This window comes from Rhodococcus sp. NPDC003348, assembly GCF_053589375.1.
Map to the genome: position 1 here is coordinate 1 of NZ_JBSFRT010000006.1, position 56,790 is coordinate 56,790.

Below are 56,790 nucleotides of genomic sequence, written 5' to 3' on the forward strand. Positions count from 1 at the left end.
GGTCGGCGGGCCGAAGCCCGCCGACCGCACCCGGATCACGAAACCTGCAGGCTAGCTGCCGAACTGGCTGAGGATGCCGTTGAGGCCCTCGGCGCTACCGGTTCCGGGATCAACGGCCGAACCCTCGGTGACCGCCACCTTCACGGGCGTGCCGACGGACTGGTAAGAGGTGTCGCCGATCTCCTTGCACTTGGTGACCACCCAGTACTCGCCGGTGGCCAGGTCCGTCGAGGTACCCGAACCGGCGACGCCGGCGAGAACCTGGTTCTTCACCAGGTCCGTGCCCGTGATGAGGTACTCCTGGACCATGTTGGCCCGGTCGAAGGCGGTGGCGTCGCCGCGGTACACGTAGCCCTCGCAGTAGTTGAACGGCAGGGTGGTCTTCAGGCCCGTGACCGTGGTGGTGATCTGCGAGCCGGACACGGTCGCGGTCCAGGTGCCGGTGACCTGAGCCGACGACAGCGCGGGGCTGGAAACGAGAGCGAGAGCGGAGAGTCCGGCAACGACACCGGCGCCGGCCAGCTTACGTGAAACACCCATGTTGGGTCCCTTCGGATTTGGACACCGCGCTGCCTCGTGCGGCGTGGCGTGTGATCGACATCGTGCGCGGCGCCGGGTTGTCCCCTCGCGCCCTGCGCAATTGGTGAGCCAAGCTTGTTGACTGAGGTAAACCTTACTGAGGGAATGCTTAAGGGACGCTGAGTGCGCTGGTGAACCGATCTGGGAATCGACGCCTCAGCCGACACGGAAGGGCGCGAGGGCCGGCGGGTTTCAGGGTGTCGATCTCGATACGCTGTGGCGTGGTGACGTGGAACGTCGTCGGGTCCTGTCCGGATCCCTGGACTACCGGGCGGGGATGGATTCCGGGGTGGCGTCGGGGGTCGTGGCGGAAGGGCGCGCCATCTCGGAGACCGCTCGGCGTAGAGGCAGAGCGACGATGAGCAGCGCGCTGACCTGTGCGGTGAGGGAACCCCACGCGACACCGATCAGACCGACCTCCGGCACCAGGGTCGCCGTCACGCCGAGGGTGGTCGCGACGATGACGATCTGGACCGCGAGCATCAGGCGTAGGCGGCGAAGGACCTGGGCGACCAGGAAGTACACGATGACGACGGTCCCGACGAGAGACTCCACCGCCATCACCAGCACCAGTCCGGCCGCTGCGTGGAAGTAGTCGGGGCTCACGACGTACAGCACCAGCGGTCCACCGACTGCGAGGCCTGCCGCGGACACGAGGGCGACGGCCGCGAGCATGCGGATCAGGCGTTGGAACAGCGCGGCTCGGTCCGCGTCCGGCGCGGATGCCTCGACGATGAACGAGGACCCCACCCCGGATCTCAACAGCCCGACCGCCGAGCACATCGTCCACGCCAGATTGAAGTAGGCGTTCTGCTCGGTACCCAACTGGGACACCACGATCAGCGGCAGCGCCAGCGGCGTCACCGTCAGCACCAGCGTCATCGTGAAGAACACGCCCTGGAACGCCCACAGCTCCCGCACCGGCGGAAGCTGCGCGGGCACCTCGCGGCGGTCGCGGATCGCGCGCAGCAGGTAGCTCACCGAGAAGGCGGTCACCCCCAGTGCGAGTACCGCCCACGACCCGCTCAGTGCCAGTGCGGACCCGGTCCCGGCGAGCGCCACGATCGGGACGACCTTCAGGACGGACAGCGCGATGTTCTTGACCGCAACGGCTTTCGCGAGCCGCAGCCCGGTCAGGATCGGGTCGGCCAATGCGTATACGGCGAAGGCGAGCACGATCAGCGGGAACAGGGCGTACTCGGCCGGGGAGGAGAACAGTCGGTCGTTGGACGGGTTCACCACCAGGAACAGGCCACCGAGTGCCAGGGCCACCGTCGCGGTCAGTGCCAGGCCGCCGAGGATCAGCCGGTGCGACGCGCGGCCCGCGACCGGCAGGAACCGTTGGTACGCACCGCCGAGGGACAGGCAGGACACCGACGCGAGCATGGTCGCGGTGCTGATCACCGCCGAGGCCCGTCCCACCTCCGACGTGTCGAAGAACCGCTCCGCGACCGCCCAGTACACCAACCCGAGAGCCCCCGTCGCCACCGACGAGAGCATCAGTGCCGCGGCGTTGGACTCGAGGCCCGGCCCGCCGAGCCGCCGGCTCATCGGGTCACCGACCGGTCGGCCGCGAACGCCTCGATCAGCGCCCACGACGACTCGTCGACCTTCCGCGCGAACAGCGCCCGCGAGGTCCGCAGCAGCGTCTCGTCGGTGGGGCCGAGGACCCGGGGGCTGATCGCGGTCGGGTCGGACCAGTCGATGTGGTGCAGACCGTGCACCGGATCGGCGCGGAACGCCGCGACGTCGGCGGTGCCGTCGACGTGCTGGGCGATCCGGTGGGCCACCGGTGAGGCCGCCAGGATCGAGTGGACGACGATCTCGTCGGGGCACAGGGTGTTTCGGTGGAACCGCAACCACCGCGGGTGCGCGGTGAGGAAGTCGAGCACGTGCTCGACGGCCTCGTCTGTCAGCGACCACCACTGCGACCCCTGGACCAGGTCGACGGTGCCGTCCACACGGCGCGGGATGCGGCCGTCGAGACGGCGCCGCCACGGGACACGGTCGTCGGGGAAGTGCCTGCGGGCGATCTGCCGGGCCCGGGGAGTCCCGGGTTCGCGCACCCGACGGTCGATGCGCAGGTACTCGGTGCGGCCGGACCACACACGCAGCACCTCCTCGAGCGGGGCGATCAGCAGGTCCGATCCGGACAGCAGGGTGAAGCGGGTGTACCCGCGTCGGGAATCACGGGCCGCGGCAACCAGATCCAGGGTCGCGTCGACCACGCGCAGCCCGCCCCAGCGGACCTCACGTCGGTCCCGAAGATAGGTCAACCCGTCCCGTTCGGGTGCCGCGGCGAGGAAGGGTGCGAGATCGCTCTTGGCGTCGACGTGCACGTAGACGTCAACGGCCGGATGTCGCAGCGATTCGAGCAGGGCGGCGAGCACCCGCGGTTGCCGGTGGGCGAGCACCAGCACCGCGAACCGGTCCGTCATCCCTCGTGCCCCAGCACGGCCCGCACCAGGGCTGCGGTCCGGGCGACGTGCGGGGCGCGCAGCATCCCGACGTGGTCGCCCGGCACCCGGTCCACCGCCACCACGTTCGGGGCGATGATCGGCCACCACGCCGGGTCGTCGGGATTGTCCTCGGCCATCACCACCGCGACGCGGCCGTGCCACGGCCGCAGCCTGTGCAGCAGTGCCACCCGCCGGCCCACCTCGTGGAACAGGTCCCACTGCTCTTGCGCGGGACGCGGCACGATGCCTGCGGTCAGCAGTTGGAAGCGGGTGCGCCACAGGTCGGTTCGGGACGGTGGTGCGGCCGCGACGGCGGGCGGAGCGTCCGCGGTGCGGGGCAGCTCGGGTCCGCCGACCGACAGCGGGCCGCCGAGGAGGGTGTCCAGGCAGACCACCGCGCGGACGGACTCGCCGTCCGCCTCGAGCAGGCGCGCGATCTCCACGGCGATGACGCCGCCGAGCGAGTGCCCCACGAACGTGTACGGGCCGTGTGGTTGCACCCGGCGAATCTCCTTGAGATACCGGCGGGCTGCCGCGGCCACCGTCCAGTCGGGGAGACCGCGGCGTTCGAGCCCGTGTGCCTGCAACCCGTACACGGGCCGGTCGAGTTCCCGCGCCAGCGGCAGCAGTGCGAGCGCGGTGGAGCCGGCCCCGGCGAGGGCGAACACCGGGTACCCGGTGCCGTCGGGGCGCAATGGCACCAGCACGGAGCCTCCGGTTCCGGTGGCATGGTCGTCGAGATTGGCGGCGAACCCGCGCAGCGTCGGGAAGTTCGCCAGCGTCGCGGACGAGAGCGCCACGTCGAACCGTTCGCCGACCCGGGTGAGCATCTGCTGGGTCTGCAGTGAGTCGCCGCCGAGCGCGGTGAAGTCGTCGTCGCGGCCGACCTGTTCGATACCGAGGATCTGCCCCCACAATGCGGCCAGCTCGGTTTCGGTGCCTTCCGCCGGCGGCACCAGCGGCGGACGGGACGCCGGCGCGGGCAGCGCGGCCCGGTCCACCTTGCCCCTCTCGTTGCGCGGCAGCACCGGGAGCAGTACCAGGTGGGCCGGAATCATCCAGTCCGGCAGACTGTTCCGCAGGTCGCGGCGCAGGTCGGCGGCGGACGGGGCGCGGCCGTCCGGGCTGACGGCGACGTACCCGACCAGGACGGTGCCGGTGTCCGTGCGCCGGGCGAGCACCACGGCATCGTCCACCGTGGGCAGGCGGCGCAGCGCGGACTCGACGTCCGCGGGTTCGACCAGGTAGCCGCGGACCTTCACCGCATCGTCGCCGCGGCCGACGAGGTGCAGCAACCCGTCCTCGTCGAACCGTCCGAGGTCGCCCAGCCGGAAGTAGCGGGCGCCGGTGGCGGTGACACCGAACTTGTCGACGACCGCACCGGCTCCGCCGTCGCGATCGACGTGATAGCCCTCGGCGAGGTAGTCGGATTCGACGACGATCTCACCGACCTCCCCGGCAGGTACCGGCCTGCCGTCGGGACCGAGCAGGAGGACCCGCTTGTTGGCGGCCACGACGCCGACGGGCAGGATCCGATCGGGAACGACCCGCCCGGCGGGGAATTCGTTGAAGGCCAGGTTTCCGGTCTCCGAGGATCCGGACAGGTTGCAGTAGGTCGCGTGTGGCCCGAGCAGGGCGCGCAGCGAGGTCACATCGCTGCCGTGCACGGCCTCACCGCACGTGGTGACCAGCCGAAGACGGGTCAGGGCGGTGGTTCCGTGGCAGACCTTCGTCACCGCGCGCAGCAGCGAGGGGGTGGCGTGCAGCGTGGTCAGCGCCTCGCCCGAGATCCATTGCGGGACGGTGTCGATCCCGGCCTCGCGGGGGTCGAGGACGTGCAGTGCGGCGCCGTTGAGGAGTGCGCTCATCACCACGTCGAGTCCGCCGCCGAAGCTGATCGGCAGCGCCATGCCCACGCGGTCCCCGGCGCCGATGCCGAGGGTGGCGTGGAAGTCGGCCGCCTGGTTCAGCCACTGCCGCTGACCCTGGCGCACCGCCTTCGGCCGGCCGGTCGACCCGGAGGTGAACAGGAGCACGGCGGTGTCGGTGGGGGCGCCGAAGGGCAACGGTGTGTCGGGTGCGGTGGCCACGGCGGCGAGGTCGGCGTGCCGGTACCGCACGGCCCCACTGCGCGCGAGGATGTCGGCGCGACGTTCTTCGGGAAGCTGGGAGTCGAGCAGTACCAACGGATTTCCCGACAGTAGCACCGTCACGATCGCGACCACGCAGTCGAGGCTGCACTCGGTGTCGAGTGCGATCGGTCGCCGGACCCCCTTGAGGGTGGAGACGAGTGCGCGGGCCCCGGCGAGGCCACGCTCACGCAGCCGGCCGTACGTGATCTGCTCGCCGCGGCACACCACCGCCGTCTCGCCGGACAGTGCCGCGGCCACCACCTCGAACCGTTCCCGGATCGACATCCACGGCACGTCGAAGGGCGGATAGCCGCGCGGACCCGTGACGGAGGGGGCGGTCGAGAGCTCAGACACCGGTGGTGATCCCGAGCCGGGGGAACAGCAGGTCCGCGACGATCTTCGCCTCGTCGATCAACGGCCACCCGGACAGGATCCAGATGTCGATGCCGAGCGAGGAGGACATCTCGAGGATGCGGGCGGCCACGTTGTCGGCGCTGCCGACCAGGTAGTTGCCCGTGCCCTTGCCCGCCACGTCGAACGGAGGCTCGGCGCCGGTCCACGTGGTCAGGCCGGCGGCCAGGTTCGGTGCGTACTCCAGTTCGGCCCGGGTGGGCAGCTGACCGGCGCGCAGTGCGGCGATCCGGGCCCGCACCTGCTGGTCGTCGGAGGTCAGCTGGGCCAGCGGGGGGAACCCGAAGCTGGTGAGGTTGCGGTCCGCGGTGGCGAGCACCGACTCCGGTGACGTCTGCGCGAGTTGCCACTCGAAGCGTTCCCACGCCTCGTCCTCGGTCTCGCGTACGACCACACTCGCCAGCACACCGAACCGCATCTCCCGTCCGGCGTCGGCCGCGGCCTTGCGCACCTTCGTGAACACCGCGTCCATCGCGTCGGCCGGGCTCATGAACATCAGGTACGCGTCGAGCACCTGCGCGGCGTGCGCGATGCCCTCCGGAGAGGCGCCCGTGCCCCAGATCGGGACACCGCCCGGCTGCCGTGGTCCGGCGATCGCCGGCTTGTAGCGCGGACCGTACTCGAAGTACTTCCCCGAGTACGCGTCCGTCTCGTCGAGGTAGAGCCGCTTGAACAGCGTCCAGTACTCCTCGGACACCGCGTAGCGCTCGGCCTTCGAGTGGAAGCGGCCGTACCGGGCGAGCACCGGGTCGGCGCCGTTCACCTGGTTGTAGATCAACCGGCCACCGGAGTACTGGTCGAAGACCTGTGCTTCCTCGGCGAGCAGCACCGGAGGCTTGACGCCCGGGTACTCCGGTACCACGAACCGCAGCCGCTCGGTATCGGCGACCAGTGAGATCGCCTCCCGTGCCGTGGTCAGCGCGCCGTGGAAGCCGAGCCGGTCCAGGGTGCGGGCCTGTTCGCGCAGCGCGGCGAACGACGGCTCGAAGCGGTGCCGTGGATCCCATGGCACCTCACCGTCGTTCGCCCCGATGTACCAGAGGATGTCGGGCGTGCTGGGCATGGTCGGTCAGCGCTCGTCGCAGAACTCGGTGATCGGCAGTCCGACGTGGCGGGCCTCGGTCGGCACGTAGCCGAGCAGCGTGTCGCCGGGCTTCAGTTCGGTGACGTTGTTGACCGAGCCGCCGGGGCCGAGCAACCGCACGTGCCAGTCGTCCTGGGCGATGACGTTGACGTTCTTGCCGTTCGGGGCCACCGCGGTGATGGAGATCAGCGGACGCTTCTCGATCTTGACCCGGCCGATGCGCACCTCACGGACGCTGCCGTCGGTGCGAACGGCGAGGATCGGGAAGCCGGCCTGCAACTCGCTGACGTAGCGGGTGCGGTTGTCCGGCCCGAGGACGTACGAGTGGACGGCGCCGGCGTTCCACCGGAAGGGGCGGGTCGGCATGTAGGGGAGCGGGTGGGTCTCGCTGCAGGACAGGAACATTCCGGTCGAGAACGAGCCGATGAGGCAGCCCTCGTCGAGTTCGAGCAGCGAGCAGGTGTCGATGCACGCCCGGTCGCCCATGCCGATGTGCTCGACCTTGGTGACCACGAGCTCGGACAGCTCCATGCCCTCGAGCTTGTGATCGACGATCTGGGCCAGCTTCACCACGTCGTCGGCGTTGCGCGGGGCGAGCAGCAGTCCGTCGGAGCCGTGCTCGAGCACCAGCTTGACGATCTCGGCGTCCTCGACGTCGGAGACCGTGGTGATCGTGCGGCCACCGGAGTTCTCGGCCGCCGCGATCACGATCTCGAGCGGGATCTTGGTCGGATCGGTGAACGTGAGCAGTGTCCACGGCACCTCGCGCACGACCTCGCAGGCGACCTGGAGTGTCGGGGCGTCGGAGACCACCACGTGCACACCGACGTCCGGGGTGTGCCCGATGTGCGGGGAGCGCGCGTCCTCGCGGTCGGCGACGATCACCAGGTCGACGCTGTCGTACGGAAAGTCCTCGGCGACGGGGGCGTCGACGGCGAGGATGCGGCGCACCGTCGGCGGCAGGCCCTCGAACGTCGCGATCCGGTCGGACAGGATGCCGTCGATGCGGTGGTGGAGCGCCGCCTGTACGACTGCGGGCAGCAGTGCCGCGTCGAGTGCGCGCACGTCGAGCCACGCGAAGTGGCCCTCGCGGCTGACCGGGGTGCGACGGGCGTCCGATCCCGCGCCTGCGGCCGGGACGATCTGGTCGGTGACGATGGTGCTGTCCATGTGCGGACGGGTTTCCCTTCGGGTTGTGGAGCGGTGGATCGGGTGCCGTCAGGCGCTTTCGAGTTCGATGGCAGGGGCGGGCGAATGGATCAGCCGGGCGAGTGCGGAGGTCACCGCGTAGGGGTCCCTGGCCTCGAACACGTTGCGGCCGAAGCTCAGCCCGGCGACACCGGAGTCGAGGATCTCGGCACCGAGTGCGATCGCCTGGTCGTCACTGCCTCCCGAGCTCGGCCCGCCCGCGACACAGATCGGGATCGGGCAGGACTCGACGACGCGGCGCATCGCGTCCGGGTCGCCGCAGTAGTCGAGCTTGACCAGGTCGGCACCCAGGTCGGTCGCGATCGCGGCGAGGTGCGCGAGTTCGCGCGCGTCCGGTGGGACGTCGGCGCGCAGGGGGCCGCGGGCGTACATCATGGCCAGCAGTGGAATGCCGAGGAGTTCGCACTCGCGTGAGACGGCGCCGAAGTCGGCGAGTTGCTCGCGCTCGGTGGGGGATCCGATGTTCACGTGCACGCTGACGGCGTCCGCGCCGACCCGGAGCGCGTCCTCGACGCTGGAGACCAGCACCTTCGCGTGCAGGTCCATGCTTCGGGTGGTACCGGCCGACAGGTGCACGATCAGGCCCATTCGCGCGAAGCACGACGGATCGACCAGCTTGGCTCGGCCGCGGTGGAGGACCACCGCGTTGGCGCCGGCCTTGGCGAGGGTGCGGACCGTCGTGTCGGCGTGGTCGGCGTGACCGAGCGGGCCGATCGTGACGGAGTGGTCCATCGGCACGATCAGGGTCCGGCTGGTGGTGTGGTCGGTGATGCGGGACAGGCGAATGCCCTTCCCGCTCAGAGAATGAGCGCGGCTGGGGGCGGGAAAGCTCAACAACGACCGAACTCCAATCGGGCAGCACGCATGCGGTGGATCGACCCCGGGGGCCACGCATAATTAGGGTAGGCTACACAAACGCCTGGGGGTAAGGGTAGGGGGCCTCCCGGATTGGTGCCACCCCCAGCTCGCCGGCCGTCACGCAGCCGGATGGCGCCAGGGTGTGGGGAAGGGTAGGCCCAGGTACACCTCGCCGAGGGCGGCCTGCTCGGCCTCCGACTCCACCCAGCGGCGGAGCCGGGCGCGGCGTAGCGGCCAGTCCATGGGGTCGTCGGACAGGGCGTGCAGCGTGGTCGTCAGAGTCCAGGAGAAGTGCTGCGCCTTCCAGATTCGGGGCAGACAGGTCTCGGTGTAGGCGTCGAGCAGTGTGCGGTCGCCGGCCCGGTAGTACCCACCCAGTGCGTGGGAGAACGTGCACGCGTCCGAGACCGCGAGGTTGAGACCCTTTGCGCCGGTGGGCGGGACGATGTGTGCGGCGTCGCCGAGCAGGAACAACCTGCCGTCCTGCATCGTCTCGCACACGTACGAGCGCAGCGGGGCCAGTGAGCGGTCGAAGATCTCGCCGCGCTCGAGTTCGGGGGAGTCGTCGCTGGCGCTGCGGGTTGCCAGTTCGTCCCAGATCCGCTCGTCGGGCCAGTCGTCGAGGTTCGTGTCGGCGGGAACCTGTAGGTACTGCCGGGTGATCGCGGGCCCGCGCATGCTGTGCACCGAGATGCCGTTCTCGTGGGCGCAGTACATGCCCTCCGGGGTGGTCGGCGCGGTGCGGGCGAGGATGCCGAGCCAGGCCGCCGGGTAGGTGCGGCTGAACTCCCGCAGTCGTGCCGCGGGAACGTGGGTCCGGCTGACGCCGTGGAAGCCGTCGCAGCCGGCGACGAAGTCGGCGGTGATCTCCAGTTCGGCGCCGCCCTGGTCGACCAGCAGGCGTGCGCCGTCCGGGGTGGTGTCGATCGCGGTGACCGTCGCCTCGAACAGCAGTGGCTCGCCGGACTCGAGCCGGTTCGCGACCAGGTCCTTGACCAGTTCCTGCTGCGGATAGACGGTGGCGTGACCGCCCACGAGCCGATGGAAGTCGAGGTGATGGGTGGCGCGGTCGAAGCGCACGTAGAAGCCGTTGTGTGACATCCCCTCCCGGTCCAGCCGGTCGGCGACGCCCAGTTCGCGCAGGAGCGCAACGGTCGGCTGCTCGAGGATGCCTGCGCGGGTGCGGGTCTCGATGTACTCCCGGCTGCACCGTTCGACGACCACTGACGAGATGCCCTGCATGTCGAGCATCCGGGCGAGGGTCAACCCCGCCGGTCCTGCGCCGATGATTGCTACCTGGGTGTGCACGGGGCCTCGATTCTCGTCCGATTTGTGACAGTCGTCACATGGGGCACCTGGCGCTTTGCTTAGGCTTGCCTACCTTCTACTGTATGACACGCAGTTCGACGAACTGCGGGACCCCCGAATCGGCTCGTGGGCAAGGCGATTGCCCGGCCTGTCGATGCATGGCGGGGCCGTCCCCGCGTGATCACAACTGGAGCGATCGACTTGAGTACCCCCACACCGACCGACGGACCCGGCGGCGACGCCGGGACCACCGCCCTCACCCCGGTCGAGGACCGCGCCGGGCGCGGCGCCGGTCGGCCGACGGTCTCGGTCATCATCCCCGCGATGAACGAGGAGAAGAACCTGCCGTTCGTCGCCTCGCGGATGCCCGCAGGCATCGACCAGATCGTGTTCGTGGACGGCAATTCCACCGACGACACGGTCCCGGTAGCCCGCGAGCTGTGGCCCGACGCGACGTTCGTCACGCAGACCCGCAGCGGCAAGGGCAACGCACTCGCGTGCGGCTTCGCCGCGGCGACCGAGGACATCATCGTGATGATCGACGCGGACGGGTCCACCGATCCGGCCGAGATCCCGCTGTTCGTCGAGGCGCTCGTCGGCGGTGCCGACCTCGCCAAGGGCAGCCGCTTCGTCGGCCGCGGCGGCAGCTCCGACATCACCGCGCTGCGCAACGTCGGGAACAAGGGACTCAACGGCCTGGTCAACCTGATCTTCCGGACCAAGTTCTCCGATCTCTGCTACGGCTACAACGCCTTCTGGCGCAAGCACGTTCCGCTGATCGAGCTGCCGCCGGTTGAGTACCAGCGCGCACAGTGGGGCGACGGATTCGAGATCGAGACCGTCATCAACGTGCGTCTGGCCACGAGCGGCCTGAACATCGTCGAGGTCGGCAGCTTCGAGGGCCCGCGCATCCACGGCCGGAGCAACCTCAACGCCTACAGCGACGGCATGCGGGTGCTGCGCACCATCGGCCAGGAATGGCAGCACTGGCGCGCCGCCAAGCACATTCACAAGGAGTCGGTCCGCGCCGACGTGCGTGAACTGACGCAGTGACGGCCGGGGTCGACCCCGGTGCACCGGCCGAGGTCGCCCCGGGCGGGACGGAGCGGGGAGGTGTAGGGGCCAAGAGCCTCGAGCGCAACAGCCTCGCACTGACGGTCTCCGCTGCCCTCACCGGCGTGCTGGGCCTCGCCTACTGGGCGGTGCTGGGGCGGCTCTATCCGGCTCGGGAGGTCGGTGCGGCGTCGGCGATCATCACCACCGCCACGATGCTGTCGGCGTTCGGAAACCTCAGCCTCGGTGCGCTGTTCGAGCGATTCCTCCCCCTCGCCGGGAGCCGTGCCTCCGCACTGGTGCGCGCAGGCTTCGTGGTCGGCGGGTGCGGAGGATTGCTGCTCGGCGCGGTGTTCCTGCTGTGGGGTCCGACCGACGAGATGTTCGATCATCCCCTTCAGGCCGCGTCGTTTCCGTTGATCGTGGCGGTGTTCTCGGCGTTCGCACTGCTCGATCACACGTCGGTGGGGTTGCGGGAGGCCGGCTGGGCGGCAACCAAGAACGTCAGCCATGCCGTGGTCAAACTGGTTGCCGCGGTTGCCCTCGGATTCACCGCATCCCGGCTCGCCGTCGTCTGGACCTGGACCGTGCCCGCCCTGATCGGGGCGGTGGTGCTCGGGGTCGCCGTGGCGCGGCGGCTTCGAGGACCGGAGTTCGCCGGTGCCGTGCCGCAGTTGCCGCCGCGGCGCGAACTGGGTTCCTTCCTCGCCGCGTCGTACGGCATCTACGTGGTGGCGGCGTTGGCGCCACTGATGCTGCCGCTGATCGTCGTCGCCCGCATGGGCGCGGACGCCAACGCGTACTTCGCCATCGCCTGGTCGCTCGTTTCCGCGGTCCTGGTGCTCATGACCATGCTGATGGGACCGTACGTCGCCGGTGTGGCGGCAGATCCGATGCAGGTGCGAGCGCTGACCCGCCGGTTCCTCGTGGTGCTCGCGGTGGTGACCGCCGGTGGGGTGGTGCTGTTCGCGATCGTCGGTCCGGTGCTCCTCGGGTTCGTCGGCGAGGATTACGCGGACACCGGAATCCCGCTGCTGCGGCTCGCTGCGGTCGCGCTGCTGCCCGCGATCGTGGGGTTCGCCTACAACGCGATCGCCCGGGTGCGGCGCCGACTGCGGCTGGCCATCGTCGTGCAGGTCCTCAACGCGGCACTGGTCCTCGGGCTGAGCCTGGCGCTGATCGACGGCCATGGACTGGCGGCGATGGGCTGGGCGTACATCGTGGCCGAATCGGTGTCGGCGGTGGTTCTCGCGGTGCCGCTGCTGCGTGCGGTTCGTTCACTCGGCCGGGAGAACGAACCCGTTCGGTGACTTCCGGTCAGCTGGGCCCTTCGGTCAGCTGGACGGCGTTCGGGTCGGGATCGAACACGCCGCGCTTCTGCATCGCCTCCAGATCCGGCATCACCGGCTCGTAGACGGTCACCCAGTCCACCTGCACACGCACCGAGTCAGGCCGCAGCGCGTCCGATTCGGAACACGGTGCCAGACCCCAGTCGACGCGGCGCTCGCAGGCGCCGGCCTCGGCCTGAAGTCCGAGCCACATCGGTTCGTCGGGGACCATGGCGTCGGAATGGGCCTCCGCCCAGACCTTTCCGTCGAGCAGGTAGCGGATGATACCCGGACCCCACTCCACCCCGACCGTGTGCCACTGCGAGAAATCACCGTTCACCGCCGCGTGCGACTTCTGGTTCTCCGCATCGTCGCCGACCCAGTGCAGGAACGCGTCCATCTGCGTCCGGTCACCGCTGACGGATTCGGCGAAGTCGATCTCCGGGGGCCACTTCTCGCGTTGCGGCCACAGCAGCATGTGGTACGAGATGTCGTCGCTGCGGTCGGCACGCATCCGGATCTCCCACCGGCCGTACTGCTGCGTCACCGGGTAGTTCGACACGCCGCCGCTGACCCACCCGTCGGAGGTGCGCTGCGACAGCAGGTTCAGTGCCCCACCCTCGACCCGCACCATCTCCTCGTCCCACCAGCCGTGCGGGTTGCCGCCCGGCTGACCGCTGTACGTGCCCCACTGCCGACCCAGATCGCACCGGTCGAAGTCGTCGGTGAAGATCTGCTTCCAGCCGGCCAGGTCGCCGGTGGGAACGGGTGTGCCGCCCGGCGACTGTGCCTGGCCGCAGTCGTCCGAGGTCGTCGCGGCCTGCGTCGGATCGCGGTTCTCGGTCGGGTCCGTGGCGATGGTGCAGGAGGCGCAGGCAGCGACGGCCAGCGCCGCGACCGCGGCTCGCAGTGGGCGCGAGATCATCCAACGGCCATCGTGATCAGCCGGATGAAGGTCAGCGCTGCCGCCGTCACCACACAGACCGCGAGGGCCAGCGAGATCAGTTGCGCGCGTGGACGTCGCCCGATGGTGCCGGTGCCGGGAACCTCGCGCTCGCGGATCACCACACCCGCCAGCAGGAGGGCGGCGGCGAGGAGGTAGAAGAATACGGTCAGGCTCATGAGTTCTCGAATTCGATGACGGGGGAATCGACGCGGCGCAGGATGGTGATGCTGTCGCGCTCGAGCATCGGCACGTACCGGCCGGTGGCGAGGATGGCGTCCAGCTGCGCGTCCAGGTACTCCTGGGACATGCCGTACTGCAGGCGAAGCATTCCGGTGCCCTGGGTGGTGAGATACACGTACGACGGATCTCGGGTCTTCGCGCAGTTGGCGAGGTCGTCGAGGCACGGATAGCTGTCGATGAACATCATCCGGGGCCCGAGGGGGTCCAGTGTGCGCCGGACACCGTTGCTGTGCGGCGCGTGTGACCACGACATGACGGTCGTGCCCGGGGGCACCTCGGCGATGAATTCGTCGGTGACGGTGACCTGTTCGCGCGTCGACGCCTCGAAGGAGGTGTTCAGGCCGCGGTTCGTGGTCAGCAGGGTGCCGAGCGCCACCAATGCCAGCGTGCCGGCGGCCACCGTCGTCCATCCCCCGGTCGGTGCGGCGGCATGGCGGCCGAGCCGTCCGCGGAGCCAGGCCGCCGCCCGGGCCACGGCGATCGCCGCGAACGGGGCGAGCACCGGTGAGGCGAGCACGAAGCAGCGGATGATCATCTCGCCGCCGTAGCTCTGCAGGAGCACCAGGGTGAACGGGGCGGCGCACACCGCCCCCGCCACGAGCCAGGTCCGGCGCCCGCGCGAGAACAACCATCCGATGAATGCGACACCGGCGAACAGGCCGGACGCACCCATTCGCAGGTACTGCATCTGCTGGTACGTGGGGTCGCCGGAGAGCCGTTCGCCGACACCGCGGTTGACGGAGTTTCCGATCTGGCCGATTTCGCCGAAGATCGACTGCAGGTGACCGGTCCAGAAGTCGGTCGCCCCATAGCTGAACCAGGCCGCGAACACGAGGCCGGCGGCGAGCCACAGGGTCCGGTAGCGCGTCACCCCGAACAGCGAGAAGAACGCGAGGGCGATGATCACCAGGATCGGGGTGATCTGGTGGGTGACGGTGTTGGCGACGATCAGGAGCAGCAGCACCGCGCCGATGGCGAGGGTGCGAGCCGAGTCGAAGCCGGGGACCAGCCCTGGCGTGCGCCGCGGCGCGGTGACCAGGAATCGGCCGATGCCGGGCCCGATTTCCGGGAGGGGTGCCCGGCGCAACTGCCACAGCAGGGTCGCGACGATCGTCGTGTAGAACACCAGCGCCACCGCCTGGGGCGCGAAGTAGTCCTGCTGGTACCAGTTGAACAGCTGGTACAGCACGACCGCCAGCCACGCCAGCCGGGCCCGGCCGGTGACGGCGATGGCGATCGCGTACAGCGGGAACGCCAGGAGCGCACCCATGAAGAGCGGTGCCCATGTCATGAGAGCGGACACATCGGGCAGATCCGCCACTGCGACGAGATGCGCACCGGCGGTGAAGAACCCGGCCCAGCTGAACCGCGCGTCGATGGCGTCCGGAAGGCGTTCACCGGCACCCAGCGTCGCGATGAAGCCCCGGTGCACGAATGCGGTGGGAACGGAGGTCACCCCGCTGGCGGCCGGGACGAGCATCGTCGTGTAGGTGATCAACACCAACGTCGCCGCCGACATCAGGACGTGGTCGACGCGCGAGCGGGTGAGGGCGACGACGACGGTGCCGCAGAGGACGAGCAGCCCGATCGGGTACACCACCCCGATCTGCGTGATGATCCCGTAGTGCCCCGCACCCATGAAGTCCAGGTCGGACGCGGCGGCGGCGAACAGCGCCAGCGCGACGGCGAGCGCGCCGAGACCCAGTGCGCGCGTGCGGTTCCAGGTCCGCAGGTAGTGCAGGTCGCCGTGAGGGACCTCGTGATGTGCGGGCAGGGTGCGGCGCGCGGCGACACAGCCGATCAGTGATCCTGCCGCAAGCAGGGTCTGCACGGTCAGCGGGTTCCACCACTGCGGGACCATCGTGAACTGGGCGGCGAGGATGACGGTGGCCAGCGACACCGACACGACCAGTGCGGCGAACAGTGCGCGCCCGGGTATGCGCAGCGCCACCGCGACCGGCAGGCCCGGAACGAGGGTGGCGCCCGCCAGCGCGACGAGGATCCGGACGGGTGCGGGGACGATCTCCGGGCTTCCCGTGGCGACAAGCAGGTTCAGCAGCAGCATCGCCACCGACACGGCGGCGCCGACGCGCAACGCGGCGAGCGGATTCCAGCCGTACCGGACCACACGCGGAGTTCCGACGGTCCCGGGCTCGGGCGCCCGGTGAGCGACGACCTCGGTGGCGGTCACCGGTTCGCCCCCGTCCGCCGTGCGGCCAGGTGGCTGCGGACGAACAGCACCGGACCGGTCACGTAGCCCCACGCCTCGAGGACGCGCAGGTGCAGCGGCCAGTCGGAGGGGAGGTCGGCGTTCTTGGTGGAGGCGGGGGACAGCAGCATGTGCAGTCCGCGTGGGAATCGGGACAGGATCGGCCGGACATGCCCGGACAGTACGAACTTGGTCAGTGACGCGGCCATGCCGGTGCCGTATCCGTAACTCTGCGTGCGCAGGTCGGCCATGTTGTCACGGTGGTAGTGCCGGACCACGGCGTCCGGGTTGTAGGCGATCGACCAGCCGCGCAGCAGTGCGGCCCGGAAGGCGTCGAGGTCCTCGCCACCGCGGGTCGCGGTCCCGGTGCCGAGACGCTCGTCGAAGCCGCCGATGGACTCCAGTGCGTTCGACCGGAACGCCATGTTGTTGCCCGACCCGCACTCGCCGGCCGTGTAGGGGAAGAACGGGCCGTGGGTGCCGAACTCGCCGAGGACGGCGTCCTTCTCGTGCGGACGCAACGCCCACACGGTGGCTGCCGCACCCTTGTCGAAGACCTTGGCCTCCTCGAACCACTCCTGCTGACGGTTGGTCGCCTCGGTGCCGAGCACGCGCCCCGTCACCACACCGACTGCACCGGCGCGGTCCGCACGGAAACTGTTGACGACTCCGGTGATCCAGCCGGGGTCGGGCAGGGCGTCGTCGTCGGTGAACGCGACGATCCGCCCGGACGCGGTGCGATGGCCGATGTTGCGTGCCGCGGACACACCCGGCACCGGCTGGTCGATCACCCGCAGCCGCGGATCGTCGATGTCCGCGACGATCCGCGCCACGTCGGCGCGGTGCGGGCGGTTGTCGACGACCAGCAGTTCGATGTTGGGGTGCTCCTGCGCGAGCACCGCGCGTGCCGTCGCGAGCAGCGACTCGCGTCCCACGGTCGGGATCACGACGGTGACCAGTTCGTCCTCACGGATGGTGGGTTCGTGCGCGACGAGCGCGGCCGGAGTCTCGTCGGAGGCGCTCCGCTTCCCGCGCAACCGGATCGATCCGACGGCGGTCGCTCCCGCCGTCACGAACAGCCCGAGGACCAGCACCAGGATCCGGCTCAGCGACGCGAGTCCCTGACCGGTGACGGCCTGACGCAGGTAGCGCAGCACCCCGGTGCTCAGTGTGCGCACCACGAAACTCCGTTCCGCGGACAGCCCGGCCTCGGCGCCGACCATGCCGGACAAGATGGCCTTCGACCGACCCTCGTGCCGGCAGCGACTTGTGAAGTAGCGCAGAGTGGCGCGGGAATCGGGCACGGTGTGGTCCACCGCGAACGCAGCCACCCGCACGATCCGCGACCGAGGAAAGCGCTGTCGCAGTTCGATACCCATCAGGGTTTCCTCGCAGCCTGCGGGCACGGTGCCCACCCGGCCCAGTCGGTCGGAGAACCCGCCGATCTTCAGGAGCTCGGCGCGTCGCACCGCCATCGCGGCACCGATCGGATTGCGGATCTCGGCGCCGTCCCCGGCCAGTCCGCGGTAGTCGCAACCGATCACCCAGCCGAACTCCTCGGGGAACCACGCCGGCGGTCGACCGGACTCCCACCGCGCGATCACCGCGCCGCCGACGGCGACGACCGAAGGATCGGCGAAGGCCGAACGCGCGGCATCGAGCGCGCCCGGCCGCAGCACGGCGTCGTCGTCGAGGAAGGCCACGATCTCGGCGGCCGCGGTCGCGACCGCGGTGTTGCGGGCACCGGACAGCCCGCGTTCGTGTTCGTTGGCGACCACGGTGACCCCGCTCGGGAACCGCTCGCGGAGCTCCCGTTCGAGGTCGGGATTGTGGTCGACGACGACGATCAGTTCGTCACGGACACCCCCCGTCGCTCCGCTCGTCCAGGGTCGCAATTGCGCGCGTGCCGCGTCGATCCCGGCGACCAGCAGGTCCAGGCGGTCGAGCGTGTAGCAGCTGATGAGAATGGCGAGCCCGGGGTCGGGGCGGGTCGTCGAGGCCAAGGCGAAACTCCGGGATCGTCATTGGGGCACGTCCGTCCCTTAAGTAGGGAAGGCTTGCCTATCTTACGGTGTTGATCGGCGGCCGCGGAACGGGGTCACCGCAGCAGTTCCAACGGGTCGGAGGCGGCCCGCGCGAGCCCGGCCGAAACCTGTTCCCGGTCGAACACGGTGCCGTGGAAGGAGGCCGACGTGATCACGGCGCCCTCGATCAGTGCCCAGGTGATGGTGATGCCATCCGGTCCGGTGGGATCGTTGTGGGCGACGTAGAACGGTTCCGCGGAGTCGAGCCACGGGACGGCGCCCACTCGGGGGACGGCCCCGAGGCTCGAGAACAGCAGTCGAGCCCTCGGGCTGCCGGGACGTTCGAGGGGTGCGTTCCGCGGGGCGGCCGAGCGGAGGCCGATGCGGGTGCGGGTCGCGTTCAGTGCCAGGTTCGCCACCGGGCGTCCCGACGCCATCGCGCCGGCGCTGGCCCGGTGGATCCGTTCCGGCGTCGGTGCCGGACCCAGGTCGAACTCCAGTCCGGAGACGAAGTTCCCCAGCGGGACACGCCCTTTCGGCAGGTACCTGCGGGCGTCCAGGGTCACCGTCGCGACGTCGTCGATCGGCAGGCCGGCGCTCGCGAGACCGCGGTGCAGTGCGGAGGCGACCACGGCGAACATCGACGCATCCGACGCGTGGGCATCCCGCCAGGAACGCAACTGCGCCACTGTCGCCGAGGGCATCGTGGTGACGACGCCGGTGCGCGACGGTGTCCACGGTTCCATCGCCTCCGGGGCAACGGTGGCGGCAGGTTTCCGGCGGGCCGAGTCGCGCAGTGCCCAGACCCGCCGCGGGTCCGAGCCGTAGGTGCGGGCGGCGGCGGTCGCGATCCCACTTCCATGGCGCTTCGCCGAACGCCACACGTGCGGGTCGGCCGGATCGATGGTGCCCAGGATGACGCCGTGCATCGTCAGTCCGAGCGCCACCTCGCCGAGACCGTGATTGTGATCGGTGCGCATGTAGTCGCCGGCCAGGACGATGCTGGTCGGACGATCCTCGGCGGGAGTGCCTGCATCCGAGGGGAGGTCGAGCAGATCGAGTGGTGACGACGGCGGATCGATGCGGCTCACGGTGGGGCGGTTGGCGATCGGATCGAACGTCCAGCGATTGGTACGCGACGAGGGACGCAACCCCAAGCGGGCGTGCGGCCCGACCGCGGTCATCGTCGCCAGTCTCGCTGCCACGACGTCGTCCGGCGGCAGATGGACCGGCCCGATGATCGCGGTGACCCGGGTACGGCTGTGCATCACGTCCAGGTGGCCGACCCGGACGGTGGAGCGGTCGGTCACGGGCACCTCAGACTGACACCGGCCGGGTCGGGTCGGTGGCCCGGAAGTGTGCGACGGTGCGGGCGATTCCCTCCTCGAGATCGACCGACGGGCGCCAGCCGAGGACGCTGCGGGCCAGGCCGGCGTCGAGCGCGGATCGTCGGACGTCGCCGGGTCGCTCGGGTTTCCACACCGGCTCGGTGGTCGCGCCCGTCGCGCGGGCCACGAGGCGGTTCAGTTCCAGATCGCTGGTCTCCACCCCGGTGCCGATGTTGAACCGCAGGCCGGATCCGAGCGGCCCGGACGCGGCGACCATGGCCGAGACGACGTCGTCGACGTACACGTAGTCGCGGGTGTTGCCGCCGTCTCCGAACAGGGTCGTGGGGCGTCCGGCGAGCATCTCGCGAGCGAAGATCGCCACCACTCCGGCCTCGCCGTGCGGGTCCTGGCGAGGGCCGTACACGTTGGCCGGAGCGATGTGGGAGCACTCCAGTCCGTGCAACTGCCGGAAGCTGTCGAGGTAGATCTCGCCGCTGACCTTGCTCACCGCGTAGGGCGACACCGGTTGCACCGGAACTTGCTCTGTGACAGGGAGGTTCGCGGGCGTGCCGTAGATCGAGCCGCCCGAGGACGTGAAGACGACCTTGCGGACCCCGGCCGATGCGGCCGCCGAGCCGACCCGGATCGTGCCGAGGATGTTGGTTTCGGCGTCGAGGATCGGGTCGGTGACGCTGCGCCGGACGTCGATCTGCGCGGCGAGATGGAAGACCACCTCGGGCGCGAATGCCTCGAAGGTGGGTCCGAGGTCGTCGTGGCGGATGTCGAGCGTCTCGAGGTCGACGGCGTCGGTCGCCAGCGCTGCGGCGAGGTTGTGTTCCCTGCCGCGACTGAGGTTGTCGACGACCAGGATCCGGTGGCCGTCACCGCGTAGCCGGTCGACGAGCGTCGACCCTATGAAGCCGGCGCCACCGGTCACCACCACTCGCACAGGTATGCCTTCCCTTACTTCCCGGATGTCGTTCGGCAGTTTAAGCACACGCAGGCCGTCGTGGGGGAGTCAGGTTCGCCCGCCCTCGGTCCGCGCCGCCCGCAGGGAGGGTGAGAATTTGGTGCGTGTTTTGTGGCCGCGCTCGCCCGGATAACCGGAATGGGCCGTGCTAGCGTTCATTTCTGAACACCTTTTTCGGTACCGCATGCGAACCGTCCTCCGTGCCCATCGTCATGAATGGGGAAAAGAATGGTTCATCGTCGTGTGCGCAAAATTCCTGGCGTTCGAGAAGTCGTCGGTCCCGAAAGTTCTTCCTGCCGATTCGTGAATTCCCGTCGCGGCTCCGTGACGCGGCTGCTGCTGTCCCTGGTCGTCGCGGCGGGCGCCACCGCCGGTGGGATCGCGACGACATCCCAGGCCGCGGCCGCGACCGCGGGTACCGTCCGCACCCCGGGCGGACTGTGCCTGGACAACAAGTGGGGTGTCACCACCGACGGAAACCCGGTGCAGGTGTACGGGTGCAACGGGTCGACCGCGCAGAACTGGAGCGTCGAGTCGGACGGCACCGTGCGGGTGCAGGGCAAGTGCCTGACCCCGAAGACGAACCGACCCGGTGCGGCACTGACCATCTCCGGGTGCACCGGCGCGGCCGCGCAGCGGTGGAATCCGCGCGCCGACGGATCGGTGTCGTCGCAGGCCAGCGGCCTGTGTGTGGAGAACACCGGTGGCAGGGAGGTGGACGGGAACCCGGTGACCATGCGGTCGTGCAGCGGCGCCGCCGCGCAACGGTGGGCATACTCCGGATCCGTGCCGACCACCCCGACGACCACCGCGGTCGCTCCCACCACGACCGTCGCCCCCACGACCACCGTCGCCCCGACGACGACGGTCGCGGTCCCGACGACCACGGTCGCTGCGCCCGTCTCTCCGTCCGGAGTGACTGCCCCGAAGGGCAATCTGCCCGGCTGGCGGCAGATCTTCGTCGACGACTTCACCAAGGACGCGGCGGTGGGGACATGGGCGAACGCGTGCGACCCGGACCGCATCGTCTACACCGGCGCGCAGGGGCAGAAGTGGCGCACGTACCCCAGCTGCTATCTCGACACATATCAGAAACGTCCGTATCGACCCGACGAGGTGCTCAGTGTCGGCAACGGGGTGATGAATTTCCATCTGCACCCCGTGAACGGAATTCCCGCCGGAGCGAATCCGTCGCCACTGATCGACGGCGTCGGTCAATATCAGACCTACGGCCGGTATTCGGCGCGATTCAAGGTCGACAACGCCAACCTGAACGAGTACTACGTGGCGTGGCTGCTCTGGCCGCAGTCCGAGCGATGGCCGGTCGACGGTGAATTCGACTTCCCCGAGGGGGGCCTCGCCGGCACCGTCGGCGGCTTCCATCACTACTCCGGCGCGGGTTCGTGTGTCGGCGGGTGCCAGGACGTCGCCGCCGACATCGGTGCCCGGTTCACCGACTGGCACACCTACACGATCGAGTGGTCGCCCGGCCGGATCCGATACCTGCTCGACGACAGGGTGGTCCTCGACAGCACCGCGTGGGTGCCGTCGACGCCGATGCGCTGGCAGCTGCAGACCGAGACGAACGGAACCGGTACCAGCAACGGCAACCTGCTCGTCGACTGGGTCTCGGTGTGGGCGTACGACCCGGCGGCCTGAGCATCCGAACCTGACATCCCGGAAATTCCGACAGGACCTTTAAGGTGAGCAACGAACTTTCCCTCACCTCTTGGAGTTTCGGATGTCCCGCTCAACCCGCCACTTCCGCCGCCGCGTAGGCGTAGCGGTCGCCGCGCTCACCGCACTCGGGGTGGTCGCGGCGCCCGCCGCCTCGGCCCAGATCACGCTGCCCGAGGGACTCGAATGGGTCGGCAGTGCCGACGTCGGAAGCAACGTGACCGGCAGCCTGAGTACTCCGGTGTCCGGCACCCAGGCGGCACCGCGTGAACAGTTGGCGGGCTGGAAGCAGATCTTCGTCGACGACTTCACCACCGACGCGCCGGTGGGCAGCTTCGCCAACGCCGAGTGCAACAATCCCGGCAAGATCGTCTACACCGGCACCGAGAACACCCGCTGGCGCACCTACCCCGAGTGCTACACCGACACCTTCAACGGCTTCCCGTACCGGGCCGACCAGGTGCTCAGCGTCCACGACGGCGCCCTCGACTACAACCTGCACGAGGTCGACGGGAAGCGGGCAGGTGCGAACCTGTCCCCGGTGATCTCCGGTGACGAGCAGGGTCAGCTGTACGGCCGCTATTCCGCCCGCATCAAGACCAGCCACCCGTACATCACCGGCTACCGGCTCGCGATGCTGCTGTGGCCGACGTCCGAGGTCTGGCCGAGCGAGGGCGAGCTGAACTTCCCCGAGGGCGAGTTGACCGGCCCGATTCGCGGGTACCACCACTTCGCCGAACCCGACGCGACGGCGAACTCGCAGGTCATCTCGGAGTACGACTACTCCGACTTCAGTCAGTGGCGCACGGTGACAACCGAGTGGACCCCGGACACCGTCCGGTTCATCCTCGACGGCAGGGTCCTGCTCGAGTCCCACCGCGGGGTGCCCAACACCCCGATGCGTTGGCAGCTGCAACTCGAGTCCAGCCTGTACCCCGACCTCGGCAGCGGCAACTTCTACGTCGACTGGGTGCGTGTGGACGCCTGGGACGGCGCGCGGTAGCGCCCGATCGCCACGCACCACCGCGCAGGTCCCGTCCGCGTCACTTCCTCGCGGGCGGGACCTTTGCCATCGCGAGTACGTCGAGGCGGCGGTCCAGCTCCTCCTCGGACAGGCCGTCGCCGACCAGCCCGCGGTCGATGACCGTCTGCCGAATCGTCTTGCGCTCCTTGAGCGCCTCCTTCGCCACCGCGGCCGCCTCCTCGTAGCCGATCGCCGAGTTCAACGGCGTCACGATCGACGGCGACGACTCTGCGAGCGTGCGCAGGTGTTCGGTGTTCGCGACGAGCCCCTTGACGCAGCGGTCGGCGAACAGCCGGGACACGTTGGCCAGCAACCGAATCGATTCGAGGATGTTGCGGGCCATCACCGGGATGTAGACGTTCAGCTCGAACGCGCCCGCGGCGCCGCACCAGGCGACGGTCGCGTCATTGCCGACGACCTGCGCCGCGACCTGGGTGACCGCTTCCGGCAGCACCGGATTCACCTTTCCCGGCATGATCGAACTGCCCGGCTGCAGGTCCGGCAGGCGGATCTCGCCGAGGCCGGTCAGCGGACCCGACCCCATCCAGCGGATGTCGTTGGCGATCTTCGTCAGCGACACCGCGATCGTGCGCAGGGCCCCCGACGCCTCGACCAGTCCGTCCCGCGCCGCCTGCGCCTCGAAACTGTTGCGGGCGGGGGACAGTGCATCGATTCCGGTCGAGTCGACCAGCCTCGCCACCACCTTCGGGCCGAATCCGTCCGGGGCGTTGAGCCCGGTGCCGACCGCGGTGCCGCCGATCGGCAGTTCGCCGAGGCGGGGGAGTGCGGCCATGACCCGCTCGATTCCGGCCTCGACCTGGTGGGCGTAGCCGCCGAACTCCTGCCCGAGCGTCACCGGCACGGCGTCCATCAGGTGGGTGCGGCCCGACTTGACCACGGTGCGCCACTCGGTTGCCTTGTCCACCAAGGCAAGTCGCAGATGATCGAGGGCGGGGATCAGGTCCCTGACCGCGGCCTCGGTGGCGGCGAGATGCGTCGCGGTCGGGAAGGTGTCGTTCGACGACTGCGACATGTTGACGTGGTCGTTCGGATGTACCTCGACCCCGTGCGCGAGCGCGATCGAGGCGATCACCTCGTTGGCGTTCATGTTCGAGCTGGTCCCCGAGCCGGTCTGGAACACGTCGATCGGGAACTGGTCGTCGTGGCGGCCGTCGGCGATCTCGGTCGCGGCGGCGACGATCGCGTCGGCCTTCTCCGCGTCCAGCAGACCGAGATCCCGGTTGACCTGGGCGCACGCCGCCTTGAGCAGTCCGAGTGCCCGGATCTGGGCGCGTTCGAGACCCCGGCCAGAGATCGGGAAGTTCTCCACTGCGCGCTGAGTCTGTGCCCGCCACAGGGCGTCGACCGGAACCCGGACCTCGCCCATGGTGTCGTGCTCGATGCGGAACTGCGGTTCGCTGTTCTCAGTCATGCACCCAGCTTGCCACCGCCGCAACGACCGAAGGGCCCCTTGTTGCGCGCGTGGCGCACGAAGGGACCCTTCAGCTGGAGTGTTGCGGGGAGAACTCGTCAGGGCAGCGGCGGCTGTGCGCCGTCGACGCCGGTGAAATTGATCGAGGAGAACTCGTGCAGCTTCTCGAGGCGGTGGTAGGCCTCGATCATGCGGACCGTGCCCGACTTGGAACGCATGACGATCGACTGCGTCGTCGCGCCGCCGCCGTAGTAGCGCACACCCTTGAGCAGCTCACCGTCGGTGACACCGGTCGCGCAGAAGAAGATGTTCTCGCCGGTGACGAGTTCCTCGGTGCGCAGCACCCGATCGAGGTCGTGGCCGGCGGCGAGGGCCTTCTCCCGCTCCGCGTCGTCCTTCGGGGCCAGCCGGCCCTGCAGCGCGCCACCCATGCAGCGCATCGCCGCGGCCGCGATGATGCCCTCGGGGGTGCCGCCGATGCCGAGCAGCATGTCGACGCCGGAGTCGGGGCGGGCCGTGGCGATCGCGCCGGCCACGTCGCCGTCGGAGATCAGCCGGATGCGGGCGCCGGTCTCCCGGATCTCGCGGATGATGTCGGCATGCCGCGGGCGATCGAGGATCGTCACGGTCGTGTCGGAGACCGCGCGGTTCTTCGCCTTCGCCACGCGGCGGATGTTCTCGGCGACACCGGCGGCCAGGTCGATCACGTCGGCGGCCTCGGGGCCGACCGCGATCTTGTCCATGTAGAACACGGCAGACGGGTCGAACATGGCGCCGCGCTCGGACACGGCGAGCACCGCGATCGAGCCGGGCGCGCCCTTGCTCATCAGCGTGGTGCCGTCGATCGGGTCGACCGCAACGTCGCACAGCGGACCGTCGCCGTTGCCGACCTCCTCGCCGTTGTACAGCATCGGGGCTTCGTCCTTCTCGCCCTCACCGATGACGACGACGCCCTGCATGGACACCGAGCTGACCATGTGGCGCATGGCGTCGACGGCGGCACCGTCGCCGCCCTCCTTGTCGCCTCGCCCGACCCAGCGGCCGGCGGCCATCGCGGCAGCCTCGGTGACCCGCACCAACTCGAGTGCGAGGTTCCGGTCCGGTGCTTCGCGGTGACTCGTGCTGGCCGTCATGGGCGGTGCCTCCTCGCTGGCGACCGGAAAGCCGCCCTGGGTGTGTTCGTGGACGCGAAACGAATCGCGCGGCGTAATTGTCTCATCCGGCGCCCGCGTCCACCCGAGCCGGTCTACTGGCCCGCGACCACGGACCACCCGGTGGTCAGGTCGCGGATCAGGGCCGGTGCGCGCGCCACCACCCGCTGCTGATCGGCGAAGGTCGCGAAGGGCAGGCCGAGGAGCGCCCCGATCTCGCCGGGCCGTTGCTCGGCGAGCAGACGGTAGGCCGGCGCCGTGTCCCCTGCGATGTACCGCCAGCGTGGTCCCCGGTCGGCCCAGTTGAAGTCGGGCAGCGGCGCCTGCACCCGGACGCCGGCCCCGCCGGGCACCGTCGCCGCGTACACGGTGAGCGGTGCGAAGACGCCCGGCGCGCGGGTGCCGGGGATCGACGGCTGCGCGGCGACGGTGGTGACGTAAGCGAGCACGCGCCCGGCGCCGTCCCGGCCGCGAGCCGTCGCGTCCCACTGGTCGGCGACGATCGTGTTCTGCTCACGGTCCGCCATCCGTACGACCGCGTCCGCGCGCCCCTCGGGCGAGCCGGTGAAGATCGCCTCCCAGGCGGCCTCGGTGTTGGCGTCGAGCAGTCCGGCCGCGCGCATCTCCTCGATCGCGGGCCGCCCCTCGGTCAGGTAGGCCTCGTGCATCGGCACCATGTCGAAATAGATGTGCTTCTGCATCACGAGCAGTCGCTGCTGGTACCAGTCCAGATCGTCGGCGGTCAGGGTGGGCGCGACGGTGGCCAGGGCGCGCACGTCGTCCGGCAGTCGTTCCGCCGCGTCCGTGGGCAGCGTGCCGACCGCCGCCGCGACGGCTTCGCCGATCCGGTGCACCGCGTCCACGGACAGCACGCCCCGCCCGGTGTCGATGTCCAGGAAGCCGGCGGTGAACGATGCTCCAGCCATCCCGGCCATGCCCGCCCAGTTCAGTTCGGCCCGCTCCTTCTGATAGCGGCCGTAGTTCGCGTACACCCGGTTCACCAGTTCCGCGTTCGCGGCGAAACCGGCGCGGGGATCCCAGGTGCCGAGGTCGATGCCCGATGCCTCGGCGCCCCGCGCCAGCCAGTACTGGTGCAGCAGCGTCGCGTAGCGGACGGGCGCGAGTCGGTCGGCGCGGGCCGCGGCGACGGCCCGACCGAGAACCCGGGAGTCGGTGGGCAGTCGCGGGTCCAGCCCGCCCGGATCCTCGGCGTCGGCGTTGGCGGGCACGAGATCGAGCAGGTCGTGGTACCCCACGCCGCCCGGCACGTGTGGGGTCGCGGTCGCCGGCGCCGTCGTCGCCGCCACGGCCAGAGCCACACCGGTGATCGCCAGGGCCAGACGGTGTGGCCGGGGGAGTCGGCTGCGAAGGCTCATGGTCCGACAACTAACCACATGTGTGTAACTTCGCGTACGGGTTTCGGTGGTGGTCCCGACCGCCGTCACCGCGCGGCATGCTGGGATACTCGTTGTCGTGGCAGCTGGCGACAAACCCCGAATTCTTCAGAACAACCGCGACATCATCTGGTCGTTGATCCCGCTCGTGTTGTTCGCGGTGATCATCGCGGGGGTCGCCCGGTCGTGCTCGTTCAGCCCCGGCGGCCCGACCGCCGGACCGGTCCCGCAGTTCGACGTGAAGGCGGCGCTGGGTTTCGACGCGGCCGAACTGGACTTTCCGATCCGCAATCCCGCCGTGCCCGACGCCTGGCAGCCGAACTCCGGTAGCCGGGGCACCGTCAGCGGCGACAACGGCGGCGACGTCAGCACCGTCGGCTACATCACCGACGCCGGCCGCTACCTGCAGTTGAGCCAGTCGGCCGCCGCGGAAGAGCCCCTGGTGTCGTGGGTGGCCGGTGGACCGCGTACCGCGAGCGGCGCCGAGCAGTTCGCAGGCAACTCCTGGGTGCAGTTCAGCGAGGAGGGCAGCGAGCCGATCTGGGTCACCGATCTCGGGGACGTGCGGGTGCTGATCACCGGCAGCGGCTCGACCGAGGAGTTCGGCGAGCTCGCCGACGCGGTCGGACAGGCCCAGCCGCTGTCCTGACCGCCCCGATCGCGGCGGCTAGTCCTCGTCGGTGTGCGCGAGGGCCTTCTCGACCCGGGCCCGCGCACCCGCGAGGTGCTCCTCGCACCTCTTGGCCAGTGCCTCGCCCCGCTCCCACAGTGCCAGCGAGTGATCGAGGTCCAGGCCACCCTGCTCGAGCAGTTTGACCACCTCCGCCAGCTGGTCGCGGGCGGCCTCGTAGCCGAGCTCGGACACGGGTTCGTTCACTTCTGTTCTCCTGACTTGTCCCTGCCCATGACCGCGGCGATCACCGCGCCGTCGGCGACGCGCACCCGCAGCTGGGTGCCGGGCGGAGCGTCCTCCACCGACCGCAGCACCTCCGGATCCGAACCCGGCACGACCCGCTGCACCACCGCGTAGCCGCGGGCGAGCGTCGCGGCCGGGCCGAGCGTGGTCAGCCGCGCCGCCATGTGTTCGAGCACTGTCGACTGGCCGTCGACCAGCCTTCGGATGTCGCGTCGGCCCGCCTCCCGCAGGCGCGTCACGTCCTCGGCGCGACGTTCCACCGCCGCGAGCGGGTCCGCGAGCACCGGCCGGCTGCGCAGGTCGGCCAGCGACCGGGCCTCCCGCGCCACCCAGTTCCTCAGCGCCGCCGCGCCGCGCGCCCGGAAGTCCGCGACCAGCGCCTGCTCGGCAACCGCGTCGGGCACCACCTTCTTGGCCGCGTCGGTAGGTGTCGCCGCCCGGACGTCCGCCACCAGGTCGCACAGCGGGTTGTCGGGCTCGTGGCCGATGGCGCTGACGACCGGGGTGGTGCACGCGACGATCGCCCGGCACAGCGTCTCGTCCGAGAAGGGCAGCAGGTCCTCGACGCTGCCGCCGCCGCGAGCCAGGACGATCACCTCGACCGCCGGGTCCGCGTCGAGTTCGGCGAGCGCCTCGACGATCTGCGCGGTCGCGGTCGGACCCTGGACTGCGGTGTTGCGGATCGCGAAGTTCACGGCAGGCCACCGGGCGCCGGCGACGCTGAGCACGTCGCGTTCGGCCGCGCTCGCACGGCCGGTGATCAGCCCGATGGTGCGGGGCAGGAACGGCAGCGGCCGCTTCAACCGGGGGTCGAACAGGCCCTCCGCCGCGAGCAGTCCCCGAAGTCGCTCGATCCGAGCCAGCAGTTCCCCGATCCCGACCGGCCGGATCTCCGTCACCCGCAGGGAGACGGTGCCGCGGCCGGTGTAGAACGACAGCTTGCCGAACATGACGACCCTGGTGCCTTCGGTCAGCGGAACCGGGCTGTCCCGGATCAGGGTCGGGGAGCAGGTCACCGACAGCGACATGTCCGCGGACGGATCCCGCAGGACCAGGAACGCCGTCCGGGTGCCGGGCCGGACGTTGATCTGGGTGATCTGACCTTCGACCCAGATGCTGCCGAGCCGGTCGATCCAGGCCGCGACCTTCGTCGACACCGACCGGACCGGCCACGGGTTCTCGGCGGAGTTCGACGTCTGGGCCGAGGGCCGGGTGCTCGGCGGGGTGGGGCTGGCAGCGGTCACTTGGCGCTGGCGGAGGTGATGCGGTTGCCGAGCATGGTCTGGAACGGGGCCCGGTTCCGGGTGCCGTTCTCGTAGTCGAGCAGCGCGGTCAATTCCTCGATGGACAGGGTGCGCAGGCGCGCCCGCAACTGCGCGAGGGTGAGGTTGTCGTAGTCCAGGTACTCGGCGATCTCGGGGCGCTCACCGTCGGTGGCCGGTTCCTTCGTCGCCGCGGCCTTCGGGGCGGTGGCCGTCGCCTTGGGGGCTTTCGGCTCCGCCGTGGTGGCGCCCTCGGCCGGGGTCATGGAGTACAGCTCGAATCGGCCCTGGTTCGCCGGGGCGGCAGGTGCCGGCGCGGACCGTCCGGTGCCGTTGTGCTGCGGGGACGCGTCGGCGTCCTCGTCGAATGTGGCCCACGAGGGCTGTTCCTCGGACTGCGGGAACAATCCCGACAGTGCCTCGTCCCCCTTGATGGCCAGGGCGGTGACGGCCTGCTGCACGTGCATGCCCGTCTGCAGCACCGTGCTGACCGCGGTCATCGGCAGCGTGACCGCCGTGGCAGGCAGTTTCTGCACCTCTTCGACGATCGTTGCCGCGATACCGGCAGCCACGCGGGCGGCGAAAGGGGGACGGAACATGGTCCTAGAGTGCCCTACCGGGGCGTCATTTGGTAGCCGGGACACGGGGCGCCCCCGGCTGGCGGGGCCCCACCTCGCCGACCCCCGTACCCTGGAGGCATGTCTTCCGCTGTCCCCCTGAACCTGGGAATCACCGGCACCGGCGCGTCGAACTCGGCGACCGGCAAGCGGGTCCTGCTCGCCGAACCTCGCGGCTACTGCGCCGGCGTGGACCGTGCGGTCGAAACGGTCGAGCGGGCGCTCGAGAAGCACGGCGCGCCGATCTACGTGCGCAAGGAGATCGTGCACAACCGGCACGTCGTGGACACCCTCGCCGAGCGGGGCGTCGTCTTCGTCGACGAGACCGACGAGGTGCCCGAGGGGTCGGTGCTGGTGTTCTCCGCGCACGGCGTCTCGCCGGCCGTGCACGAGGCCGCGGACGCCCGCAGCCTGCACACCATCGATGCCACCTGCCCGTTGGTGACCAAGGTGCACCAGGAGGCGAAGCGATTCGCGCGCGACGACTTCGACATCCTGCTGATCGGCCACGAGGGGCACGAGGAGGTCGAGGGCACCGCCGGTGAGGCGCCCAACCACGTGCAGTTGGTGGACGGCCCCGAATCCGTCGACGCGGTGACCGTTCGTGACGAGAACAAGGTCATCTGGCTGTCGCAGACGACATTGAGTGTCGACGAGACGATGGCCACCGTTTCCCGACTGCGGGAGAAGTTCCCCAAGCTGCAGGATCCGCCGAGCGACGACATCTGCTACGCCACCCAGAACCGGCAGGTCGCGGTCAAGGCGATGGCGCCCGAGTGTGATCTGGTGATCGTCGTCGGTTCCCGGAACTCGTCGAACTCGGTGCGACTGGTGGAGGTCGCCCTCGGTGCAGGCGCGAAGGCGTCGCACCTGGTGGACTACGCCCGCGAGATCGACCCGGCATGGCTGGAGGGGGTGCGTACGGTCGGCGTCACCTCAGGGGCGTCGGTGCCGGAGATCCTGGTCGGCGGGGTCATCGAACTGCTCGCCGAGCACGGCTTCGGTGACGTGCAGACCGTCACGACCGCGAACGAGACGCTGGTGTTCTCGCTGCCGCGTGAGCTGCGCAAGCCCGCTCAGCGGTAGCGGTACGGGGGGTCCTGCGGGGTGTCACCGCGGTCCCGGTACCGCACCTGCGGGATCGGGTGCAGCGGGACCTCGGGCTCCGATCCGTACTCGTGGCCCTCGGCCCGGGCGGCCGGGCGGGAACCGGTGTACGCCGGACCGGGCTGTGCCGGCGCGGCCTCGTAACGGCGTCCCTGGGTGCGGTCCGGCCGGTCGTGCTGCGCCGGCCGATCGGGGCGGGGTGCCCGCTCGTGGGGGCGTGCGAACTGCTGCGGGCGGTCGAACGATTCGGTCCGCTCCTCGGACGATTCGCTGTGCGCCGCACGTGCCGGGTAGCGGCCCGTCGGGAAACTGCCCGGTGCATGTGCGGGCTGGGACGGGTCCGCCGACCGCCCGGCGGGGCGGCGGACCGGCCGCTCGGACCGTTGCTGCTCGCGTGGCCGGTCGGGTTCGGCGACAGTTTCGGTCCGATCCGCCACCGTCCGCGGTTCGGTCTCGGTGCGCCGCGCACTGCCGGATCGGCGCGCGGGCCGGGCGATGATGCCGGCCGCCTGGTGCCGGATGTACATGCGTCCGGCACCGATCGCGCAGACGACGAGCGTGGTCGCCAGCATCAGCGGGAACCGGTTGACCAGCGGGATCGCGACATTGAGCAGCAGATCCTTCAGGCCGCCGCCCCCGGGCGAGAACTGCTGGTACGCGAGCGGCACCGCGACCACCAGGATCAGCGGGGGCTGGACCATCGCGGTGAACAGTCCGCGGTTGCGGACCGCGAGGATCGCGGCGAGGCAACCGAGGAAGAAGAAGACGGAGAACGCCGCGGTCAGTTCGTTGCCACGGACCGCGTCGATGACGAACCCGACGAGCGTGGCCGCCACCGCGATCGCGACGGCGCCCCAGGCAGGCACGCCCGGGACTGTGGCCAGCGCCGATCGCTGCGCGAGCGGCACCCCGGATCGAGCACGTTGGGTTGCAGACACGTCTAGACATTAGCTGCTGCCGGCCCGATCCCACCGTTGGCGGGACCGTTTGTGGGAACGATCTCCGTCGACGCGTGCCGGGGGCCTGGCGTCGGCGGCGGTGTCGGTGCCCTCGTCTACGGTCGGCACATGCGAATCCTGCACACCTCCGACTGGCACATCGGGCGCACCTTCCACGGCGTCGATCTGCTGGCGGACCAGGCCGCCGCGCTGGACGCGATCGCGCGGCTGGTGACCGAGCACGGAGTCGACGTCGTCGTCGTGCCCGGTGACGTCTACGACCGGGCCGTCCCGAGCGCGGACGCCGTCACGGTGTGCAACAGAGGGTTCGAGGCGATCCGGGCCGCGGGTGCGGTGATCGTCGCGACATCCGGCAATCACGACTCGCCGGCCCGCCTCGGTGCCGGCGCGGCGTTCGCCGCGGCCGGTGGCCTGCACCTGATGACGAGGGTGGGTCAGGTCTCGACGCCGGTGGTGCTGTCCGACGAGCACGGCCCGGTCGCCTTCTACGGCATTCCCTATCTCGAACCGGAGACCACCCGCGCCGAACTCGGCGTTCCGACAGCACGCACCCACGCCGACATCCTGGACGCGGCGATGACCCGGGTCCGCGAGGACCTGGCCGACCGGTCACGTGCCGGCACGCCTGCCCGGTCGGTGGTGCTCGCCCACGCCTTCGTCGTCGGTGCGGAGGCGACCGGATCGGAACGGTCGATCTCGGTCGGCGGGGTCGAGACGGTCTCCGTCTCGGCGTTCGACGGTGCCGACTACGTCGCGCTCGGTCACCTCCATTCACCCCAGACTCTGACCGACTGCGTGCGGTACTCGGGTTCGCCCCTGCCGTACTCGTTCGGCGAACGGACCCACCGCAAGGCGGTGTGGATCGCCGACCTGGACGCGGACGGGCTGGCCCGGGTCGACCGCCACGACCTTCCGGTGGTGCGCGGGCTGAGCCAGCTGACCGGCACCGTCGAGGAACTGCTCGGCGACGACGCGTTCGCGTCCGCGATCGGCGATTACGTGTCGGCGGTCCTGACCGACCCGGTCCGCCCGGTGGACGCGATGCGGGTGCTCCGGGACCGATTCCCGCATCTGGTGCACGTGGAATGGGTACGCCCGCAGGATGATTCGGACCTCAAGTATCGGGACAAGGTCCGCGGGCGCACCGACCGCGAGATCGTGACCAGCTTCCTCACCGACGTCCGCGCCGAGCCGACCGCGAGCGAGCTGCGGTGGGTGGAACAGGCGCTGGGCGCGGCGGACCGGGAGGTCGACGGTCCGCCCTCCGGCGACGTGGAGGCCGTCGCGTGAGGCTGCACGAACTCGAGGTGACGGCGTTCGGCCCGTTCGGCTCCACCGTCACCGTCGACTTCGACGAGCTCGGTGCGGACGGGCTGTTCCTGCTGCACGGCCAGACCGGCGCGGGCAAGACCACCATCCTCGACGCGGTCGCATTCGCGTTGTACGGGCGGGTGCCCGGCGCCCGGCAGGAGGGCAAGCGGCTGCTGTCCGACCACGCCGCCCCCGGAACGCCACCGAAGGTGGTGCTGGAGGCCACGATCGGCGGCCGGCGACTGCGGATCACCCGCAGCCCCGAGTTCCAGCGGCCCAAGCTGCGCGGCACCGGCACCACCAAGGAGAACGCCAAGGCCACCCTCGAATGGCTGGACGGTCACGGCGAGAATCTGACCCGGCTCGACGAGATCGGTGAGGTGGTGGGGCGGCTGCTCGGAATGAGCGCCGATCAGTTCTTCCAGGTGGTCCTGCTGCCGCAGGGCGACTTCGCGCGGTTCCTGCGGGCGGACACCGAGGAGCGGGGCGTGCTGCTCGAGCGGCTGTTCGACACCGGGCGGTTCGCCACCGTCGAGGAGTGGTTCGCGAATCGGCGTCGTGAGACCGAGACCGCGGTGTCCGGCAAGAAGGCCGCGGTGGACCGGTTGGCGGCGCAGGTGTCGGCGGCGGCGGGCATCGAGGCCGGCGCGGACGCCGATCCGGTCGCGTGGGCGGCGCGGCTGGTCGACGAGGCGCGAGAGGTGGGCGAGTCCGCGGCCCTCGCCCTCACCGCGGCCCAGTCGGCCGCGGTCCGCACCGAGAACGCCCTGCGCCGCGCGCGCGAGGTGCGGCAGCTGCAGGACCGGGCCGCCCAGGCCCGGACCAAACTCGACCAGGTGGCCGCGGGACGCGAAGCGCTGGACGCGCTCGCCCTCGAACACGACCGCGCCGTGCGCGCGGTGCCGGTGACGGCGGCCGACGCGCTCGCCGAACGCGCCGACCGGGCGGCCGCGACCGAGCGGACCCGCGTGGACGAACTCGCCCGCGCCGTCGCCCGGGAGCCGGAGGGAGCGGCCCTGGTCGGGCGCGTCTCCTGGCCGGACCGACCGGGGGACGCGGAAATCCTGGCGGTGGCGGTCGGGGACTGGGGGGCGGAGGCCGCCCGCCTGCGTGATCTGATCGACCGGGACGCGCAGCGTCGCGCGGCGCGTGTCGAGCACGAGGGCGTACGCGCCCGCCGTGCCGAACTGGCTTCTGCCGCAACCGCGGTCGCGGATCGTCGGGCCGCGGTTCCGGCGGAGATCGAGCGGTGCGAGGCGGACCTGAGCCGGGTTCGCGACGTCGCCGCGACGGTGCCGTTGCGGGCCGAACAGCTCGACGCGGCGCGGGAACGGGTCGCCGCGGCCACCGAACTCGACCGGGTGCGTGCCGCGCGCGCCGTCGCCGGCGAGCGACACGAGCGGGCCCGCCTCGCCCATCTCGACGCGCGGGAGGCGCTTGCGGACCTGCGGGAGCGGCGGATCGCGGGGATGGCCGCGGAACTGGCCGCCGATCTCGCCGACGGCGACCGGTGCCCGGTGTGCGGGTCCGGGGACCATCCCGAGCTCGCCCGCCCCGCGGACGGGGCCGTCACCAAGGCCGACGAGGACGCCGCGCGGGCCGTCGAACAGCAGTGCGGCCGGGACGTGGACGACGCGGGTGCACTGCTCGCGGACCTGGACCGCAGGGCGCAGGTGCTCGCCGACCGCGCCGGAGACACCGACCGGGACACGCTGCTCGCCGCGGTCGCCGCGGCGGAGGACTCCCACACGGCTGCGAAGGCCGCGGCCGCCGCGGAGCCCGCGGCGGCGAAGACACTCACCGGACTGCGAGGGGAGAGCGACAACCTCGCCCGCCGCGCCGAGGTGCTCGCCACCGAACTGGCCGCACTGGACCAGCGGATCGCCGACGAGACCCGTCGCCTCGCCGAACTGGACGCGGAGATCGCGCAGGCCGTCGGGGCGGAGACGGACCTGCAGTCGCGTCGTGACCGGCTCGAAGCGCTCGCCGCCGCGACGACGGCCCTGCGCGACCAGCGGGCGTCGGCGTCCCGTGCCGCGGCCGCCGCGCTGGACGCCGGCGCGCACGCCGCGCGCGCGGCCGTCGACGCCGGCTTCGACACCCCGGAGCAGGCCCGCGCCGCGGTCCTCCCGCAGTCGCGGATCGACGAGATCGAGGCGGTGCTGACCGCCGCCCGCGAGGAGCGGGTGTGGTCCGAGGCGGTGCTCGCCGAACCGGCGGTCGTCCAGGCACTTTCCCTGGACCCCGCCGACGTGCCTGCGGCCGAGGCGGCACACGCGGCCGCGGCCGCCGCCCGCGACGACGCCATGAAGGCCGCGACCGCGGCGGACGACCGCGCCGCGAAGGTCGAGCACTACGCACAGGCACTGGCCGCCGAGGTCGAGGCTCTGGGACCCGCGCTGCGCCGGTACGAGGAGCTGGCCGCGCTGGCCGAGGTCATCGCCGGCCGCGGGCAGAACGCGCGCAAGATGTCGCTGCGCTCCTACGTCCTTGCGGCGCGGCTCGAGGAGGTCGCGTTGTCGGCGTCGGTGCGGCTGCGCCGAATGTCCTCCGGCCGTTACGAGTTCGTTCACGAGGACGGCGCCGGTCCGCGAGGCAAACGCGGCGGTCTCGGTCTCGACATACGTGACGACTACACCGGTGTGGTGCGGTCCGCGAAGACCCTCTCCGGAGGCGAGTCGTTCCTGGCGTCGCTGGCGTTGGCGCTCGGGCTGGCGGACGTCGTCGCCGCCGAGTCCGGTGGCGTGGTCCTGGACACCATGTTCATCGACGAGGGCTTCGGCACCCTCGACGCCGAGACCCTCGAGTCGGTGATGGGCGTCCTCGACGAGCTGCGTGAGGGCGGCCGCGTCGTCGGGATCGTCAGCCACGTCGACGAGATGCGGCAGCGGATCCCGAGCCGGCTGCACGTGGTGCGGGGCCGGGCCGGGTCGACGCTCGAGGTGGTGGTCTAAGCCGGGTCGGGGAGGCCGGGCAGGCTGCCGGTGCCGGTGCCGTTGCTTCCGGCGCTGTTGTCGGCGGCCGCGTCGCCGACATCCGGTGGTCCGGCTGAGGCGGCGTCGGCCGCGTCCTGTTCGTCGAGTCGCCGGTCGATCTGTTCACCGATGTACCGGATCACCACCGCGACGCAGGCGGCCACCGGGACCGCGAGGAAGGCGCCGACGATGCCGTACAGCGAGCTGCCTGCGGTCACCGCCAGCAGCACGATCGCCGCGTGCAGGTTCATGCTGCGGCTCTGCAGCACCGGCTGGAGCACGTTGCCTTCGAGCTGCTGCACCGCGAGCACGATGATCAGGATGATCAGGGCGGTGGTCCAGCCCTTCGCGACCAGGGCGACGAGCACCGCCAGTGCGCCGGCGACGAAGGCGCCGACGATCGGGATGAAACCGCCGATGAACGTGAGCACCGCGAGCACCGGCGCCAGCGGCACACCCAGGATCACCAGGCCGAGTCCGATGAAGAACGCGTCGACGAAGCTGACGAGCGCCTGGGTGCGGATGAAGCCGCCGAGGGTGTCCCACACCTGCACCGCCACGGCCTCGAAGTGGCGACCGGCCCTGCCGCCGCTGACCGAGTGCAGCCACGGCAGGAACCGCGGCCCGTCCTTGATGAAGAAGAACGTCAGCACCAGGACGAGGGCGATCGCGATCAGCATCGAGGCGGTCGCGCTGACGCCGCTGAACACGCCGGTCGCGATGGACTGCGCACTCGACTGCAACTTGGAGATGATCGCCTGGACGGCGGAGTCGATCTGATCGTCCCGCAGGTTCACCGGCGGGCCCTGCAACCAGTGCTGGACCGTCCGCAGGCCCTCGCTGGCCTTGTTGGCCAGTTCCGGGGCCTGGTCCACCACCGACGGCACGATCAGCGCGATGACTCCGGAGAGCACGGCGAAGAATCCGGCGATCGTGATGCCGGCGGCCGCGGCGGGCGGCACGCCCCGCTTCGTCATCGCGCGGGTCGGCGGCCACAGGACGGTGGACACGACGATGGCCATCAGCACCGGCAGCACCACGACCCACAGCTCGCCGAGGATCGCCCACACCACCCAGGCTCCGGCCGCGATCGCGACCAGGCACAGCGACCACTTGGCTAGCCACATGCCGCCGGCGCCGAGCACCTCGCCGCGGTCGATGAAGCGGCGCCGGGGCGGTTTCGGGTCGGCGGTGGTGGGCGTTTCGCTCACGGGCGGTCCTTCCTGGCGGGGCACGCGCCGAATCTACCCCTCGGACTGCTCGTGGGAGAGGAGCCAGCGTTTCGTCGGCAATCCCCAGCGGAATCCGCCGAGGGCGCCGCCGACCCGCACCACCCGGTGGCAGGGCACGAACAGGGCTGCTGCGTTCCGCGCGCACGCCGACGCCGCGCCGCGCACCGCAGCCGGACGTCCGGCGAGCGCGGCGAACTCGGTGTACGTCACCGGCTCGCCGGGCGGGACCTTCCGCAGCACTTCCCAGGCGGCCTCGAGGAACTCGCCCGAGTGTTGTTTCACGGGAATCGAATCGATGCTGTGCAGGTCTCCTGCGTGGTAGTCGGTGACGGCGCGGGTGACCTCGCCGAGGTCGGCGCGCGCCGTCGATTTGGTCGGCCGCAGGCTGGGGTGGATCAGGGGGAGTAGGACGTCGACGTGGGGCGTCCAGCCGGACGCGAGCACCGCACCGTCGCGGTCGGCGACGACGGTGAACGGTCCCGCGGCGGTGGGCACGGTGCAGTGGTGGGCGGTCATCGGGGTTCCTTCGGATCGGGGTCGGGTGTGGCCGCGAGCGCGCCGCGGGCGGCGAGTGCCGTGTGCCACAGGTGCATCGAGGCGTACGAGCGCCACGGCGTCCAGCGGTCCTGGGCGCGGAGGTCCACACCGAGGAGGTGTGCGCCTCGGGCGGCGACGAGGTCGGAGTCGAGCAGGATGTCGGGGTCGGCGAGGGTGCGCATCGCCACGTAGTCGGCGGTCCACCTACCGATCCCCTTGTGGGAGAGCAGCTCCGCGCGCAGGTCGGCCGAGGTCCGGCCCGCGTGCAGCGTCAGCGATCCGTCGGCGAGTGCAGCCGCGACCGCGATCACTGCGTCGACCCGGCGAGCGGGCCCGGTGAGCACTTCTCGGCCACGTGCGGCGATCGTCGCTGGGGAGGGGAACGCGTGCGTCAGGTGTGGGTCCTCGATCGGATCGCCCAGCTCCGCCACCAGCCGCGCAGTGTGGGTCGCCGCCGCGGAGACCGAGATCTGCTGCCCGATCATGGTGCGCAACAGCAACTCTCCAGGGTCGACGCATCCGGGAACCCGGATGCCCGGTGTCGTCACGATCGCCGGGGCGAGCGCGGGGTCGCGGCGCAGCGCGTCGTCGACGGCCTGGGGGTCGGCGTCCAGGTCGAACAGGTGCCGCAGCCGGGCGACGGCGGGGGCGAGGTCACGCATGTCGTGCAGAGTCAGGTCGGCGCGTACGTGGTCGTCGGCGAGCCGGGCCGCCGCAACCCCGGCGCCGTGCGGGAGCCGCAAGACCCGCCGGTACTGCCCGCCGACGACCTGTTCGAGGCCCCGGACCGCATGGGCGGACAGGAACCAGCCGAACCAGGCGCGGTCGAGGGGCGGACGGTACGGCAACCGCAGCGAGACGGTGCCTGCGGCCGAGGGCGGGCCGGAACCGCGGCGCGCGGCGTCGGCCCGCATCTGTGTCGGTGTCGCTGCGAACACCTCGCGGACGGTGTCGTTGAACTGGCGGATGCTGGAGAACCCGGCGGCGAAGGCGATGTCCGACATCGGCATTGCGGTGGTTTCGACCAGCAGGCGCGCGGTGTGTGCGCGGTGCGCCCGGGCAAGGGAGAGTGGACCTGCACCGAGCTCGACCGTGAGTGTGCGTGTGAGCTGCCGAGCCGAGTAACCCAGCGCGGCAGACAGCCCCTCCACCCCGCCGCGTTCCACCTCGCCGTCACGAATCAGCCGCATCGCCCGGGCGGCGAGATCGGAGCGGACGTTCCACTGTGGGGAGCCGGGTGCGGCGTCCGGGCGGCAGCGGCGGCAGGCTCGGTAGCCCGCCTGCTGCGCGGCGGCCGCGGTCGGCAGGAACGTGACATTGGCCCGCTTCGGGGTGATCGCTGGGCAGGACGGGCGGCAGTAGATGCCGGTGGTGCGGACGGCGGTGTAGAACTGCCCGTCGAAGCGCGTGTCCCGGGACGAGACGGCCCGGTAGCAGCGGTCGAAGTCGAGGTTCATGTCCTCCAGGGTGTCAGCGCCCCGCCTCCGACGCTAGCGGAAATCGGCCATCGCCGTCGCGCGACCGGTTCGCCTGTCAGCAGCAGCGGGCGCCGGGGTTGCGGTCGGCGGCCGCGTGCCGCTCGCGCCAGTACTCGCGTTCGGTCGGCACCGGGACGCCCGGGTGCGCGCGGTGGTGGTGCGCCACGAACCGCTGGTAGTCGTGGTCACCCATCACCGACGTGAGCCACCAGAGCACGCCGCGTACCACGCCGGGCATCAGTGGTGTCCCGTCGTGTGTGCGGCGCCGGGCGCGCGGACCTTGCCCTCCGCGATCAGCGTGTCCCACTCGTGCTGGATCTGCCGCTCTGCCTTGGTCGGGACGAACCCGGCCGGCCCGAAGATCTTCGACGGGACCGTCGGCGCCTCGGTGTCGGGGAGGCCGCCCGCGCGATACGCCTTGACGCACACGATCACTCCGACCACTGCCACGATCAGGACCAGAACCGCGAACACGATCGACAGCGTGCCCTGGATGAAGGTGTTGCGGATGACCGCGTCCATGGCCTCTGGGGTCTTCGCTGTCCCGAACGACGTGTCGCCCGCTGCCTTCGCGTCCCGGAAGGCGTTGTGCTGCGCCCAGTATCCGATCGCGGGCACGTCGGAGAAGATCTTCTCCCACGACGCGGTCATCGTGACGATCAGGTCCCACACCAGTGGTATCGCGGGTATCCAGGCCCACTTGAACAGGCCCTTCTTCATCACCACGACCAGGACCACGGTCAGCGCGATCGCGGCGAGCAGCTGGTTGGCGATGCCGAACAGGGGGAACAGGGTGTTGATGCCGCCGAGCGGATCAGTCACGCCCATCAGCAGCACCCCGCCCCACAGCCCGACCACGATCGCGGAGCACAGCCACGCGCCGGGGCGCCAGGACGGATCCTTGAAACGTCGTGCCGCGCCGCCGAAGTTGCCGAGCGAGTCGGAGAGCATGAACCGGGCGACGCGGGTACCGGCGTCGACGGTGGTGAGGATGAACAGAGCCTCGAACATGATCGCGAAGTGGTACCAGAACGACCGCAGCGACTCGCCGCCGATGACCTGGTGCATCACCTCGGACATGCCGAACGCCAGGGTGGGGGCGCCGCCGGTGCGCGAGATTATCGACTCCTCGCCGACGGCCGCGGCCGCCTCGTTCAGTTGCGCGGTGGTGATGTCGGCGCCGGGAAGGCCGAGGCCGTTGAGGTACGCGGGCGCGGCGTCGGCGGTGCCGCCGGTGAGGGCGGCCGGAGCGTTCAGTGCGAAGTACAGGTGCTGGTCGAGGATGCACGCGGTGACCAGTGCCATGATCGCCACGAACGACTCGGTGAGCATGCCGCCGTACCCGATCATCCTGGTCTGTCGTTCCTTCTCCAGCAGTTTCGGGGTGGTGCCGGAGGCGATCAGCGCGTGGAACCCGGACAGCGCGCCGCAGGCGATGGTGATGAACAGGAACGGGAACAGCGAGCCGGCGAAGGCAGGTCCCTCGCCGTTCTTCGCGAACTCGGTCATGGCCGGCATCTGGATCGCGGGCTGCGCCACCAGGATTCCGGCAGCGAGCAGCAGAATGGTGCCGATCTTCATGAAGGTGGACAGGTAGTCGCGCGGGGCGAGCAGCAGCCAGACGGGCAGCACCGAGGCGGCGAATCCGTAGGCGATCATCAGCCACGCGATGGTCACCTTCGACAGGGTGAACCAGCTTGTTCCCCAATCGGTCTCGGCGACCCACCCTCCGCCGACGATGGCCAGCAGGAGCAGGACGACGCCGATCAGCGACACTTCGGAGACCTTGCCGGGCCGCAGGAATCTCAGGTAGACGCCCATGAACAGTGCGATCGGGATGGTCATGGCGATCGAGAACACGCCCCACGGGCTCTCCGCGAGCGCATTGACCACCACCAGCGCGAGCACCGCGATGATGATGATCATGATGACGAAGACGCCGATCAGGGCCGCGGTGCCGCCGACCACGCCGAGTTCCTCGCGGGCCATCTGACCGAGGCTGCGGCCGCGGCGTCGCGACGAGATCCACAGCACAAGGAAGTCCTGTACCGCGCCGGCGAAGACGACGCCGATGATGATCCACATGGTGCCCGGCAGGTAGCCCATCTGGGCCGCCAGCACCGGACCGACGAGGGGACCGGCGCCGGCGATGGCGGCGAAGTGGTGGCCGAACAGCACCCGCCGATCGGTCGGCATGTAGTCCTTGCCGTTCTCGAGCACCTCGGCGGTCGTCGCGCGGTCGTCGCGTGGCTGGACGATCTTGTTCTCGATCAGCCGGGCGTAGAACCGGTAGGCGATCAGGTAGGTGCACACCGCCGCGATGACGAACCACACGGAGTTCACGTGCTCGCCCCGCACGATCGCGATCATCGTCCAGGCCACCGCGCCGAGGAGGCCGATCGCGGCGAAGATCAGCTTCTTCGCCGGGGTGATCGGACTCCGATCGACGACACCGACGGGAGGCAGGTCCGGATCGGTGTACAGGAACTCGATGTTCGGGTCGGCACTCGGCTTGCCGGGACTCGTTGCCGTCGTCATGGCGGACCTCCCTCCGGAGCGGATGTGGCTGTCCTCACACTAGGACTCCGGTGCCGAGGCCGCCCGGTGGAGAAGACCGACCGCGCGGCCTTCAGAAGCGCTTCGCGGAGGCGTCAACCCAGTCGCTGCGCCAGCTCTGAGGGGGATCGTCGAGCAGCTCCCCGTCCTGCAGCCACTCGTACAGTTCGGCGTAGGTCCTGGAGGTGTGCGCGTCGACCCGACGGTTCAGCATCGACGGCCGTAGTTTGTGGAAGCCGTCCAGCCCCATCGAGGCGACCATCTGCGCGGCACTGGCCACGGTGGACTTCTGGAAGTTGTGTACCCGCGCCGCCTTGTCCGGCACCACCAGCGCGCGGGCCCGAGCCGGATCCTGGGTGGCGATGCCGACCGGGCAGTGGTTGGTGTGGCAGGCCTGTGCCTGGATGCAGCCGACCGCGAACATCATCGCCCGGGCGGCGAGGGTGAAGTCGGCGCCCTGGATGACGCGTTTGACGATGTCGCTGCCGCTGGCGACCTTGCCGGACGCGCCGATCCGGATCCTCTCGCGCAGACCCGTGCCGACGAGCGAGTTGTGCACGAGCATCAGGCCCTCGGTCAGCGGCATGCCCATGTGGTCCTCGAATTCGACCGGGGCCGCGCCGGTTCCGCCCTCGGATCCGTCGACGATGATGAAATCCGGGGTGACGTCGCGGTCGATCATCGCCTTGCAGATGCCGAGGAACTCGCTGCGGGACCCGACACACAGCTTGAACCCGACGGGCTTGCCGCCGCTGAGGGTGCGCAGGGTGGCGACGAAGTCGATCAGCTCGATCGGTGTGCCGAACGCGCTGTGCGCGGGTGGCGAGATGACGGTCTGCCCGACCGGAACCCCTCGGGTCTCGGCGATCTCCGGGGACACCTTCGGGCCCGGAAGGACGCCGCCGAGACCGGGTTTCGCGCCCTGCGAGAGCTTGATCGAGATCGCCTTGACCTGCGGGTCGACGGCCTTCGCCGCGAAGGCGTCGGGGTCGAACCTGCCGTCGGGGGTGCGGCAGCCGAAGTAGCCGGACCCGATCTCCCAGATCAGGTCGCCGCCGTGCTTGCGATGGTAGGGGCTGATGCCGCCCTCGCCGGTGTCGTGCGCGAACCCGCCGAGGGCGGCGCCCGCGTTCATCGCCTCGACCGCGTTCGAGGACAGCGAGCCGAAGCTCATCGCCGAAACATTCAGCAGCGCAATGTCGTACGGCTGCGTGCAGTGTGGGCCCCCGAGCCGCACCGTCGGCGCGAGGTCGGTGGCGTGCCGGGCGCGCAGCGAGTGCACCATGAACTCGTAGCCGGGGGCGTGCACGTCCCGTTCGGTGCCGAACGGCTCGTCGTCCTTGGTGCCCTTGGCGCGCTCGTAGACCAGGTCCCGGGTTTCCCGGTCGAACGGTGTTCCGTCGGTCGATGATTCGATGAAGTACTGCTGGATCTCCGGGCGGATCTTCTCCATCAGGAACCTGGCGTGCCCGAGGATCGGGTAGTTGCGCAGGATGCTGTGACTGCGCTGGGTCAGGTCCCGCGTCCCGACCGCCGCGAGGGCCAGCAGGATCACAGCAAGGATCGACCACCCCCAGCTGGCGGCGACGGCGAGACCGGCCAGGGCGAGCCCGGCCACCCACATGACCCCGACGATCAGGAACCTCGTCATGACTGTGTGCCTCCAGGTGAGTGTGTCGGACGGTGGTACCGAAACGGCCCCGACCCGGTTCGGGGTCGGGGCCGCTCAGTGGTGCAGATCAGGCCGGGATGTTCAGGACCTGGCCGGCGTTGATCAGGTCCGGGTTCGCGATGCCGTTGGCGTCGGCGATCCGCTGGTACTGGTTGCCGTCGCCGTAGTACTGCTCGGCGATGACCCACAGGCTCTCGCCGGAGGCGACGGTGTGGGTGCGCGGCGCCGGGGCGGCCGGGGCGGGCTCCGGAGCGGGGGCCGGGGCCGGCTCGGGCTCGGCGGCGGGCGCCGGGGCGGCCTCGACGGCGGTGTCGCTCGACCACACGGCCTTGTCGCCGGCGTACAGCACGACGTTGCGATCGTCCTGGACAACCAGGCGGACGCCGGAGTTGCCGGACGTCTGCGAGGCCCAGACCGCGTCGTCGTCGCCGGTGTACAGCACGAAGTTGCCGTCGTCCTGCACGGTGGCCTTGGCCACGGACTTGCCGTTGGTCATGGTGGCCCACACCGCGTTGCCGCCCTCACTGAGCACGAGGTTGCCGTCGTCCTGCAGGGAGAGCGTGTAAGCGCCGTTGTTCGACGTCAGCGACTGCCCGGCCGTGAGGGTGGAACCGGCCTGCAAGGTGTCAGCCACAGTGTTTCCTTTCGAATGGTGAATTCTGCGTGGAGCAATGGTGTTCGGAATGCCCGTGACCGGCGGAGCCGGTGCGTGCATCCGGGCGAACCCTACGGTCCGGGGCCGGATCGGCGCGGGCGCCACGCCGGAGCATTCGGTGTGACGCCTAGGGTGGTGGCGTGACGAGATGGCAGGACGAGCGAGGAGTCGAGGGCGCGCGTGACTACGTCCGCCGGTTCGAGGAGTTGGCCGCGTCCGGCGTCGACCTGCACGGCGAGGCCCGGGCCGTCGACGCGTTGATTGCTCCGAATTCGCGGGTCCTCGACGCGGGGTGCGGAACCGGGCGCGTGGGAGCGGAACTGGCCCGCCGTGGCCACCGGGTCACCGCCGTGGACCTCGACCCGGTTCTGCTCGACGCGGCACGCGCGACCGGTGTGCTGACCGTCGTGCAGGCGGATCTGGCCGAGCTGGACCTCCCGGGTCCCGGGTTCGACGCCGTCGTCGTCGCCGGCAACGTGATGATCTTTCTGGCGCCGGGCACCGAGGCCGCGGTGTGCCGCCGGCTCGCCGACCAGCTGGCCCCGGGCGGGGTGCTGGTCGCCGGGTTCGCCACCGACTACCGCTACTCGGTCGACGACTTCGACGCCGATCTCGCGGCCGCCGGACTGGTCCACGAGCACCGCTTCGCGACCTGGGATCTGCGTCCCTGGCGACCCGATGCGGGGTGGGCGGTGACCGTCGCGCGCAAACCCGCGGCGTGACGTGGGGGCGACCGGCGTGACCAGGGCGGGACGCGGTCCGTAGAATCTGTTGACCGTGAGCCTTACCCTCGGAATCGTCGGACTGCCCAACGTCGGCAAGTCGACCCTTTTCAACGCCCTGACCAAGAACGATGTGCTCGCCGCGAACTACCCGTTCGCGACGATCGAGCCGAACGTCGGCCTGGTCGAGCTGCCGGACGAGCGGCTGGTCAAGCTCGCCGAGATCTTCGGTTCCGAGCGCATCCTGCCCGCCACGGTGTCGTTCGTGGACATCGCCGGCATCGTCAAGGGCGCGTCCGAGGGCGCCGGCCTGGGCAACAAGTTCCTCGCCAACATCCGCGAGGCCGACGCCATCTGCCAGGTGGTCCGGGTGTTCTCCGACGACGACGTGGTGCACGTCGACGGCCGCGTCGACCCGGCGTCGGACATCGAGATCATCGAGACCGAGCTTGTCCTCGCCGACATGCAGACCCTCGAGAAGGCGCTGCCGCGTCTCGAGAAGGAAGCGAAGAAGAACAAGGAACTCAAGCCCCAGCACGAGGAGGCCGTCAAGGCTCAGGCCGTCCTCGAAGAGGGCAAGACCCTGTTCAGCGTCAAGGACACCCTGGACTTCGGTCTGCTGCGCGAGCTGCACCTGCTGACCACCAAGCCGTTCCTGTACGTCTTCAACGCCGACGAGGCGGTGCTCACCGACGAGGCGAAGGTCGCCGAGCTGCGCGCGTCCGTCGCACCGGCCGATGCGGTGTTCCTCGACGCGAAGGTCGAGCAGGAACTCCTCGAGCTGGACGAGGAAGATCGCCAGGAGATGCTGGAGTCGATCGGCCAGTCCGAGCCCGGCCTGCACGCCCTGGCCCGGACCGGATTCCACACCCTCGGCCTGCAGACCTACCTGACGGCCGGCCCGAAGGAATCGCGTGCCTGGACGATCCACAAGGGCGACACCGCCCCGCAGGCCGCCGGCGTCATCCACACCGACTTCGAGCGCGGCTTCATCAAGGCCGAGATCGTGTCCTTCGACGACCTCGCCGCCGCCGGCTCCATGAACGCCGCCAAGGCCGCAGGCAAGGTGCGCATGGAGGGCAAGGACTACGTCATGCAGGACGGCGACGTGGTGGAGTTCCGCTTCAACGTCTAGAACCCGCGAACGGGCGGTTACCGTGACCAACGCCGAGTGCGCGTCCCGGTAACCGCCCGTTCGTGTTCGGTCCCCCCGCTCGTCCTACGACAGCGACTGCGGGAGGGTGAACGAATGGCCGAACACGACGCAGGTCCAGGGCGTTGGCGGGTACTGCATGCTCTTCCCGCAGTAGAACGGATTCGCCAGCGACTCGGCGGAGGACGTGTCCGCTGCGGAGGCGGTACCGGTCCCAGCGACAAGACCGGCGGCCAGCAGGGCAGTGGCGGCGATGGTGGATGCGATACGACGGTTCGTGACACGAGGCACGGTGGAACCCTCTCTGATTCGTGACGCCCGGCGAGGCTTCCGGTTCCTCAGCCGGGAGGGCGACTCGACCCTGCGGACACCGTAGCGTGGCGGTGCGAACGCTGAGGTGGGGTTCGTCTCTGGATTAATCTGCGGCACTTGATGATTCGTATGACACTACCCATGGTTCGTGGGTGCCGGTGGGAGGATGCTGCCGCCCCCGGCGCGGGAGATGGTCGCACCGGGGCAAGGGCAAGGGGCATGGGGCAGCCCTGCTCGCTAGCCTGAGCGGATGGCCATCAAACTCGAAAACGTCGGCATCGCCGTGGACGACCTCGATGCGGCGATCGCCTTCTTCGTGGACCTCGGTCTCGCTGTCGTCGGACGCGACACGGTCAGTGGGGAGTGGACCGACACTGCCGTTGGGCTCGACGGCAACCACGCCAAGATTGCGATGCTCCAGACGCCGGACGGGAACGGTCGCATCGAGCTCTTCGAGTACATCCATCCCGAGGCGATCGAGACGAGCCCGACCCTTCCCAACGAGATCGGCATGCACCGCGTCGCATTCTCCGTCGACGACATCGACGAGGCCCTCGCGATCGCCGCGAGACACGGCTGCCATCCGCTCCGCGGCGTCGCGAACTACCAGGACATCTACAAGCTCACGTACGTCCGCGGTCCCAGCGGGATCATCGTGATGCTCGCTGAGGAGTTGACGAAGAGCTGAGGGCGGCGATCGGTGAGGCGGAGGTTCCGGGATTGAGCGCGATCGTCTTTCGTACCGTCTACGGCGGGCCGGATCCGGACGTGGTGGAGGCGACGACCGCGATCAAGCAGGAGTTGCGTGACGTCGAGCTGCCATACGAGCTCGACATCCTCCTGCACATGGGCGGGACCATCTCCTCGACCACGGACCCGACTGGGCTGTACGCGCCGCGCGTGTCGGTGGCGCAGCGCAGGATGACCGCGCAGATTCGTATCAACCGCGCCGACGTCCTCGATGCGCCGGACCTGCGTGGATTCCTGCGGCAGACGATCCATCGCGCGGTGCAACGGATGATCGAGCGGGTCGCGGCCAAGGACAAGACCGTCGACGCGGACGCCGAGATCCGCAAGCTCGCGTTCCTTGTTCAGCCGTAGGAGCTGCCGCTCATAGGATGCGGTCATGTCGCTGTTCCTCGTGCCGTCGCTCCCCGATCGCGCGGACGGTGGGCACCGCTTCCTCTTCCAGATCGACGAGGAAGGATGGCCCGTCGACGGTGAGTTGGAGGACGTGCTCGACGAGTACCTGTGGGGGTACGGATCGGTGTACTTCTATGGGACACCCGAAGCGGGCGGCGTCGTTCGCGACGTCGTCGCGGGATTCATCGACTTCTGATGACAATCGCAGGCGCATTCATCGACCGCCTCGTGGCGGCCGGGTGGACGTTCGAGCCCCCACGCGACGACAATCTGTCCGCGCTCGCCGCGGTGGCCGATGTCGCGATTCCCGCCGGCCACGTCGAGTTCTTCCGGCAATTCTCGGTTCTCGCAAGTGGCGACGACTCCCGTTGGTTCCTCTCGGCCCTCGACTATGCGGGTCTGTCCGACAGTGCCTTCGCGTGGGACGAGTTCCGCGCGATCGGACTCGACGCGGCAGGGACTGCCGCCGACCGTGCGGGGGTCGAGGCGTTCTGGACGGAGTACCTGCCGATTCTCGTCAGCGTCGCCGGTGACTACGAGTTCCTCGCGATCAGCAGGACGAGCGGTGTCGTCGTCCACGGCGCCGAACCGGACTTCGAGGACGCTACGGTGGTTGCGTCGGGTCTCACCGCGCTGATGGAGGGCGTCGTGCAGCGGACGCTCGACGTGCCGCTCCTGCGCCACTGACGACGGCTCTACGCTGGCGGCATGGACGCAGCCGAGTACCGCGCTGAAGTGAAACGAATCCTGGGCGCGGCGTCGGCTGACGTGGCCACCCGGCTCGTGACGATCCACGATGCCGCGACCGAACGGACCGATGCGGTCGTGATCGACGTCTTCGTCGGCCAGGACGGCGAAGGCCCGTTCGACGTCTGGGCGCGGTTCGAAGGTACCGACGGGTTCGCGCTCGGCCGTCGGCTCGACGACGAGCGACAGCTCTTCGGGGTGACCTGGGGCGAGCGGGGCTGGAAGCCGGAGGTGCCGCCTTGCCCGCGGGAATGGACTCGTGACCAACTCGAGGAGATCATCGTCGAGGTCGTCGCCGAGTGGCTCGCCCCGCTCATCCCGACGTCGTCCCCCGGCCTTCGCTGGGAGGTCACTTCGCCGGAAGGCACGGTCGACCCTCGTCCACTCGGAGTGCGCCACCAGTCGACGTCATGAATACTGCACCGGTGACGCTCACCAAGCGAAGCTTGTACGCCGTATCGATGGTGATGCTCGTTGTCGCGGGCTTGTTGGTCGCGGCCTCGGGGAGCAGTGGCGCCGCACCGCCGCCGGACTGGCGATACACGATGGTGGCGTTCAGCAACGTCAGCGACCGCGACATGGATGTGTACCAGTCGGGGGACGGCACTCAGTTCCAGCCCCTCCGACTGTCGGCGTATCGGCCTCCGTCAGGGGTGGTGCGTGACCCGAGCATCTTCCGGCACACGGACGGGTTCTACTACGTCACCTACACGACAGTGGACGGGGCGAACGTCGGCTTCGCGCGCAGCAGCGATCTCGTCAACTGGACGCATCTGGCGAACTGGCCGGTCCCGTTCTGCTGCGCCTTCCTGCCGGGCACGGGGGACGGCACCGGTTCGGCGAGCCCGCCTGGCTTCTCGGGGTCGGCCGGGTTCAGCGACGGACCGTCGCTGTCGCCGTTCACCACGAAGGCCTGGGCGCCCGAATGGTTCGTGGACGGTGACCGCGTCAACGTCATCCTGTCCATGTCGACCGGTGGCGGCTTCGTGCCGTATCTGATGACGGCGCTCGAGCCGTCGCTCCGGTTGTGGAGCCTGCCCGTTCCGCTCGCCGGGATCGGCGCCGACCACATCGACACCACCGTGGTCAAGGTCGGATCGACCTACCACGCGTTCACCAAGAACGAGACGAAGAAGGTCATCGAGCATGCGGTCGCGCCGTCGCCGACCGGACCCTATTCGTTCGTCGCACCCGGAGATTGGGGCACGCTGGTCGAGGGACCGGCCGTCGTCCAGTTGCCGAACGGCACCTGGCGGATGTATTTCGACGCCTACACCGAGGGAAAGTACTTCTACTCCGACAGCACGGATGGGCTGAACACCTGGTCGCCCCGGCAAGAGCTTCCCGGCCTGTCCGGGACGGTGCGTCACGTCGGCGTGTTGCGAGAGCCGGCATGACGCCGACCAGGTGACAATCACGGTCGCTCGTCGCGGGCGGCCTTCTCGACGATGCCGGCGATTCGCCTGGTCTTGGTCGCCGGCTGCTTGGCGAACGCGATCTGGCTGAGCGCGAACTTGCGGACACTCGGTGGCCATGCGTCCCAGTGGGTACGTGCCTGCGGGGCGGCGTCGAGGGCCGCGGCGAGTTCCGGTGACTCGACGAGCGCCTCGGCGTCATCCAGCAGGGTCCACAGACCACGTTGTTTGGCGTCGTCGATGACGGCCTGTCCTGCCGGCTGCATGCGTCCCTCGGCGAGCAGGTCGGTCACACGTGCCTTGTTGGACGCGGCCCACGCGCTGTTGCGGCCGCGTCGGGTGAACCACATACCGCGCCGGTGCTCGTCGATGGTCCGGGTGTGCCCGTCGACCCATCCCCAGCAGAGCGCCTCCCGCACCACCTGGTCGTAGTCGAGGGGCGGGTTCCCGGACTCCTTGCGCCAGAACACAAGCCAGACGCCGTCGGATCCGTCGTGATTGTCTCGCAGCCACGCGTGCCACTCGTCGAGGGATTCGGGATGCAGGTGTTCGGCGTTCGAGTTGGCCATGGGGACAAGGTTAAGCGCCGGCCGTCACGCGACCTCCGGTCTCGGTGCCGGCGGGGCGAGGCTGTGGTGGATGTGTCCGGTGGGGGTGGTGATCCGGACCAGGTGTCTGCCATCGGGTGAGTCGATTGTCTCGGCGATCCATCCGGGTGCCTGTTTGGCGTAGTTGCATGCCTCGCACAGTCCCTGGCCGTTCTCGAACGTGGTCGGTCCGCCGTCGGCGACGGGGTGGATGTGGTCGGTGTGCCGCACGGGTGCGTCGCACCAGGGTGTTCGGCACACGGGGTCACGCAGCCGGATCAGCTCGGCCAGGGAGTTGGGGAACAGGCGGGTGCTGCGGTCCATCGCGACCACCGCGCCGGTGTCGGGCCGCGTGTAGACGCGGCGAAGTTCGGCGAGACCGGCGGTCGCGGCGGCGTGGACGAGTTCCCTTGCCACGTCTGCGGGAATCGGTCCGTAGCCGCGCACCTGTGCCGCCTCGTCGGCGCCGCCGAAGAGTGTGCGATCGGACACCGTCAGATGCACTCGAACCGGTGGCGCCGGCGCGGTGGTGTCGTCGGTCGGTGCGGTGACGATGCGGGCGACAAGGGTGTCCGCCATGATCTGCCCGCGGGTCCGCTCGTCGCCGGTGGCGGTTGCCGACGTGGCCGCTGCTGAGAGAGCGGCGTGGCAGGCGACGCCCTCCGCCATGGGCAGCAGTGCCGTCACGTAGGCCATCGTGTCCGGGGCGGGGCGGATCGAGACCCGCCGCTCGGTGTGCGCCTTGGCTTTCCGTCGAACCCAGACCTGCTTGTCCGCCTCGTACGCCATCTGGCGTGCGCTGGCGACGGTGTCCCTGTCGCTCATCTTCTCGAGTCGTTGGGGATCGGCGGCGAGCTTCCGGTCGATCTCGGCTCGGTCTTCGATTGAGAGGCAAGCGGTTTCGCGTGCGATCTGGGTGGCGCGCCACTCGGTGATCCGCCCTTCGCGCAGCGCACGAAGGGTGTGGGGTAGCTCGGAGGTGAGGGTGGTGGCCAGGCCGAGGTGGATGCCGCCGCGGTGCGGGGACTCGCGGCGGGCCAGCGCGATCTGGGAGGCGATGCCCCGGTCTCGACGCTCGCGTGCCACGCCCGCATCGGTGGCCGTGCGGCGTTGTTGCGCAGCGAAATCGGCGGTGACCTGGGCCTGAAGGCCGGCCGCGGCGCAGGCGAGCCGTTCGAGGGCGCGGAGCAGGTCGATGCGCTCGGCTTGGTGGTCGGGGCAGGCCGCGGCGGCGAGGGACTGGACCCACTGTTCGACGTCGGTGGTGGTCACCGTGTCGGTCAAGCGCCCCTGTTCGCTCATGTGTTCGATTGTATCGAGCGCCACCGACAGATTCGGCGGTTCCGTGGAACTCTCGCGGTGGCCTCAGGCGACAGGCGACACGGGTGCCTCGCTCAATGTCCGGCGGGTGACGAACCGTCGCGGCGTCCCCGACAGCGGATCGGTGAACTCCAGTTCCCGCGCGAGCAATTGGAGTGGGAGGGAATGGTCGTCCGGCGTCTCGGGGAGCAGGTCCGGATACCAGCGGTCGCCGAGGATTCCGATGCCGAGCGCTGCCAGATGCACCCGCAACTGGTGCGTCCGGCCGGTGCGCGGACGCAGGATCGTGTGCAGCACAGCGCGCCCGGAGACGCTCACGCCGGTCCCGTGCACGTCGACCAACGTCTCGGCGTTGGGCTCACCGGCGTCGTCGACGACGACCCGCAACTCGCCGCGCTTGACCTCGATGTGGTTGCGGTGGACGACGGGGACCGCGCGCCCGGCAAGCGCCGGCGCGCTCGGGTCCCACCCGGGCGGTCGCGCCGAGACCGCCTCGTAGACCTTCAGGACCTGCCGCTTCTCGAACAGCGACTGGTATGCGCCGCGCGTGCTGGGACGGGCCGAGAACATCACCAGGCCGGCGGTCGCGCGGTCGAGTCGATGGATCGGCGTCAGGTCCGGATTGTCGAGGCGATTCCGCAATCGGACGAGCGCGGACTCGCGCACGTAGCGCCCGGCCGGGGTGGTGGGGAGGAAGTGAGGCTTGTCGACCACGACGAGGTCGTCGTCGACGTGCAGGATCTCCTCATGGAACGGGATCGGGTCCTCCACCGGCAGGTCGCGGTGGTACCAGACGAACCGGTGTTCGCCCAGCGCCGTGCCGCGGCCGACCGGGCTGCCGTCGATGCCCACGATCTCGCCGGCGTCGAACCGCCGGTGCAGGTCATCCGCGTCCAGGTGGTCGAACCTCTCGACGACGTACTCGGCGACCGTCGCCCACGGCCCTGACGTCGGGACGCGCAGCCGCGTCGGGCCGACCCCGTTCTTGACGGGCAGCGGTGAGGGCATCGGCACGCGCTTCATCATTCCACCGGCTACTGGCACGGCCGCGCCGCGGGCCGCGACGTGACGCGCTTGGTGCGCCCGGGTGGCCTCAGTCGACCGGCGCCGCGGACCGACTCTTCCACCAGTGCCATCCGGCGGTGACGATGATCGCGCCGGCGAGGGAGCCGATGATGCCGCTCGGGCGCAGCTCGAGGCCGTCCCCGGCGAGCAGGCTGATGAGCAGGCCGCCCACGAACGAACCGCCGACGCCTGCGGCAAACGCCAGAGTCCAATCGATTCCGGACTTGGACTTCCCCAGAATGAGCTGGGCGACAGCGCCGACGAGCAATCCGAACAGGATCATCCCGATGATCAACATGGCGGGAGTATAGGGCGCAATACCCGCCCATCCCTGGTAGCCGGGCGCCCGCGCTATCCGTGCCGCGCCACGTCCTCGCACAGGATGCTCGGCCAGCGGGCGAGATCGGCCGGCGTGTGCGCCACCTCCAACGTGGCCCTGGGCAGCAGATCCAGCAGCGCCTCGGCGGTGGACACCGGGTGACCGGGATCGTCGGTCCAGGCGAGAATCGTCGTCGGAACGTCGATCTTCGCGACGTCGTCCGGGTCGGGCAGGTCGCTCAGCGCGGCCCCGCGGAACAGCGAAGGAAGCAGGTGCTCGGTGACATCCGGCACGGTGTCGGGCGCCCCGCTGGTCGCCGGGGGACGCGGGGCGGCGAGGTCGGCTCCGAGGAAGGCGTCGAGCCCCTGCTCCTCGATCACCGCGGCATTTCGGCGGTAGGTGTCGGCCTTGGCTGCGCGGGTGTGCCAGGCGGTCGCCGGCACCAGCAGGGTGAGGCCGGCGAACCGGCCCGGATCACGCACGGCCGCGTGCAGCAGGGTTCCGGTGCCCATCGAAGGGCCGACGCCGTGGACCCGCTCGCCGGGGAACCAGTGGTCGAGCAGCCTCAGCAGGTCGTCGGCCAGAACCGGCCAGCAGTAGTCGTCAGGGACCGCACGCCCGCTTGAGTGGCCGTGTCCGCGCGCGTCGTACCGCAGCAGCCGGGTTCCGCTGAGCCCACGGCCGAGATCGAGGTCCATCAGGCGGTCGCGGTGGCGGCTGGAGGTGAGGCCGTGGAGTTGGACGACCGGGTGGCCGCCCTCGTCGCTCAGCTCCACGTCGAGCTCGGCGCCGGGAACACTGAACGTCGGCACGGCGGCTCCTGTGGGTTTCGAAGGGCGCGGTGGCTGGGAAGGCGCCTAGGATACCGCCATGCGGCTGACCAACGTCGCGCACCTGCGCCTCCCGTTCGGCCGGCTGCTGGGCTACGACGTGAATGTCGGACAGCCGGGCCGATCGCTTCCTGTCTCCTTCGACCAGCGGCGTCACGTCGGAGCAGGAGACCGGGCCGGATCCTGGATGGCCTTGTCCCTCAGACTCGCCGAGCCGGTGCCTTCCGACGAGCTCGCGGCGGCATGGTTGGCGGTGATCGCGCGGCACGGCACGCTGCGGTCGGTGTTCGTGCCCGGCGAGGACGGCGAGCCGCGGCTGCACGAGGTCGAGGTCTTCCCCGGTGACTGGATCGAGCACTCGATCGCCCCCGGGCAGGCCGTCAACGATGCGCTGCGGGAAGTGCTCGACCGCGCGTGCACGCCGTACGGTCGTCCGTCGCACCGGCTCTGCGTGCTCGAGACCGCGGTGGGGCCGACCGTGGTGATTGCCGCCGACCACTCTCACGTCGACATGTGGTCGATGCTGGTGATCGCCCGCGACCTGCTCGCGGCGCTGGCCGCGGTGCAGGAGGGCCGAGTGCCGTCGCTGCCGCCCGTCCCCGCCTTCGCCGAGCACACCCGCGCGCTGCGGGGCCGCCCGTCCGCACCCGACGATGTACGCCGCCGGTGGGCGGAGGTGCTGGCTGCCAGCGGTGATGTGATGCCTCGGTTCCCGTTGCCGCTGGGCGCGGCGGCGCTGCACGAGGAACGGGTCGAGGTGCGCGACGTGCTTGACGTCGACGACAGTGCCGCGTTCTCGGCCCAGGCCCGGGACGACGGTGTCTCGACCCTGGCACTGGTGGTGGCCGCGATGACCGAGGTGACCCGCGAGTTGGCAGGCAGCCCATTGCGGGCGGTCTTCCCGGTGCACAGCCGGTACGACGCCACCTGGCACGACTCCGTCGGCTGGTTCATCACCAACTCGGTGCTGGAATCGACCGTTCCCGAGCCGCGCGCCAGTGCGGAGGCGGTCAAGGAGGCCGTCCGGATGGGGTCCTGGCCATTGGAGGACGTTCTGCGTCCATGGGGCGGGATGCCCGAGGCGCCAGGGATGTTCGCGATTTCGTGGCTGGACCTGCGCCGGCTACCGGTCCGGGTCGACGCGACCGGGTTGGAGGCGCAGTACGTCGGGGCGACGATCCGGACCGACGGCGTGATGCTCTGGTTCATCTTCGACGAGTCCGGACTGCACCTGCGGTGCCGCTACCCCGACACCCCCGAGGCTCGGCGACATGTCGGCAGCTGGCTGGACACGCTCGTGGCCCGCTTGCGTTCGCGGGCACGGGCATCGGTCGGTGGGCGGCTCCGACTCGGTGACCGGACCTATCGGGTGCAGCGCGCCTGCCGCGCCGACGTGCCGGCGCTCGTCGCACTGCTCTCCGATGACGAGATCGGTCGCACCCGCGAGGGCGCCGAGATCGCCCGGTACGAGGAGGCGTACGACGCTGTCGCACGGGACCCCTGGCAGTACCTGGCCGTGGTGCGCGAAGAGGACGACCGGATCGTCGGCACCATGCAGCTCACCGTCATTCCTGGGTTGTCCCGCGGCGGCACCACACGTCTGCAGATCGAGGGGGTTCGGGTGGCGGCCTCCGAACGGTCCCGCGGAGTCGGCACCGCAATGCTCGAGTGGGCGCACGACCACGGCCGGCACCGCGGCGCGACGCTCGCGCAGGTCACTACCGACCAGGCCCGCGAGCGGGCGCACGCCTTCTACGCGCGGCTCGGGTACGACAACAGTCACGTCGGGCTCAAGCGGGCACTCTGACGCCTGGCCTACGGCACGTAGAACGTGGCGACGCCGGGGGTGATCGGTCCCGGCACCGTGGAATTGACGACGATGGCCACCTGCCCGGTTCCCGTGTGCACCGTCGCAGCGGCGGGTATGCCGTTCAGCCCGTCGGACAAGCGAGCGGTGCCGGAGGTCCCGGTCGACAAGTTCACCCAGAACACCTCGGCCGAGAGCAGGCAGCCCCACCGACCCGGCTTCCCACCGGTGATCGTCACGCTGCCCGGCTGGTCACCGACGACGGCCGCGCAGCGAACCGGTGGCGCGTCGAAGCTCCCGTTCGGGTTTCCGAACGGCGCGGGGTCGATCTGGAACGGAATGGTCACCGCCGCGGCGGCAACTCCTGCGGTCGACAAACCCGATGCAGCAACGGCAATTGCGCAGATGCCGAGTCTGCGAGCGAGATTCATCATGGAGACCTCCTGTGGTGCAGGGGGCCCGACCCGGTGTCGACCCCATCCTCCCCTTGGAACCCGATCGTTGCACGGTTCGGCCACTATCGGAGGGTGAGTGGCGAACGCGGCGTGGCGGCGGTCGGCGCTCCGCTGCCTGCTGCGATACGCTCCGGCGTCAGCGGTGGATGTCGCGGTACCTGTTGCGGAGAAGTTCACGACTGCCGAGGTGGTGGGGTGCCATGACCGATGGGGTGATTGCCAGCGATTCCGATCGCGCGTCCGGGCACACGCGATTGCTCGCCGTCCTGCTCGCGATGGCAATGTTCGTCCTGGTCGTGGACACGTCACTGATGAACGTGTCGATCTCGGCCGTGGTTCGCGACCTCGACACGACCGTCAGTGGGGTGCAGACGGCGATCGCGCTCGAGGCGCTGGTGTCGGCGGCCTTCATCCTGATCGGCAGCAAGGTCGGCGACCTCATCGGCCGCAAACGCGCCTACGTCCTCGGCCTGCTCGGCTACGCGACGGGAGCGGCGGCGATGACATTCGCACAGAGCCTGACCACGGTGATCGTGTTCTGGGCCGTGGTGGGCGGAATCGGGGCGTCGCTGCTGCTGCCCGCGATGCAGTCTCTCGTGCACGGCAACTTCGAGGGCGACATGCAGAAGAAGGTCTACGCACTGGTCGGCGCCGCGGCCGCGATCGCCGCCGCGGTGGGACCACTGCTCGGCGGCTTCGTCACCACCTACCTGTCGTGGCGGATCGCGTTCGCGCTCGAGGTGGTGATCATCGTCGTCGTGCTCTCGGGTATCGGTCTCGTCCGCGACGTGCCGTACACCGGTCCCCGGGGTGTTGATGTCG

53 protein-coding genes (1 of these 53 only partly in view) are annotated in these 56,790 nt (G+C 70.1%); 18 read left to right on the top strand and 35 right to left on the bottom strand.

Features of this window, described 5'->3' with window-relative positions:
- Nucleotides 1-51: 51 nt before the first annotated feature.
- From ACWDU4_RS05565 to ACWDU4_RS05600, 8 genes are all read right to left on the bottom strand, one after another.
- Nucleotides 52-540: a hypothetical protein gene (locus ACWDU4_RS05565; protein WP_450112866.1), complete on the bottom strand. Its 489-nt coding sequence runs from the start codon at nt 538-540 to the stop codon at nt 52-54.
- A gap of 303 nt (nt 541-843) precedes the next feature.
- Nucleotides 844-2,130, bottom strand: a complete 1,287-nt coding sequence (locus ACWDU4_RS05570; RefSeq protein ID WP_450112867.1) for a lipopolysaccharide biosynthesis protein — start codon at nt 2,128-2,130, stop codon at nt 844-846.
- Complete coding sequence (locus tag ACWDU4_RS05575) at nt 2,127-3,017, bottom strand: beta-1,6-N-acetylglucosaminyltransferase (RefSeq protein ID WP_450112868.1); 891 nt, start codon at nt 3,015-3,017, stop codon at nt 2,127-2,129. The genes ACWDU4_RS05570 and ACWDU4_RS05575 overlap by 4 nt, the downstream gene beginning before the upstream one ends.
- Nucleotides 3,014-5,524, bottom strand: a complete 2,511-nt coding sequence (locus tag ACWDU4_RS05580) for an AMP-binding protein (RefSeq protein WP_450112869.1) — start codon at nt 5,522-5,524, stop codon at nt 3,014-3,016. The genes ACWDU4_RS05575 and ACWDU4_RS05580 overlap by 4 nt, the downstream gene beginning before the upstream one ends.
- Nucleotides 5,517-6,644 (bottom strand): LLM class flavin-dependent oxidoreductase, encoded by a 1,128-nt coding sequence (locus ACWDU4_RS05585; protein ID WP_450112870.1) that lies wholly within the window; start codon nt 6,642-6,644, stop codon nt 5,517-5,519. The genes ACWDU4_RS05580 and ACWDU4_RS05585 overlap by 8 nt, the downstream gene beginning before the upstream one ends.
- Before the next feature lie 6 nt (nt 6,645-6,650).
- Nucleotides 6,651-7,835 carry a 3-dehydroquinate synthase II family protein gene (locus ACWDU4_RS05590; RefSeq protein ID WP_450112871.1) on the bottom strand — a complete coding sequence of 395 codons (1,185 nt, stop codon included), beginning with the start codon at nt 7,833-7,835 and terminating at the stop codon, nt 6,651-6,653.
- Nucleotides 7,836-7,883: 48 nt separating this feature from the next.
- Nucleotides 7,884-8,711 carry a 2-amino-3,7-dideoxy-D-threo-hept-6-ulosonate synthase gene (locus ACWDU4_RS05595; protein ID WP_450112872.1) on the bottom strand — a complete coding sequence of 276 codons (828 nt, stop codon included), beginning with the start codon at nt 8,709-8,711 and terminating at the stop codon, nt 7,884-7,886.
- Nucleotides 8,712-8,849: 138 nt separating this feature from the next.
- Entirely contained in the window at nt 8,850-10,040 is a 1,191-nt protein-coding gene (locus ACWDU4_RS05600) for a 4-hydroxybenzoate 3-monooxygenase (RefSeq protein ID WP_450112873.1), read from the bottom strand.
- Nucleotides 10,041-10,241: 201 nt separating this feature from the next.
- Between ACWDU4_RS05600 and ACWDU4_RS05605 the strand changes: the two genes are divergently transcribed.
- Both ACWDU4_RS05605 and ACWDU4_RS05610 read left to right on the top strand, forming a co-directional pair.
- A complete protein-coding gene (locus ACWDU4_RS05605; RefSeq protein WP_450112874.1) occupies nt 10,242-11,093 on the top strand; it encodes a glycosyltransferase family 2 protein in 852 nt (283 codons plus the stop codon).
- The gene (locus ACWDU4_RS05610; protein WP_450112875.1) at nt 11,090-12,403 is read left to right on the top strand and encodes a lipopolysaccharide biosynthesis protein; all 1,314 of its coding nucleotides are present in this window, start codon (nt 11,090-11,092) and stop codon (nt 12,401-12,403) included. Before ACWDU4_RS05605 ends, ACWDU4_RS05610 begins: the two co-directional genes overlap by 4 nt.
- A 7-nt stretch (nt 12,404-12,410) precedes the next feature.
- Here the strand turns inward: ACWDU4_RS05610 and ACWDU4_RS05615 are convergent, their stop codons facing one another.
- From ACWDU4_RS05615 to ACWDU4_RS05640, 6 genes are all read right to left on the bottom strand, one after another.
- Nucleotides 12,411-13,346, bottom strand: coding sequence for a glycoside hydrolase family 16 protein (locus ACWDU4_RS05615; RefSeq protein WP_450112876.1), 936 nt, complete (start codon nt 13,344-13,346; stop codon nt 12,411-12,413).
- The gene (locus tag ACWDU4_RS05620) at nt 13,343-13,543 is read right to left on the bottom strand and encodes a hypothetical protein (protein WP_450112877.1); all 201 of its coding nucleotides are present in this window, start codon (nt 13,541-13,543) and stop codon (nt 13,343-13,345) included. Before ACWDU4_RS05620 ends, ACWDU4_RS05615 begins: the two co-directional genes overlap by 4 nt.
- Nucleotides 13,540-15,798, bottom strand: coding sequence for a hypothetical protein (locus ACWDU4_RS05625; RefSeq protein ID WP_450112878.1), 2,259 nt, complete (start codon nt 15,796-15,798; stop codon nt 13,540-13,542). Before ACWDU4_RS05625 ends, ACWDU4_RS05620 begins: the two co-directional genes overlap by 4 nt.
- Nucleotides 15,795-17,819: a glycosyltransferase family 2 protein gene (locus ACWDU4_RS05630; RefSeq protein ID WP_450112879.1), complete on the bottom strand. Its 2,025-nt coding sequence runs from the start codon at nt 17,817-17,819 to the stop codon at nt 15,795-15,797. Before ACWDU4_RS05630 ends, ACWDU4_RS05625 begins: the two co-directional genes overlap by 4 nt.
- Before the next feature lie 95 nt (nt 17,820-17,914).
- Nucleotides 17,915-19,150, bottom strand: a complete 1,236-nt coding sequence (locus tag ACWDU4_RS05635) for a hypothetical protein (RefSeq protein WP_450112880.1) — start codon at nt 19,148-19,150, stop codon at nt 17,915-17,917.
- A gap of 7 nt (nt 19,151-19,157) precedes the next feature.
- Nucleotides 19,158-20,117, bottom strand: a complete 960-nt coding sequence (locus tag ACWDU4_RS05640) for an NAD-dependent epimerase/dehydratase family protein (protein ID WP_450112881.1) — start codon at nt 20,115-20,117, stop codon at nt 19,158-19,160.
- A 324-nt stretch (nt 20,118-20,441) separates the two neighbouring features.
- On the opposite strand from ACWDU4_RS05640, the gene ACWDU4_RS05645 reads away from it, so the two are divergent.
- Together ACWDU4_RS05645 and ACWDU4_RS05650 are read left to right on the top strand one after the other, a co-directional pair.
- Nucleotides 20,442-21,797 (top strand): ricin-type beta-trefoil lectin domain protein, encoded by a 1,356-nt coding sequence (locus ACWDU4_RS05645; RefSeq protein ID WP_450112882.1) that lies wholly within the window; start codon nt 20,442-20,444, stop codon nt 21,795-21,797.
- Between the two features lie 82 nt (nt 21,798-21,879).
- Nucleotides 21,880-22,818 carry a glycoside hydrolase family 16 protein gene (locus tag ACWDU4_RS05650; RefSeq protein ID WP_450112883.1) on the top strand — a complete coding sequence of 313 codons (939 nt, stop codon included), beginning with the start codon at nt 21,880-21,882 and terminating at the stop codon, nt 22,816-22,818.
- A 40-nt stretch (nt 22,819-22,858) separates the two neighbouring features.
- Here ACWDU4_RS05650 and ACWDU4_RS05655 read toward each other — a convergent pair whose 3' ends face one another.
- From ACWDU4_RS05655 to ACWDU4_RS05665, 3 genes are all read right to left on the bottom strand, one after another.
- Nucleotides 22,859-24,271 carry a class II fumarate hydratase gene (locus tag ACWDU4_RS05655; RefSeq protein ID WP_450112884.1) on the bottom strand — a complete coding sequence of 471 codons (1,413 nt, stop codon included), beginning with the start codon at nt 24,269-24,271 and terminating at the stop codon, nt 22,859-22,861.
- A gap of 98 nt (nt 24,272-24,369) precedes the next feature.
- The gene (gene glpX, locus ACWDU4_RS05660) at nt 24,370-25,404 is read right to left on the bottom strand and encodes a class II fructose-bisphosphatase (RefSeq protein ID WP_450112885.1); all 1,035 of its coding nucleotides are present in this window, start codon (nt 25,402-25,404) and stop codon (nt 24,370-24,372) included.
- 113 nt (nt 25,405-25,517) lie between these two features.
- Nucleotides 25,518-26,798, bottom strand: a complete 1,281-nt coding sequence (locus ACWDU4_RS05665) for a hypothetical protein (RefSeq protein ID WP_450112886.1) — start codon at nt 26,796-26,798, stop codon at nt 25,518-25,520.
- Between the two features lie 97 nt (nt 26,799-26,895).
- Between ACWDU4_RS05665 and ACWDU4_RS05670 the strand changes: the two genes are divergently transcribed.
- The gene (locus ACWDU4_RS05670; protein ID WP_450112887.1) at nt 26,896-27,465 is read left to right on the top strand and encodes a DUF4245 domain-containing protein; all 570 of its coding nucleotides are present in this window, start codon (nt 26,896-26,898) and stop codon (nt 27,463-27,465) included.
- Between the two features lie 18 nt (nt 27,466-27,483).
- On the opposite strand, the gene ACWDU4_RS05675 is transcribed toward ACWDU4_RS05670, so the two are convergent.
- Genes ACWDU4_RS05675 through ACWDU4_RS05685 form a run of 3 tightly spaced genes read right to left on the bottom strand, consistent with a single transcriptional unit; the run spans nt 27,484 to nt 29,593 of the window.
- On the bottom strand, nt 27,484-27,693 hold the full coding sequence (locus ACWDU4_RS05675) for an exodeoxyribonuclease VII small subunit (RefSeq protein ID WP_450112888.1): 210 nt from the start codon (nt 27,691-27,693) through the stop codon (nt 27,484-27,486).
- Entirely contained in the window at nt 27,690-28,976 is a 1,287-nt protein-coding gene (gene xseA, locus ACWDU4_RS05680; protein ID WP_450112889.1) for an exodeoxyribonuclease VII large subunit, read from the bottom strand. Before xseA ends, ACWDU4_RS05675 begins: the two co-directional genes overlap by 4 nt.
- Nucleotides 28,973-29,593: a lipid droplet-associated protein gene (locus ACWDU4_RS05685; RefSeq protein ID WP_450112890.1), complete on the bottom strand. Its 621-nt coding sequence runs from the start codon at nt 29,591-29,593 to the stop codon at nt 28,973-28,975. The genes xseA and ACWDU4_RS05685 overlap by 4 nt, the downstream gene beginning before the upstream one ends.
- Nucleotides 29,594-29,692: 99 nt before the next feature.
- Here ACWDU4_RS05685 and ACWDU4_RS05690 point away from each other — a divergent pair, with 99 nt between their 5' ends.
- Entirely contained in the window at nt 29,693-30,697 is a 1,005-nt protein-coding gene (locus ACWDU4_RS05690; RefSeq protein ID WP_450112891.1) for a 4-hydroxy-3-methylbut-2-enyl diphosphate reductase, read from the top strand.
- On the opposite strand, the gene ACWDU4_RS05695 is transcribed toward ACWDU4_RS05690, so the two are convergent.
- On the bottom strand, nt 30,688-31,656 hold the full coding sequence (locus tag ACWDU4_RS05695) for a DUF6542 domain-containing protein (RefSeq protein WP_450112892.1): 969 nt from the start codon (nt 31,654-31,656) through the stop codon (nt 30,688-30,690). The two genes, ACWDU4_RS05690 and ACWDU4_RS05695, sit on opposite strands and share 10 nt — an antisense overlap.
- Before the next feature lie 129 nt (nt 31,657-31,785).
- On the opposite strand from ACWDU4_RS05695, the gene ACWDU4_RS05700 reads away from it, so the two are divergent.
- Both ACWDU4_RS05700 and ACWDU4_RS05705 read left to right on the top strand, forming a co-directional pair.
- The gene (locus tag ACWDU4_RS05700; RefSeq protein WP_450112893.1) at nt 31,786-32,967 is read left to right on the top strand and encodes a metallophosphoesterase family protein; all 1,182 of its coding nucleotides are present in this window, start codon (nt 31,786-31,788) and stop codon (nt 32,965-32,967) included.
- Nucleotides 32,964-35,942, top strand: a complete 2,979-nt coding sequence (locus ACWDU4_RS05705; RefSeq protein WP_450112894.1) for an AAA family ATPase — start codon at nt 32,964-32,966, stop codon at nt 35,940-35,942. The genes ACWDU4_RS05700 and ACWDU4_RS05705 overlap by 4 nt, the downstream gene beginning before the upstream one ends.
- On the opposite strand, the gene ACWDU4_RS05710 is transcribed toward ACWDU4_RS05705, so the two are convergent.
- The 7 genes from ACWDU4_RS05710 to ACWDU4_RS05740 form a co-directional block, all read right to left on the bottom strand.
- Nucleotides 35,939-37,174: an AI-2E family transporter gene (locus ACWDU4_RS05710; RefSeq protein ID WP_450112895.1), complete on the bottom strand. Its 1,236-nt coding sequence runs from the start codon at nt 37,172-37,174 to the stop codon at nt 35,939-35,941. The two genes, ACWDU4_RS05705 and ACWDU4_RS05710, sit on opposite strands and share 4 nt — an antisense overlap.
- A gap of 33 nt (nt 37,175-37,207) precedes the next feature.
- Nucleotides 37,208-37,711, bottom strand: a complete 504-nt coding sequence (locus ACWDU4_RS05715; protein WP_450112896.1) for a methylated-DNA--[protein]-cysteine S-methyltransferase — start codon at nt 37,709-37,711, stop codon at nt 37,208-37,210.
- On the bottom strand, nt 37,708-39,189 hold the full coding sequence (locus ACWDU4_RS05720) for a DNA-3-methyladenine glycosylase 2 family protein (protein ID WP_450112897.1): 1,482 nt from the start codon (nt 39,187-39,189) through the stop codon (nt 37,708-37,710). Before ACWDU4_RS05720 ends, ACWDU4_RS05715 begins: the two co-directional genes overlap by 4 nt.
- A 76-nt stretch (nt 39,190-39,265) precedes the next feature.
- Complete coding sequence (locus ACWDU4_RS05725; RefSeq protein WP_450112898.1) at nt 39,266-39,448, bottom strand: YbdD/YjiX family protein; 183 nt, start codon at nt 39,446-39,448, stop codon at nt 39,266-39,268.
- Nucleotides 39,448-41,748 (bottom strand): carbon starvation CstA family protein, encoded by a 2,301-nt coding sequence (locus ACWDU4_RS05730; protein ID WP_450112899.1) that lies wholly within the window; start codon nt 41,746-41,748, stop codon nt 39,448-39,450. Before ACWDU4_RS05730 ends, ACWDU4_RS05725 begins: the two co-directional genes overlap by 1 nt.
- A 91-nt stretch (nt 41,749-41,839) precedes the next feature.
- Entirely contained in the window at nt 41,840-43,417 is a 1,578-nt protein-coding gene (locus ACWDU4_RS05735) for an FMN-binding glutamate synthase family protein (RefSeq protein ID WP_450112900.1), read from the bottom strand.
- Nucleotides 43,418-43,505: 88 nt separating this feature from the next.
- Nucleotides 43,506-44,072, bottom strand: a complete 567-nt coding sequence (locus ACWDU4_RS05740) for a LysM peptidoglycan-binding domain-containing protein (protein ID WP_450112901.1) — start codon at nt 44,070-44,072, stop codon at nt 43,506-43,508.
- Nucleotides 44,073-44,233: 161 nt separating this feature from the next.
- Here ACWDU4_RS05740 and ACWDU4_RS05745 point away from each other — a divergent pair, with 161 nt between their 5' ends.
- Together ACWDU4_RS05745 and ychF are read left to right on the top strand one after the other, a co-directional pair.
- Entirely contained in the window at nt 44,234-44,815 is a 582-nt protein-coding gene (locus tag ACWDU4_RS05745; RefSeq protein ID WP_450112902.1) for a class I SAM-dependent methyltransferase, read from the top strand.
- A 55-nt stretch (nt 44,816-44,870) separates the two neighbouring features.
- On the top strand, nt 44,871-45,950 hold the full coding sequence (gene ychF / locus ACWDU4_RS05750; protein ID WP_450112903.1) for a redox-regulated ATPase YchF: 1,080 nt from the start codon (nt 44,871-44,873) through the stop codon (nt 45,948-45,950).
- Between the two features lie 84 nt (nt 45,951-46,034).
- Here the strand turns inward: ychF and ACWDU4_RS05755 are convergent, their stop codons facing one another.
- Nucleotides 46,035-46,259, bottom strand: a complete 225-nt coding sequence (locus ACWDU4_RS05755) for a hypothetical protein (RefSeq protein ID WP_450112904.1) — start codon at nt 46,257-46,259, stop codon at nt 46,035-46,037.
- 271 nt (nt 46,260-46,530) lie between these two features.
- Between ACWDU4_RS05755 and ACWDU4_RS05760 the strand changes: the two genes are divergently transcribed.
- Genes ACWDU4_RS05760 through ACWDU4_RS05785 form a run of 6 tightly spaced genes read left to right on the top strand, consistent with a single transcriptional unit; the run spans nt 46,531 to nt 49,567 of the window.
- Complete coding sequence (locus ACWDU4_RS05760) at nt 46,531-46,968, top strand: VOC family protein (protein ID WP_450112905.1); 438 nt, start codon at nt 46,531-46,533, stop codon at nt 46,966-46,968.
- 32 nt (nt 46,969-47,000) lie between these two features.
- Entirely contained in the window at nt 47,001-47,381 is a 381-nt protein-coding gene (locus ACWDU4_RS05765) for a hypothetical protein (RefSeq protein ID WP_450112906.1), read from the top strand.
- Nucleotides 47,382-47,406: 25 nt separating this feature from the next.
- Nucleotides 47,407-47,619: a hypothetical protein gene (locus ACWDU4_RS05770; RefSeq protein WP_450112907.1), complete on the top strand. Its 213-nt coding sequence runs from the start codon at nt 47,407-47,409 to the stop codon at nt 47,617-47,619.
- A complete protein-coding gene (locus ACWDU4_RS05775) occupies nt 47,619-48,110 on the top strand; it encodes a hypothetical protein (RefSeq protein ID WP_450112908.1) in 492 nt (163 codons plus the stop codon). The genes ACWDU4_RS05770 and ACWDU4_RS05775 overlap by 1 nt, the downstream gene beginning before the upstream one ends.
- Nucleotides 48,111-48,131: 21 nt before the next feature.
- Nucleotides 48,132-48,584: a DUF6389 family protein gene (locus tag ACWDU4_RS05780; protein WP_450112909.1), complete on the top strand. Its 453-nt coding sequence runs from the start codon at nt 48,132-48,134 to the stop codon at nt 48,582-48,584.
- On the top strand, nt 48,581-49,567 hold the full coding sequence (locus ACWDU4_RS05785) for a glycoside hydrolase family 43 protein (protein ID WP_450112910.1): 987 nt from the start codon (nt 48,581-48,583) through the stop codon (nt 49,565-49,567). Before ACWDU4_RS05780 ends, ACWDU4_RS05785 begins: the two co-directional genes overlap by 4 nt.
- Nucleotides 49,568-49,584: 17 nt before the next feature.
- Here the strand turns inward: ACWDU4_RS05785 and ACWDU4_RS05790 are convergent, their stop codons facing one another.
- From ACWDU4_RS05790 to ACWDU4_RS05810, 5 genes are all read right to left on the bottom strand, one after another.
- Nucleotides 49,585-50,154 (bottom strand): YdeI/OmpD-associated family protein, encoded by a 570-nt coding sequence (locus ACWDU4_RS05790; protein ID WP_450112911.1) that lies wholly within the window; start codon nt 50,152-50,154, stop codon nt 49,585-49,587.
- Between the two features lie 24 nt (nt 50,155-50,178).
- The gene (locus tag ACWDU4_RS05795) at nt 50,179-51,474 is read right to left on the bottom strand and encodes an HNH endonuclease (RefSeq protein WP_450112912.1); all 1,296 of its coding nucleotides are present in this window, start codon (nt 51,472-51,474) and stop codon (nt 50,179-50,181) included.
- A 63-nt stretch (nt 51,475-51,537) separates the two neighbouring features.
- Nucleotides 51,538-52,515 (bottom strand): pseudouridine synthase, encoded by a 978-nt coding sequence (locus tag ACWDU4_RS05800; protein WP_450113034.1) that lies wholly within the window; start codon nt 52,513-52,515, stop codon nt 51,538-51,540.
- A gap of 70 nt (nt 52,516-52,585) precedes the next feature.
- Nucleotides 52,586-52,855 carry a GlsB/YeaQ/YmgE family stress response membrane protein gene (locus ACWDU4_RS05805; protein WP_450112913.1) on the bottom strand — a complete coding sequence of 90 codons (270 nt, stop codon included), beginning with the start codon at nt 52,853-52,855 and terminating at the stop codon, nt 52,586-52,588.
- A gap of 53 nt (nt 52,856-52,908) precedes the next feature.
- Complete coding sequence (locus tag ACWDU4_RS05810; RefSeq protein ID WP_450112914.1) at nt 52,909-53,688, bottom strand: alpha/beta fold hydrolase; 780 nt, start codon at nt 53,686-53,688, stop codon at nt 52,909-52,911.
- Between the two features lie 58 nt (nt 53,689-53,746).
- Here ACWDU4_RS05810 and ACWDU4_RS05815 point away from each other — a divergent pair, with 58 nt between their 5' ends.
- On the top strand, nt 53,747-55,513 hold the full coding sequence (locus ACWDU4_RS05815) for a GNAT family N-acetyltransferase (RefSeq protein WP_450112915.1): 1,767 nt from the start codon (nt 53,747-53,749) through the stop codon (nt 55,511-55,513).
- 8 nt (nt 55,514-55,521) lie between these two features.
- On the opposite strand, the gene ACWDU4_RS05820 is transcribed toward ACWDU4_RS05815, so the two are convergent.
- Complete coding sequence (locus tag ACWDU4_RS05820; protein ID WP_450113035.1) at nt 55,522-55,944, bottom strand: hypothetical protein; 423 nt, start codon at nt 55,942-55,944, stop codon at nt 55,522-55,524.
- Nucleotides 55,945-56,168: 224 nt separating this feature from the next.
- Between ACWDU4_RS05820 and ACWDU4_RS05825 the strand changes: the two genes are divergently transcribed.
- Nucleotides 56,169-56,790: the 5' end (the start) of an MFS transporter gene (locus tag ACWDU4_RS05825; RefSeq protein ID WP_450112916.1), read on the top strand. The gene runs 983 nt beyond the window's last position; only the first 622 of its 1,605 coding nucleotides appear in the window; it begins with the start codon at nt 56,169-56,171; its stop codon lies beyond the right edge, outside the window.

Coding starts and splice junctions, on each gene's coding strand:
- ACWDU4_RS05565 (WP_450112866.1), bottom strand. CDS start 540: ATGGGTGTTTCACGTAAGCTGGCCGGCGCCGGTGTCGTTGCCGGACTC.
- ACWDU4_RS05570 (WP_450112867.1), bottom strand. CDS start 2,130: ATGAGCCGGCGGCTCGGCGGGCCGGGCCTCGAGTCCAACGCCGCGGCA.
- ACWDU4_RS05575 (WP_450112868.1), bottom strand. CDS start 3,017: ATGACGGACCGGTTCGCGGTGCTGGTGCTCGCCCACCGGCAACCGCGG.
- ACWDU4_RS05585 (WP_450112870.1), bottom strand. CDS start 6,644: ATGCCCAGCACGCCCGACATCCTCTGGTACATCGGGGCGAACGACGGT.
- ACWDU4_RS05590 (WP_450112871.1), bottom strand. CDS start 7,835: ATGGACAGCACCATCGTCACCGACCAGATCGTCCCGGCCGCAGGCGCG.
- ACWDU4_RS05615 (WP_450112876.1), bottom strand. CDS start 13,346: ATGATCTCGCGCCCACTGCGAGCCGCGGTCGCGGCGCTGGCCGTCGCT.
- ACWDU4_RS05620 (WP_450112877.1), bottom strand. CDS start 13,543: ATGAGCCTGACCGTATTCTTCTACCTCCTCGCCGCCGCCCTCCTGCTG.
- ACWDU4_RS05650 (WP_450112883.1), top strand. CDS start 21,880: ATGTCCCGCTCAACCCGCCACTTCCGCCGCCGCGTAGGCGTAGCGGTC.
- ACWDU4_RS05655 (WP_450112884.1), bottom strand. CDS start 24,271: ATGACTGAGAACAGCGAACCGCAGTTCCGCATCGAGCACGACACCATG.
- glpX (WP_450112885.1), bottom strand. CDS start 25,404: ATGACGGCCAGCACGAGTCACCGCGAAGCACCGGACCGGAACCTCGCA.
- ACWDU4_RS05665 (WP_450112886.1), bottom strand. CDS start 26,798: ATGAGCCTTCGCAGCCGACTCCCCCGGCCACACCGTCTGGCCCTGGCG.
- ACWDU4_RS05685 (WP_450112890.1), bottom strand. CDS start 29,593: ATGTTCCGTCCCCCTTTCGCCGCCCGCGTGGCTGCCGGTATCGCGGCA.
- ACWDU4_RS05690 (WP_450112891.1), top strand. CDS start 29,693: ATGTCTTCCGCTGTCCCCCTGAACCTGGGAATCACCGGCACCGGCGCG.
- ACWDU4_RS05700 (WP_450112893.1), top strand. CDS start 31,786: ATGCGAATCCTGCACACCTCCGACTGGCACATCGGGCGCACCTTCCAC.
- ACWDU4_RS05715 (WP_450112896.1), bottom strand. CDS start 37,711: ATGACCGCCCACCACTGCACCGTGCCCACCGCCGCGGGACCGTTCACC.
- ACWDU4_RS05720 (WP_450112897.1), bottom strand. CDS start 39,189: ATGAACCTCGACTTCGACCGCTGCTACCGGGCCGTCTCGTCCCGGGAC.
- ACWDU4_RS05725 (WP_450112898.1), bottom strand. CDS start 39,448: ATGCCCGGCGTGGTACGCGGCGTGCTCTGGTGGCTCACGTCGGTGATG.
- ACWDU4_RS05730 (WP_450112899.1), bottom strand. CDS start 41,748: ATGACGACGGCAACGAGTCCCGGCAAGCCGAGTGCCGACCCGAACATC.
- ACWDU4_RS05735 (WP_450112900.1), bottom strand. CDS start 43,417: ATGACGAGGTTCCTGATCGTCGGGGTCATGTGGGTGGCCGGGCTCGCC.
- ACWDU4_RS05760 (WP_450112905.1), top strand. CDS start 46,531: ATGGCCATCAAACTCGAAAACGTCGGCATCGCCGTGGACGACCTCGAT.
- ACWDU4_RS05770 (WP_450112907.1), top strand. CDS start 47,407: ATGTCGCTGTTCCTCGTGCCGTCGCTCCCCGATCGCGCGGACGGTGGG.
- ACWDU4_RS05775 (WP_450112908.1), top strand. CDS start 47,619: ATGACAATCGCAGGCGCATTCATCGACCGCCTCGTGGCGGCCGGGTGG.
- ACWDU4_RS05780 (WP_450112909.1), top strand. CDS start 48,132: ATGGACGCAGCCGAGTACCGCGCTGAAGTGAAACGAATCCTGGGCGCG.
- ACWDU4_RS05785 (WP_450112910.1), top strand. CDS start 48,581: ATGAATACTGCACCGGTGACGCTCACCAAGCGAAGCTTGTACGCCGTA.
- ACWDU4_RS05790 (WP_450112911.1), bottom strand. CDS start 50,154: ATGGCCAACTCGAACGCCGAACACCTGCATCCCGAATCCCTCGACGAG.
- ACWDU4_RS05795 (WP_450112912.1), bottom strand. CDS start 51,474: ATGAGCGAACAGGGGCGCTTGACCGACACGGTGACCACCACCGACGTC.
- ACWDU4_RS05800 (WP_450113034.1), bottom strand. CDS start 52,515: ATGAAGCGCGTGCCGATGCCCTCACCGCTGCCCGTCAAGAACGGGGTC.
- ACWDU4_RS05805 (WP_450112913.1), bottom strand. CDS start 52,855: ATGTTGATCATCGGGATGATCCTGTTCGGATTGCTCGTCGGCGCTGTC.
- ACWDU4_RS05815 (WP_450112915.1), top strand. CDS start 53,747: ATGCGGCTGACCAACGTCGCGCACCTGCGCCTCCCGTTCGGCCGGCTG.
- ACWDU4_RS05820 (WP_450113035.1), bottom strand. CDS start 55,944: ATGAATCTCGCTCGCAGACTCGGCATCTGCGCAATTGCCGTTGCTGCA.